The following is a 55442-nucleotide window of genomic DNA, read 5'->3' as shown; positions in this document are numbered from 1 at the left end:
TATTGGTGGCTTCTCCGGGTTGATGCTGGCCATAACCCCAGCGGATTTCCAGTACCACGATACCTACTTCGTGGTTGCCCATTTCCACTATGTGCTGGTATCGGGGGCGATCTTCTCCATCATGGCGGCCGCTTACTATTGGTTGCCGAAATGGACCGGGTATATGTTCAATGAGAAGTTGGCCAAGTGGCATTTCTGGTGTTCGATTATTTCGGTCAATATCCTGTTTTTCCCGATGCACTTCTTGGGCTTGGCAGGCATGCCGAGACGGATCCCTGATTACGCGCTGCAGTTTGCTGATATCAATGCCGTGGTCAGTGTTGGCGGTTTCTTGTTTGGCCTCTCCCAGTTCATCTTCCTGGCGGTGGTGATCAAATGTGCTCGCGGTGGCGAGAAAGCTGCGGCCAAACCATGGGATGGCGCTGAAGGGTTGGAATGGACGGTGGCTTCACCGGCTCCACACCATACTTTCTCGACCCCACCTAAAGTGGATTAAGCGGAGGACTTACCATGGATAAGCCCCAGCCTGAACAGCAACCTGATAAGCACCCCGAGACAAAAGCGGTTAGTGGTTCGGGCAATAAAAAGCAGCGCTCTATCTGGTCTTTGACCCTGATGGCCGTTGCGATGTTCGGCTTTGCATTTGCCTTGGTGCCTCTGTACGACGTGTTTTGCGATATCACGGGTATCAACGGTAAAACGGCGGATACCCAGGCGGCAGCCAGTGATCGGGTTGATACCAGCCGTGAGATAACGGTGGAGTTTGTTTCCTATATCAATCCAGGCGTGCAGTGGACATTTGAACCGGAGCTTAAACAGCTGGTGGTTCATCCCGGTCAAACCCATACCATTACCTACCGGGCTAAAAATCTGACCGGACAGGATACTGTCGGCCAAGCCGTCCCTTCGGTCAGCCCGGGAATGGGGGCCCGCTACTTGAATAAAATCGAATGTTTCTGTTTCAACCGCCAGCCATTGGCTGCCGGTGAAATGGCCAGCTTGCCTTTGGTGTTCTATGTCGATCCTGACCTACCAGAGGATATCAACACCTTGACCCTGGCCTATACCCTTTACAACGCCCAGCCGGATGCGCCGGCACAAACGCAATGAGGTTGAATGATGGCGAATCCCTATTCTGAGCATGATCAATCTGTGACTCCTCCCCACGAGAACTATTATGTGCCCGAAGCCAGTGGCTGGCCGATCATCGGCGCTGTCGCTTTGTTCCTGATTGCCATGGGGGCAGGGGCAACGGTCGGCGATCTCTTTGGCGGTCAGGGACCTTGGATTTTACTGGCCGGCGTCGGGTTGCTGCTGATCATGCTGGTGGGGTGGTTTCGTGATGTGATCGCTGAGTCGATGGGGGGCCTCTACAGCCGCCAGATGGACCGGTCATTTCGACAGGGCATGAGCTGGTTCATTTTCTCTGAAGTGATGTTCTTTGCTGCCTTCTTCGGGACACTGTTCTATGCCCGGATGATTGCGGTGCCATGGCTGGGTGGGGCTGGCAACAATGCCATGACCCATGAGGTACTGTGGCCTGAGTTCATTGCCCAGTGGCCTTTGGTCATGACACCGGGGGGGGCTGAGACAACGGCGATGGGCCCGATTGGTTTGCCGCTCTATAACACCCTGATATTACTCGTTTCGTCAGTGACGGTACATATCGCTCATACGGCGTTGGAGCAGGACAACCGGCCCAAGCTCAAGCTGTTTTTGTTGTTGACCGTCTTGCTTGGCTCACTGTTTGTCTACTTGCAGGGAGTGGAGTATGTCCATGCCTATGAAGATATGGGCTTGACGCTGGATGCCGGGATATACGGCAACACCTTCTTCATGCTGACGGGATTCCATGGATTGCATGTCACGCTCGGGACTCTGATTTTGTTTATTGTCTGGCTGCGGGTATTGCGGGGCCATTTTACCCCCGAGAAGCATTTTGCCTTCCAGGCCGGGGCTTGGTATTGGCACTTCGTCGATGTAGTTTGGCTCGGGCTGTTTGTGTTTGTTTACATCTTGTAAAGCTAGGCTAGATGACCGTTAGTATGGTCGCGGGTTAGGTGTTATGTAGCCGCTGGCCAGTGCGATAAGCAGTAGGGCAAACAGGAATACGGAGAACAGTATCCGGCGCCCGAGGTGGCGTGACATAGGTTGGCTTTGCTTACCTTTGAGCATTGCCGGTAGGGCACGAAACAGATTCAGCACGATAAATATCAACAGGCAAACAATCAGGGCTTTCAGCAACATAGGGGACTCCGGTTAGATGGAGACAGGTCTCCGGTCAGGACTGGGTGAATCATGCGTCGGATAGGTTTTATTCTTTTTACTGTGGCGGTACTGATGACATTGGTCAAGTTGGGATTTTGGCAAATGACCCGCGCTCAGGAGAAAGAAAGTTTGGGTCATGCATTGAAGTTTCGCAGTGAGCAAATGTATTACAGCTTGGCGAGCCTGCCGTCAGACCCGCGCTGGTACAGCCTGACCTTGCGAGGGGAGTTTGACCATAGCAAGGCGGTATTGCTGGATAACCAGCTGTATCGAGGGCGTCCGGGGTACCACGTGCTTTACCCCTTTGCCGTAGATGAAGGCTGGGTGCTGGTAAATTTAGGCTGGATTGCTGCGCCGACCTACCGGGATCAGATCCCGGTATTGCCTGAGCACCATGGCGAACTCAAGGTCAGCGGCATCATTGCTCCGCCGTCTTCCCTGCTGGAGCTAGCGCCTGAGGTGATGGGTCAGGGCTATCCGTTGAGAGTGCAGAACATCAGTATGGCGGATTTGAGCCAGCACATGGACATATCCCTTCCTGCTTGGGTGTTACAGATAGACCCAGACAGTCCGCTGGCACTCAATCAAACTTGGATCCCGGTGGTAATGGGACCGCAGAAACATTACGCCTACGCGCTGCAATGGTTTTTGATGGCGCTGGCAGTATCTGGACTCGCATTTTGGTGGTTGAGACGGAGTAAACCATGAAGAAACAAGGAACGTTGCTATTACTTTTCGGAGCCTTTGCCCTGCCGGTGATTTTGGCCAAGCTGATGCTGGATCTCAACTGGTACCAAGGTGGGGTCACCAACCGCGGTGAGCTGTTGGAATCGCCTATGGCCTCGGAATGGCTGGGTGAAAGCCAGCAGTGGCAATTGATCTATTTGCTCCCTGAGCAGTGCGATGAACTGTGCCAGGGGGCGTTGTTCAACCTGCGTCAGGTCCCGCAGGCTGTCGGGGCCGAACAAGATAGACTCAGTAGCATATTGTTGGTTGATGGCGATACGCTTGAAGAGCAGTCCTCTGAGTTCAAAAAGCAGCTTTCCGGTCTAGAGCAGCGTCAGGTGCCCGGTTATGTGGTTAATCAACTCAAGACTCTGGAGTACGGTGCCAAGGCTATCTATATTGCCGACCCGCTCGGTAATGTGATGATGGCTTACCCCTTGGTCAAAGGCCAGGTCGCGGTATTGGCACAAGGTAAGGATGTGCTGAGAGATCTCAAGCGGCTGCTGAAAATTTCCAAAATCGGCTAGGGAGAGCATGTGATGAAACAGGACCATTTTCGATTATGGGTCGTTCTGACTTTTGCATTATCGCTGTGCGTGATTGCCCTCGGTGCCTATACCCGCCTCACTGAAGCGGGCTTGGGCTGCCCGGATTGGCCGGGATGTTATGGCTTTGCCGGGGTGCCGCAGAATGAAGCACAGCAGGCGTTGGCAGCATCGCGCTTTCCTGATGCGCCGCTGGAAGCAGGCAAGGCCTGGAATGAAATGTTACACCGCTATGTGGCTGGCACTTTGGGGCTGATGATTCTGGCTCTTAATATCATGGCGTGGCGTAAGCCATCTCGGCCCAAGGGGTTGCCAGCATTGCTGTTGGCGACCGTCGTATTTCAAGCACTGCTTGGGATGTGGACTGTCACCATGGTGTTGATGCCGGTGGTGGTGATGGGGCATTTGCTGGGTGGCTTTACCACCGCCTCCCTATTGTTCCTGCTCTGGCTGCGTCTGGGGAGAACATCGTTGTATCCCTCTTCAAACCATACCAGCACCGCCCTTCAGGCCTTTGCCTTGTTTGGTTTGCTGGTGGTGATCGGACAGATCGCGTTAGGAGGCTGGACAGCAGCAAACTATGCCGCTGTCGTCTGTACCCAACTTCCGTTGTGTGAGGTTGATTGGCGGCAGGGTTATGACGCCTCGGCATTTGCCTTGATCCAGCCCGAGCACGAGACCTATCAGTACGGGGTGCTGGATTACCAGCAGCGGGTCACTATCCATGTGACCCACAGGATCGGGGCGGTAGTGACGGCTGGGGTACTGTTTGTGCTTGCCTGTTTGTTGTGGCGGCAGAGGGCACTTAGAGGTGTGACGGTGATGATGCTGTTGGTGTTAGCGGGGCAAATTGGCCTTGGCATTACCAATATTGTGGCCAGCTTGCCGTTATCCGTCGCTGTGGCCCATAACGTAACTGGCGTCTTGCTGTTGTTATCGCTGGTGGCGGTGAATATGCAGGTATACCGGATGCGTCAGGCAGGCCGTTATACCAATCGAATAGCATCCCGGATGGGGAGTTGATCAAGCGTGTGGAATAGCCAAAGGAGGGCCTGAGCATGGCAAAGAGTCAGGTTGTAGCAAAAGGGGGCTATAAGCCTCTGACATCGGCAAGGGTATGGCAGGATTACCTGACCATGACCAAGCCAAAAGTGGTTGCGATGTTGTTGCTGACAGCATTGGTTGGAATGTGTCTGGCGGTACCGGGGATCCCACCGCTCAAAGCCGTGGTGTTTGGTTTGGTTGGGATTGGCTTGCAGTCGGCGGCAGCGGCGGCCTTCAACCATGTGCTGGATCGCCGTTTTGATGCCAAGATGGCAAGGACGTATCATCGTCCACTGGCCAAAGGCCGGGTTGAAACCCATAAGGCAGTGATCTTTGCCTGTGTGCTGATGGTCGCTGGTTTTGTCGTGCTGTGGCAACTTAACGCCCTGACCGCTTGGTTGACGTTTGCCAGCTTGATTGGTTATGCCTTGGTGTATACCGTTTGGCTCAAGCATGCCACGCCGCAGAATATCGTGATCGGTGGTCTTGCCGGGGCCGCACCGCCTTTGTTGGGTTGGACGGCGGTCACCGGGGAGTTGCACTCCCATGCGCTGCTGTTGGTGATGTTGGTGTTTACCTGGACCCCTCCGCACTTCTGGGCGCTGGCGATCCATCGTCGTGATGATTACGCCAAGGCGGGGATCCCGATGCTGCCGGTGACCCACGGTATTAGTTACACTAAGACCATGGTGCTATTGTATACTTTGATGCTGGCTGTTGTGGGCTTGTTGCCTTGGTTGACCGGAATGAGTGGCTGGTTGTATCTAGCGGGTAGCAGCGCACTGAATCTTGGTTTCATCGGCTATGCGCTGAAGCTGAAATTTGCCGATGAACCCGGCCATGCATGGGCAACCTTCAAGTATTCGATTTGGCATTTGTTGGCGCTGTTTGTGGTCTTGTTGGCCGATCACTGGCTGGCAGCGCTGCTAGTTTAGCTGTGGGCTTAATGACTGCTTAGTTGCAGCATTGGGCCGCTTCCCCTGAATATTCCCATCCTGCAGACTGGGGATAGCCCCTGTGGATTTTGTCTACAGGGGCTTTTTATTTGGCCCTGAACACCAGATAATCGCGGTCCGGATATCGAGAGTTGAGGTTGTTGTGCTGCAAGCGTTGCGAGATAGAACATTGCACCGTCAGGTGTTTGCCCTGGCGTTGCCGATGGTGTTGTCGAATATTACTGTTCCCTTACTGGGGTTGGTTGATGCTGCGGTGATAGGGCACCTCGAACATGCTTGGTATCTGGGTGGGGTTGCCGTTGGCGGGACCATGATCAATGTCACCTTCTGGCTCTTGGGCTTCTTGCGGATGGCCACAACCGGGCTCAGTGCCCAGGCCTACGGCGCTTCTGATCGCGACGCGCAGGCAAGGGTTTTCATTCAAGGTATCGCCTTGGCGTGGTTGATGGCGCTGGTGCTGCTCGTGTTCCACCGTCCGGTAGCCGATCTTATCTTCCATTTCAGCTCGGCCAGCAGCGAGGTGAAAACCTTCGCCGAACAGTATTTCTCCATCCGTATCTGGGGGGCGCCCGCAGCGTTGGCAAACTTTGTCATCATGGGCTGGCTGCTCGGTAGCCAGAATGCCAAGTTGCCGATGTGGCTGCTGATTGTGACCAACGTGGTCAATATCAGCTTGGATGTACTGTTTGTCCTCGGCTTTGGCTGGAAAGTGCAGGGTGCGGCGGCTGCCTCGGTACTGGCCGAGTACAGCGGGTTGGCTCTGGGGCTATGGTTTGTCTCTCGCCAATGGTTGAGCCAAGCGCTGCCGGCGTGGCGAAGTAAGTTGGGCAGCATACTCCATGGTACGGGCCGCTTGCTCAAGCTTAACCGGGACATTTTCCTGCGCAGTTTGTGCCTGCAATTAACTTTCACGTTCATGACATTTCAGGGGGCCACACTAGGCGATAATGTGGTGGCTGCCAATGCGGTGTTGATGAGCTTCTTGATGCTTGTCTCTTATGCGATGGATGGATTTGCCTATGCCATGGAGGCGATGGTGGGCAAGGCGATTGGTGCCCGTAACCGTGAGGAGCTCGGCCGCAGTTTGGTAGGAACGACCTTCTGGAGTCTGATGATTTCTCTGGTACTGACCTTGGCATTTGCTGTATTTGGCCGAGACATCATAGCGCTGATTTCCGATATTCCTGCCGTGCAACAAGAAGCGGCTCAATACCTGCCATGGTTGGCTGCAGTGCCGTTGGTGGCCATGTGGTGCTTCTTGCTCGATGGCATCTTTATTGGGGCGACACGAGGGCGGGAGATGCGTAACAGCATGTTCGTTGCCACTTGTTGTTATTTTGCCATCTGGTGGTTGCTGGCTGGTTTTGGTAACCATGCTCTATGGGGAGCGATGTTGGGATTCATGGCAATGCGGGGGATCGGTTTGGCTGTGGTATTTGCCTACCAATGGCAAAAAAATATTTTCCTGCAACCAGCTAATGCAAACAAATAGTTAGGAAGAATTGACTTAATTTGTTCACTTTTGCGGCAAAAAAAGCTACCCAGGTGAGACATGATCTGTTTAAAATGCGAGCAATTCTGTCACCTGGGGGGTTAAATGAAAAAAGCAGTATTGGCACTTTTTTTAGCGGTAATGACGATAAGTTGGGTCGCGCCAGCGATGGCCGCTATCCAGGGAAAGTCCTACAAAGTGACGGCAACGGCGTATAATTCGGTCCGAGCCCAGACTAACTCCAACCCATCGATAGCGGCTTGGGGTGATCGGTTGAAACCGGGGATGAAAGCGATAGCAATTTCGCGGGATTTTCTGGGCAGGGGCTTCAAGCGCGGAACCATCGTGAAAATCTCCGGCCTACCGGGTGAATATGTGGTGCTGGACAAGATGAATAAGCGTTGGAGCAATAAGATTGATATCTACATGGGACAGGATATCAAAGCTGCAAGGAATTGGGGTCGCCGCAATGTGACCATTACCGTTGTGAAGTCGTAATACGGTATCAAAAACCTGAAAACATAACTGTTCTAACTTACTTGATAGAACCGCTATCTTTTCAGATTCGAGAGAGTACCAAGCGAATTAACAGTCTTTGTGAACAGTATTATTTAGTTTGGTATACAAAAAAGCGAGAGCCTTGGCTCTCGCTTTTTTTATGGACTTTACTCAGAGCGGGTAGCGATTAGTAGTAAGAGTGTTCACCACGTGCGTGCTCAGTGATATCGCGTACACCCGTTAGCTCGCCGGCAAATTGGGCCAGTAGCTCTTTTTCGATGCCTTCTTTCAAGGTTACATCGACCATGGAACAGCCGTTACAGCCACCACCAAACTGAAGGATAGCGATGCCATCTTCGGTAATTTCAGCGAGTGATACATTGCCACCGTGACCAGCCAATTGCGGGTTAACCTGAGTTTGGATCACGTAGTCGACACGTTCCATAAGTGATGCGTCGTCAGACACTTTGCGTACTTTGGCATTGGGTGCTTTCAGCGTTAGCTGTGAGCCCATTTTGTCAGTAACAAAATCAACTTCTGCATCTTCAAGGAACGGTAAGCTAAGCTCATCAACGAAAGCTGAAAACAGGTCGAATTTGATTTCGGTGTCACTAGCTTCCACAGCTTCCGGTGGACAGTAGGACACGCCGCACTCTGCATTTTGGGTCCCAGGGTTTACCACGAATACACGGATGTTTGTCCCTTCAGGCTGCTGGGCCAGAAGTTTGCCGAAGTGCTGTTGAGCATTCTCAGTAATAGTAATCATAGACACGACGTAATACCTGACTTAATTAGTAAGATTAATTCTATTCTACTCTTTGCTGCTCTTTCTATCACCCATTAATCGCTGCAACTATGATTTCGGCACAATTCTTGATGATTTTCTGCAGAATTTTACGCCGGGGTATAGCACAAGCAATAGATATCAACTCGCTCTACACCATGCTGGCGCAGCAGGGTAGCCGCTGCAGCAACGGTACTGCCAGTGGTGACGACATCATCGACAAGCCCAACATGGGAAGGCAGTGCCTTATCGTTAAGTATAAATGCCCGTTCAAGGTTATGCTGGCGCTGGGCCTTGCTGAGGCGATGCTGGGGAGGCGTATAGCGCTGGCGTTTTATTCGCTGTGTATCAAGGTGGCTACCGGTATGTCGGGCGATGGCTTGGGCGATAAGGCTGCTTTGGTTGAAACCTCGCTGCAGGCGGCGGATCGGGTGTAGGGGGATGGGGAGTAATAACGGGGCTGGATCCTTGACTTGCTGCGCTAAAAGCTCACCGAGCGGTTTGGCCAGCCAGAATTTTCGCTGGAATTTGAACTGGTGGATCACATGGCGCAGGGGGAATTGATATTCGCCGGCGCGGTAGAAGCGTTGCCATGGGCGAGGGGAGTTAAGGCAATGGCCGCACTGTTCGGCGTACTCCAAGAGGGTATGGCCGCAGTGGCGGCAATAAGGTGGAGATGGAAAGCGGGCAAAGCAATGTTGGCACCAGATGGGGTGCGGACCCGTGGCGGGGAGGTGGCATAGCTGGCAACGATGGTCGCGGCGGAGAAAGTTGGTGAATTGAGTAATAAGCGATACCATCCGTGTGATCCCTAGGCGTAAATAAAGGAAATATAGATGATCGCTGAGCTTCACTGGCAAACCCAAGGGCAAGGTTCCGATCTACTTCTCATTCATGGGTGGGGAATGAATGGTGCTGTATGGCAGCAAGTACTTCCTATGCTGGCTCAGCATTACCGGGTACATGTCGTTGACTTACCAGGTTATGGTCATAGCCAATCTCATTCGGTTACCAGTCTTGATGAAATAGCCCGTATGTTGTTGGAGCAAGCGCCAGAACAGGCGACTTGGCTTGGCTGGTCGTTGGGGGGCTTGGTCGCCACCAGCGCCGCGCTTCAGGCACCAGACCGGGTAGAGCAGTTAGTGACAGTCGCAAGTTCGCCGTGTTTTGCCGCGGAGAAAGCGTGGCGGGGGATCAAACCTGAAGTGTTGGCTGACTTTCGCCGGCAGCTGGATTTGGACTTTCGGGCTACAATAGAGCGCTTTATGGCCCTACAGGCGATGGGGAGTCCGTCGGCAAGACAGGATATCCGCCACCTCAAGGAAGCCGTATTGTCCCGGCCCGAGCCTGAGCCGGAAGCACTGGCGTTGGGGTTAGATATGTTGGCTCAGGTGGATTTACGGCAAGAGCTTGGTGCTATATCCCAACCATGGTTGAGGCTCTATGGCCGACTCGATGGCTTGGTGCCAGCCAAGGTAGCTCGCGATCTCGACAAGCTCGCCCCGCAGTCGCAGCAACATGTATTCAAGGCGGCTTCCCATGCGCCGTTTATCTCCCATCCTGATGAATTTATCGATACGCTAAAAGCATTTACAGGTTAGTATTATTTTATAGGCTAGCAAGAGTAGATGTTTATGACGTTCTTGACTTGTTCGGCCTAAACTTTTTGGCGTTTGTGCCGATAGCACTATTAGAGCACTATTTCGATGTTATTTCTGGCTTTAGCGCTATGGTGGAAAGGGAAAACCAACATGACAATCGGTACTATCAACACTTCGTCAACCTATACCCCAGCAAGTCTACAGGCTGCAGTACAGCCTGATATTAATGCGGCAAACGATAACGCAGCAACAAGCGTGGCCAAGCAAAGTCCAGATATGCCGGCTAGCCAGACCAAGGTGTCGATTTCAGACCAGGCTCGCCAGTTGCAGGCTGATGATGCCATGGCGCAGAAGGCAAAACTGCAAGAGACGGAAAAAGATATGGGAGATAAGGCCGAAGCTTTTGCTTATGGCGCATTGGGAATGGATCATCCTGATGAGGTCAAATCCAATAGTGACGGCTTTTATAACGCAGGACAGTGGTTGGCTGCAGCGGGAACGGTCGCGACCGTTCTGTTGGCTGTCGCCTGACAGCTTGAAAAATTACTCCCTACTTCAATACCGCCCGCAGCCTAATGCGCAGATGACAGGAGAGATGTACCAGCATGTTAGTCACTCCCGTACAGGTGGGCGCGCCATCCGTTGCCCCGACGATTAACCCGCCAACCGAGCAAACCGCGCGGGATAATCGTGTACGCGAGAAAATTGTTCCCACGACAGAGATGCAGTCATCAGCCCAAGAGCGGGCGCTGAGTAGCGAAGAGAAACAGCTCAAGAAACCGTCTTGGGATCCTGCCGAACACCCCAACTACCAGCAGCAAGCCGTTGAAGAAAAGCATTACGGTTATCAAGAATCGATGGCGATGTTGGTTAAAGCCCTGTCGGCTGACAGTTATTTAGCTGACGTTGATGATCTGGGCTACTCCATGCACATCAAGCTACCCCGTGAACTACTTGATGCGCTGGAGCAGATCAGCCAGTCAGAGCGCACGAAAGGTGTGGTTGCCCATAAGTATGCGCAGGCTACAGTACCTAACCCGCCGACGGAATATTTGGTGGTATTGTAACCGCGATCCTAGAGTCTAAAAAAAGAGCCAGCATGAGAATGCTGGCTCTTTTTTATATCCAGAGGTTAGCCTCTGATTATTTCTTCTTGGCGTTGGCAAAAGCGGCAGCGAAAGCACCGCCCATCGCGTTGTTGCCATTGTCTGCCGGTTTGTTCTGACGCTGACGTGGCTGGTGATTGCCCTGTGGACGGTTGCCTTGTGAACGCTCGCCCTGTGGCTTACGAGCAGGCTTGTTGTCTTGGCCTGGCTCGTCGCTTAGGCGCATCGACATGCCGATCCGCTTGCGCTGTAAGTCCACCTCCATCACCTTGACCTTAACGATATCGCCGGCCTTGACCACTTCGCGTGGGTCGGAGACAAACTTGTCCGACAGTGCTGAGATATGCACTAGGCCATCTTGGTGGACACCGACATCGACAAAGGCACCGAAGTTGGTGACATTGGTGATCACCCCTTCTAGCACCATGCCTGGGATCAAATCTTTGACCTCGTTGACCCCTTCGGCGAAGGTGGCCGTTTTGAATTCAGGACGCGGATCGCGGCCCGGTTTATCGAGCTCGCTGATAATATCGGTGACTGTCGGTAGGCCAAACTTTTCATCGGTGTAGTCAGCGGCCTTGACCGTACGCAGGAACTCACTGTTGCCGATGATCGCATCGAGCGCTTTGTCGTTGGCCGCAGCCATGTTTTTGACCACGGCGTAGGATTCTGGGTGAACCGCCGAGCTATCGAGTGGGTTCTTGCCACCCATGATGCGTAGGAAGCCGGCACACTGTTCGAACGCCTTTGGTCCGAGGCGCGACACTTTTTTCAGTGTGGTTCGACTTTCGAAACGACCGTTTTCATCACGGTAGCTGACAATATTTTGCGCAATGGTTCCGTTCAGGCCTGCGACACGGGTTAGCAGGGCGGGTGAAGCGGTGTTCACATCAACACCCACGGCATTTACACAGTCCTCGACTACTGCATCCAGTCGTTTAGCCAGCATGCTCTGGCTAACATCGTGCTGGTACTGGCCGACACCGATAGATTTCGGATCGATCTTCACCAGCTCGGCCAGCGGATCCTGCAGGCGGCGGCCGATAGAGACAGCGCCACGCAGTGACACGTCCAGATTCGGGAATTCGTTGGCGGCCAGCTCGGAGGCTGAATAGACCGATGCTCCGGCTTCGCTCACCATCACGCTCTGGATTTTGAGGTTATTATCCTTGAGCAGGTTGGCAACAAAGCTGTCTGTTTCACGTGAAGCAGTGCCGTTGCCGATCGCAATCAAATCGACATCATGCTTGCTAAACAGTGCCAGCAAGGTTGCTTCGGCTTCGGCAACACGGGATCGGGCGGTGTGTGGATAGATTGTCGCAGTATCAAGGACTTTGCCGGTGCTATCGACAACTGCGACCTTACAGCCGGTACGCAAGCCCGGATCCAGCGCCAGTGTCACGCGTGGGCCAGCAGGGGCTGCCATCAGCAAGTCTTTTAGGTTGTCGGCAAACACCTGCATCGCGCCGTCTTCGGCTTTTTCCTTTAGCGCAGCCATGAGCTCGGTTTCCAGGTGCATGGCAATTTTGATCCGCCATGCCCAGCTGATCACTTGCTTGCGCCAGGTATCGGCTGGTTGGGTTCCCAAGGTCACCTTGAGGTGGTTGGCAATCATTACTTCGCAGTAGGAGCCGCGAACGCCTTCGTCCTGGCCCGGATCGGCATTGAGGCTGATTTGCAAGAAGCCTTCGTTACGGCCACGGAAAAGAGCCAAAGCACGGTGGGATGGGATGTTCTTGAACACTTCGCTGTACTCGAAGTAATCTTTGAACTTGGCACCTTCTTGCTCCTTGCCCTCAACAACCCGAGAGGTCAGCTCGGCCTGAGATAGCAAGTGGCGGCGAATTTTCTCCAGTAACGCGGCATCTTCAGCAAAGCGCTCCATCAAGATGGCGCGGGCACCGTCGAGCACGGCTTTGCTATCGGCAAAGCCTTTGTCGGCATCGATATAGGTTGATGCGCTTTCTTCCGGCGTTTGGCTTGGATCGGCCCATAACGAGTCGGCCAGAGGCTCAATACCGGCTTCAATGGCAATTTGCCCTTTGGTACGGCGCTTGGGCTTGTAAGGCAGGTAGAGATCTTCCAGGCGGGTCTTGCTGTCGGCATCGTTGATAGCCGCTTCGAGCGCGGCTGTCAGTTTGCCCTGCTCGGTAATGGATTTGATGATCACCTGACGGCGATCTTCGAGCTCGCGTAGGTAGCCAAGGCGCGATTCGAGGTTGCGGAGCTGGGTATCGTCCAGTCCGCCGGTCACTTCCTTACGGTAACGGGCCACGAAAGGCACGGTGTTACCATCATCGAGCAAAGTGATTGCGGCTGTAACTTGTTCCTGGCGAACATTCAGCTCGTTGGCAATCAACTGGTTGATCGTATTGCTCATCCGTTCATTTCTCTTGTTGTCTTGTATAAGCCCATTCTACGGGCGATTGGAGGGCAGGCAAGGCATTGTGTGTTAGCGATCTGTCAGTATCTGACAGCGTTATCAAACTGCCATTACTGATAGCGGATGCTGTTGACAAACCACTCTTTTTTGCCTGCCGGTGTGTTGACCTCTACCTCGTCATCGACTTCTTTTTTCAACAGGGCGCGGGCCATGGGGGAATCAATCGAGATGTAGTCGTTGCGGCCGTAGATCTCATCCGGGCCGACAATACGGAAAGCTTTGGTCTCGCCTTCGTCGTTTTCAATTTCGACAAAAGCGCCAAAGAAGATTTTGCCGTCTTGCTGTGGCGAGTAGTCGACCACCTTTACTTGCTCCAGGCGCTTGCGCAGATAACGAACTCGGCGGTCAATTTCACGCAGGCGCTTCTTGTTATACTGGTAGTCAGCATTTTCCGAGCGGTCGCCTAGACTGGCTGCCCACGTGACCTTTTTAGTGACCTCGGGGCGATCTTCCTTCCACAGGAAGTCGAGTTCACGTTTAAGCTTGTCATATCCCTCGCGGGTAATGAGGTTGGTTTTCATTGCTGGATCCGGTTGTCTATCGGGTTGCTGAAACTGAATGTCTCTCTTGTTTCACATAGTCGTTCGGTGCGAGGCACAGATCAAGTCTCAGCCACTCAGATTGCGTATTGTTTTGGATAGTTCATTGAATTTAGGTTAGTTTAAAAGGTAGGTAAACAAAGACCGTTGTTACGGTAACAGAGCAAACCACCAGAAAACTGGCGCTTTTGACATAAACGGTAACAATTTAGTGGTTATTTTAGCGGCAATTTTCAGCTAACCGCTGGGTACGTCGAGTAAAATACGCCCAAAGCACGATAACTTTGGTCGATGCAAGTAAGGTGAGATATGCAGGAAAATTATAAGATTCTAGTTGTTGATGATGACATGCGTTTGCGCGCGCTACTGGAGCGTTACCTGTCAGAGCAGGGATTCCAAGTGCGTAGCGTGGCCAACGGTGAGCAAATGGACCGCTTATTGTCCCGTGAGACTTTCCACCTGATGGTTTTGGATTTGATGCTACCGGGTGAAGATGGCCTATCGATTTGCCGTCGTTTACGTAATGCCAACAACATGCTGCCAATCTTGATGCTGACCGCCAAAGGTGACGAAGTAGATCGTATTGTCGGTTTGGAAGTTGGTGCTGACGACTACCTGCCTAAACCATTCAACCCGCGTGAACTGCTGGCCCGTATCCGTGCAGTATTGCGCCGCCAGACAGTGGAAGCACCGGGCGCACCGAGTGTCGACAGCAAGGTTATCGAGTTCGGTGAATTCCGCCTGAACCTGGGTACCCGTGAAATGTTCCGTGGCGAAGAGTCAATGCCACTGACCTCGGGTGAGTTTGCGGTATTGAAAGCATTGGTTACCAATGCCCGTGAGCCGATGTCCCGTGACAAGCTGATGAATATGGCCCGTGGCCGTGAGTATTCGGCAATGGAGCGCTCGATTGACGTTCAGATCTCGCGTCTGCGCCGAATGATTGAAGAAGACCCAAGCCGTCCGCGCTACATCCAGACCGTTTGGGGACTGGGTTACGTATTTGTCCCGGATGGTAGCGAGGCGTAAGCCATGCGACTGTCGCCACGCAGTACCTTTACCCGGACACTGATCCTTCTGGCTGGCTTGCTGATAGCCAGCCAGATTTTTTCATACCTGGCTGTCCTCAACTACGCCTTACTGCCGAGCCTGCAGCAGTTCAACCGGATTCTTGCCTATGAAGTGCGCTTGATGCTCAAGGAGGATGTGGAGCTGGCTGACGGCAACACCTTCCATCTGGATACGCCGCTGCGCCGACAGCTGCTCGAGCAACTGGGCGTGACCTTGCATGCTGAAGGCGGGACTGATCCGATCCATGATGAGGAACTGCAGGAGTTTTCCAAGGCGACAGTGATTGAGTATCTCAGTGAGGAGATGACCGAGGAGCTGGAATCGCCGACGGAAGTCCGATTGGTACTGGGGGCAGACAGTTATGTACTGTGGCTGAAAAGTGAGTCGATACCCGGCTACCTGATGCGGATCCCGCTCTCTGAGTTGCAGGAAGATGATTTCTCGCCGCTGTTCCACTATAGCCTGATCATTGCCTTCATGGTGATAGCGGGCGGCTGGTTGTTTATCCGGATCCAGAACCGACCTTTGGTGGCACTGGAACAAGCTGCCTTGCAGGTGGCTAGGGGCGAAACGCCTCCGGTGTTACCTGAACGTGGGGCATCGGAAATTCGCGCTGTGACCAAGGCTTTCAATAGGATGTCGGCGGGTATCAAGCAGCTTGAGGATGATCGTGCCCTGCTGATGGCAGGGGTGAGTCACGACTTGCGTACTCCATTGACTCGGATCCGCTTGGCGACCGAAATGATGTCACCGGAAGACGGTTACTTGGCCGAGAGCATGATTAAGGACACCGAGGAGTGCAATGAGATCATCAGCCAGTTTATGGACTACCTCAAGTCAACCAAGAAGCAGGCAGAGGAAGAGCTGGAACTTAACTATTTGCTGGAAGAAGTCGCGGAAGCCGAAGGGGGCTATGAGCGGCAAGTTGAGCTTGAGCTGACCGAGATCCCCGGTGTCGTTACCGGTAATGGGGTTTCGATTAAACGCTCGATTGCCAACTTGGTGGTCAATGCCCAGCGTTATGGTAATGGTTGGGTCAAGATATCCAGCGGTACGGCTGCGGATCGCAAGAGTGCGTGGTTCTGTGTCGAGGACGATGGTCCCGGTATTGATCCCGATCAGGTTGCTAGGATGTTCCAACCGCTGACCCGTGGTGACACGGCACGTGGTACGGATACTGAAGGAACCGGGTTGGGACTGGCGATAGTCAAACGTATCATCGACCAATACGAAGGGGTCATTCAGGTATCAAACCGCCGCGAAGGTGGCCTGCGGGTACAGATCAGCTTGCCCTTGCTCGTCAAGAAGTTACCGGTCAAAAAGTAATAGTTGCTCGCCTGAAACAAGGTTGCGAACGTAAAAAAAGCGAAGGTGATATCACCTTCGCTTTTTTATTGCCTATTGTATGGTCTTACTGGGTATTAGGCCTGCGCTAGGCATTCGACATTATGCATTAGAATAGTTTTCCCGTTGGCCGAGCCAGCGATCGATAATCGCCTTGGCGTTGTCCGGGTAGTTGTCGTGCAGGTAGCGGGCCAGTTTCTGGACTTGCGGGATCAGGTGCTGGTCACGGACTAGATCGGCAACTTTGAAGTCGGCAACACCGGTCTGCTTGGTACCGAGTAGTTCGCCGGGACCTCGAATTTCCAAATCGCGCTGGGCAATTACAAAGCCATCGCTGCTTTCACGCAGCACACCAAGTCTTTTCTGTGCCGTTTTCGATAGCGGGGCATGGTATAGCAGCACACAGTGACTGGCGACATTGCCACGGCCAACCCGTCCACGTAGCTGGTGAAGCTGGGCCAACCCGAGTCGCTCGGGATTTTCAATGACCATCAGGCTGGAATTGGGGACGTCTACGCCCACTTCGATAACGGTTGTGGCAACCAGCAGATGTAACTCACCATCCTTGAAGCGCTTCATTACTTGCTGTTTTTCTGCTGGTTTCATCCGGCCATGGACCAAACCGATGTTGAGTTCCGGCAACTGTGCCGTCAGCTCGTCGGCGGTATCGGATGCCGCTTGGGCTTCCAGTACCTCGGACTCATCAATCAGGGTACAGACCCAGTAGGCCTGGCGACCTTCATTGAGGCAGGCTGAGCGAATGCGCTCGATGATTTCTTGGCGGCGTGAATCGGGCAGAGCCACAGTTTGGATCGGGGTACGCCCCGGTGGTAGTTCATCAATGACTGAAGTTTCCAAATCCGCATAGGCGGTCATCGCCAAGGTACGTGGGATCGGGGTGGCAGTCATGATCAGTTGGTGCGGGTAGCAGCCACCGTTGACTCCTTTTTCCCGTAGTTCAAGGCGCTGGTGAACCCCGAAGCGGTGCTGTTCGTCGATAATCACCAAAGTGAGGTTATTGAATGCCACTTGCTCCTGGAATAGGGCGTGGGTGCCTACCACCATTTTGGCTTCGCCGCTTTCGATCCGGGTTAGCTCTTTGTCGCGGGCCTTGCCTTTGAGTTTGCCGGCTAACCAGCCGACTTCAATACCCATTGGGTTGAGCCAGGCGGCAAAGTTGATAGCATGCTGTTCGGCCAGCAATTCAGTCGGTGCCATCAGGGCCACTTGATAGCCATGCTCGATGGCACGTAGTGCGGCTAGGGCGGCGACCAGGGTTTTACCCGAGCCGACATCCCCTTGAACCAGTCGCATCATCGGGTGCGGTACGGCAAGATCGCGTTCGATATCGGCCACCACCCGTTGCTGGGCTCCGGTTGGGCTGAACGGCAGGCTTTCCAGCAGCTTGTTTTTGAGCGTATTGCTCTCGGCAAGTGGCCAGGCGGCATGACGCTGGCTTTTATGACGAACGGCCAGCATTGATAGGTTCTGTGCCAATAGCTCTTCGAGGATCAGGCGCTGCTGGGCCGGGTGCTTGCCTTCCTCTAACTGATCGAGAGACACATCTGGGGTTGGCCGGTGCATCACGTGCAGCGCTTGAGACAGGGTCATCTGGCGGTCGTACAGGCCTTCCGGTAGCAACTCGCGCACCGCGGATTTGTCGAGTAAGCGCATGGCTTGGTCGGTCAGGTTGCGCAGGGTCAGCTGGCGTAGGCCGTCAGTGGTCGGGTAGACCGGCGTTAGGGTTTCTTCGGTGCTTAACTCGGTGGGCTCGGAGAAAACCTTGTAGTCGGGATGAATGATTTCCAGCCCGTACTTGCCTCGCTTGATTTCGCCGTAGGCCTTGACCTGCTTGCCTTCGCTCAGGCTGTTTTTCATCGCTGCATTGAAGTTGAAAAAGCGCAGGGTGGCGCTACCGCTCTGATCGCTTATTTTTACTGTCAGCATTCGGCGTTTGCCAAAGGCGATGTTGCTGCTGAGGACCTCGCCCTGAATCGTCAGGTGCTGGCCGGCCATGGCACTGGCAATTGGCCAGATCCGGGTGCGGTCTTCGTAGCGGAGCGGTAGGTGGAAGAGGAGATCCTGTACCGTATGCAGGCCGATTTTTTCCAGTTTTTCTGCCATTTTGGCACCGACCCCCGACAGCTCGGTCAGGGCAATGGTATCGAGAAGTTGTCCGCTCATTGCTTCATCCGTTATGGCTACATCCGTTTATGGTAAGGTCTTTTTCTTTTTAGGCTCAGTGGCCTGCATGATGCCCCACCACTGCTCATCGGCAGCAATTTGGCCGTTCTCGTCCAGAGGTGGATAAGGCAGCCCTTTGCGGCGGGCAACCTTGGCCAGCACTGGATGGCCGCGTTCAAACAAAATGCGGTGAACCACTTCATCGGGCAACGGGGTTTTTTCCCTGTTATACATACCGGCGTTCTGGCGTTGGCGCTGTGCTTCATACAAGATCAGGGCGCTGGCAACCGAGACGTTCAATGACTGTACCATACCTACCATAGGGATGATGATATCCTGATCGGCCATCGACAGCGCTTCAGCGGTGATCCCATTTTTCTCGCCACCTAAGATAATGGCTGTTGGTTTGGTGTAGTCCACTTCACGGAAATCAATCGCGGTGTCGGATAGGTTGGTTGCCAATACCTGCATACCCTGAGCTTTCAGCGTACTGACGGCATTGATCATCGAGTCGTGGGTCTCGAGTTCGACCCAGTTACGCGAGCCTGCTGAGGTATGAGCTAGCATCCGCATGCCATCTTTAGGCCACACGGCATGGACCTTGTGGATCCCCACCGCATCGGCGGTACGGACAATTGCCGAGACATTATTCGGCTTGTGGACTTCTTCCATGCACACCGTCAAGTCAGGTTGGCGGGTGGCAAGGACCTCGTGAATACGTTGGAAGCGTTCTGGGCTCATTGTTCTTTGTTACCTAAAGAAAACGCCCGAGAACGGGCGTTTTTTATTATTGACGGGCCAAGCGAGATGCTGGCGCGATTAATTTTTCTGGCGTGAAACACGCACTACATTGGGCATGACTCGGATCCGGCGCATGATATCGGCCAGATGGATTCGTCCCTTGGTGGTCAGGCGCACGGTAATGGTATACAGGCGACCGTCTTTTTCTTCCGTTGCCAGCCCCTGGATATTTGATCCGGTTGCCGCAATAGTATTGGTCAAGTCGGCCAGTGCGCCTTGGTGGTTTTGCATGTCGACCTTGAGCGAGGTGACAAACTCCTGCTCGAAGTCTTCGCTCCACTCAACCGCCATGTATTTGTCCGGCTCTTTCTGGTAACCACGGATGTTGGCGCATTCCTCACGGTGGATCACCAAGCCTTTACCCGGGCTGACATGTGCCATGATTGGATCACCGTGGATAGGGTGACAACAGTTGGCAAAGGTCAACAAGATACCGTCAGCGCCGCGAATTGGCAGGCGTTGATCAGACTCTTTGGTTGTCAGCTCATCGGCGCTGCCGAGTAGGCGGCGGGCAATGACCACACTCATCAACTCACCCAGACCTATTTCGGCCAGTAAGTCTTCGAGGCTTGCGAGGCGCAGGTCAGTCAGTACCTGATGCAAATTATCTTCATCAATCTGGTCGATGTTGATAGCACCTAGGGCATGGTTGAGCAGACGGCGGCCAAGGGTGATGGATTCTTCGCGGCGCATGGTCTTGAGCACCTGACGGATCTTGGTGCGAGCGCGGGAAGTTACCACATAGTTGAGCCAAGCGGCATTCGGGCGTGCACCCGGTGCACTGATGATCTCAATGGTCTGGCCGTTTTTCAGCGGTTTGCTCAGCGGATAAGGCTGGCGCTCGACACGGGCACCAACACAGGCATTACCGACATCGGTATGGACTGCGTAGGCAAAGTCGACGGCGGTAGCCCCGACAGGCAATTCAACAATCCGGCCTTTCGGCGTAAAGACGTAAATCTCATCCGGGAACAGATCTGATTTTACGTTCTCAATGAACTCGAACGAGCTACCGGCGCTTTGTTGAAGCTCAAGCAGGCTCTGCATCCAGCGTTGGGCTTTAACCTGCGCTGTGGTGCCAGAGCTCTCACCGTCTTTGTAGGCCCAGTGGGCAGCGACACCTTTGTCGGCCATCTGATCCATATCTTCGGTACGGATCTGAACTTCCACCGGTACCCCGTGCGGGCCTACCAGTGAGGTATGTAACGACTGGTAGCCATTGGCTTTTGGGATCGCGATATAGTCTTTCATCCGGCTCGGGCGGGGCTTGTACAGGTTATGGACCTGTCCCAGTACGCGATAGCAGGTATCCAGATCTTTGACTAATACGCGGAAAGCGTAGATGTCCATGATCGAATGGAAGCGCTGCTCCTTGTTCTTCATCTTGTTGTAGATGGAGTACAGATTTTTCTCGCGGCCTTGCACCGTGCCTTCAATCCCCGCGTCTTTGAGGCGACCCTCAATTTCGGCGTGGATTTTATTAATCATTTCTTTGCGGTTACCCCGTGCGGCAGCCACCACTTCCTTCAAAACACGGTAGCGGTTCGGATACAGGGCTTCGAAACCCAGCTCCTCCAGTTCGGTTTTGATATTGTGGATACCCAAGCGATGCGCTAGCGGAGAGAAGATCTCCAGCGTCTCGCGGGCAATTCGGCGACGTTTATCCGGACGCAGGGCACCCAGGGTGCGCATGTTGTGCGTACGGTCGGCCAGCTTAATGAGGATAACGCGGATGTCATGGGCCATGGCCATGATCATCTTGCGGAAGTTCTCGGCTTGCGCTTCTTTGCGATCGCGGAACTTCAGCTTGTCCAGTTTGGAGACCCCGTCAACCAACTCGGCCACGGTGGAGCCAAAGCGACTGTCGAGATCGTCTTTGGTGACCTCGGTATCTTCAATGACATCGTGGAGGAGGGCCGCCATTAAGGTTTCGTAGTCGAGGCGCATTTCGGCCAAGATACGGGCAACAGCAATGGGATGGATGATGTAAGGTTCGCCACTGGAGCGAGTCTGCCCCTCATGGGCATCACGCGCAACTAAATATGCCTGCCTGAGCGCCTCTATCTGAGACTCAGGCAGGTATTCGATCGCGACTTCTTTCAGGCTATCAAAAAGATACAATTCGCCCGGTTCCCTGAATTAACGGTTGTCGCCGGCAATAGCGCTAACAGCTGCTAGCTCTGCTGCTTCTTGCTCTTGAAGTTCCTGACGCTCGCGAGCATCAAGGATGTCTTTAGTGATTAGGCCTTCTTCGATTTCACGAAGTGCGATCACTGTGTACTTGTCGTTTTCTTCAGGTACCAGTGGATCCTTACCGCCAGTTTGCATTTGACGAGCGCGGCGTGAAGCAATTTGGATCAGATCGAAACGGTTGCCAATTTTATCAACAGCGTCTTGAACGGTTACGCGTGCCATGGAGGACTCCAGTGGTTATCTATAAGTAAAGAGGGAAAATTGTACAAAAATACTTACTGTTCTGCCAGTAGCGCATTCAACATGCTGTTATATTTAGCAGCTTGTTTGTCTTGCTTCAATCGTTCAGCGCGGATGATGGCTTTAAAATCCAATAAAGCAGCATCGAAATCATCATTAACGATCACGTAATCGTATTCGTTGTAATGAGAGATCTCAGCGCGGGCTTCTTGCATGCGACGGGCAATAACAGTTTCGCTATCTTGACCGCGGGCATTCAGGCGACGTTCCAGCTCTTCTTTTGACGGAGGCAGAATAAACAGACTTTTCGCTTGTGGCATCTGCTTGCGGATTTGACGCGCACCTTGCCAGTCGATGTCGAGGAATACGTCGATTCCTTTGTTTAGCTGCTCTTCAATCCAAAGGCGAGAGGTGCCATAGAAGTTACCAAAGACTTCAGCGTGCTCTAAAAATGCACTTTTTTCTGTGAGTTCAGTAAATTCTTCTACGCTGACAAAATTGTAATGAACACCGTGCTGCTCACCCGGACGCATACCACGCGTGGTGTGAGAGACGGATACTTTCATGTCATAGGTCGGGTTTGTTTCAAGAAGGGCGTTAATCAAACTTGATTTACCAGCACCGCTTGGGGCCGACACGATGTATAGAGTACCTTTGCTCATTGCCTATTTTCACTCAGTGATAGAAGGGCGCGCAGATTATCATGATCCGCGTGCAAAAGAAATTAGCTGGCTGCTTGAAAATTCAACTTTTTGTCTACGATCAGAAAGCCAATAAACTAAGCCTAGTTGAATTTAGTGTTGCCGAGATAACCTTATTTCAGGTTATCTCGATCTTAATGGTGAAATATCGTGTGACCCATGCCATTACTTTACTTGTTTTTTTTTGGTCGGGTAAAGCCGCCATAGAGATCGAGCCGACGATGGCGCAAGTTTGTGACCGACCCCTCGGTATTGAGGTACTTGAGCTTATCGAGTTCGACATCGGCAAAGATGATCATCTCTGTATTGGCGCTGGCCTCGGTAATGGTGGCATCGTGGGGGAAATAGATGTCCGAGGGTGAAAAGACCGCGGACTGGGCATATTGAATATCGACATTATTGACCCGTGGTAGGTTACCGACGCTGCCACCGAGTGCGACGTAGCATTCATTTTCGATAGCCCTCGCCTGGGCACACAAACGAACTCGCAAATAACCATTTTTAGTGTCTGTCCAAAAGGGCACGAACATGATTTGGACGCCTTGCTCTGCTAGCATCCGGCCCAGTTCGGGAAACTCGGCATCGTAGCAGATGAGGATGCCGACCCGTCCGGCATCGGTATCGAAAACTTTTACCTTGTCACCGCCATCAATGACCCAATCTTTTTGCTCGTGTGGGGTGATATGGATTTTGTATTGCTCATCGATACAACCGTCACGGTGCAGTAGGTAAGAGACATTATAGAGACGGTCATTCTCCAGCACCGGCATACTGCCTGAAATGATATTGATGTTGTAAGTGACCGCCATTTGGGAAAACCGCAGTTTGATGTCCTCGCTAAACTCGCTCAGAAAACGGATCGCCTCAACCGGGCTCAGATCGGCCCTGAGCCCCATCAGCGGGGCATTGAAAAACTCAGGGAATAGCGCAAAGTCCGCCTGGTAGTTTGACAGTGATGAGACAAAGAATTCAGCCTGGTCGATCAGGTCATCGAGCGAAACCATCTTTCGCATTTGCCATTGGACGATGCCAATACGGACCATTTTCTTTTCGGATTCAATAGCAGACGGCATTTCCTCGTCATAAAACACATTGTCCCATTCCAGCAAAGTGGCGTAGCCGCATGACTTGGCATCTTCTGGCAGGTAATTCTTCATTAGTCGTTTTACATCAAAATCATTGGCAAGCTGGAACGACAGGATAGGGTCGTGGGTTTCCTTGCGTTTGACCTTTTCGATGTATTCGATGACGGTGAATTGGGCGGCGATTTTGTGGTAGCCGGGAATACGGCCGCCGGCCAAGATGGCCTTGAGGTTGGCACTGCGGCAGAGCTCTTTGCGTGCATCGTAGAGTCGCCTTCCTAGGCGAAGTCCGCGGTAATCCGGGTGGACAAACACATCCAACCCGTAGAGCGCATCCCCCGTTGCTTGATGCTGGATCACATTTTTATCGCTGATGATGTCGGTGTAAGCGTGGTTGAGAGAAAATCGGTTGTAGTTGACCTTGATGGTAAGAGCGGCCCCGACAATTTTTCCGCTGTCTTCAATACAGATTTGACCATCAGGAAATTGATGGATCAAATCCATAATAGTCATTCGCGGCCATGCTCCGCCGACATCGGCAAAGACCAAATCCATTAACGCAGCCAGCTCGTCATAATCACTAGGCTCAATTGCACGAAGGTTTAGCAAAGGGGTATTGGTATCCATTCTCACCATCTCTGTCTGTGTTTGAGGGCTGAATCTCGTTATTGGTTGTTGCCTGGGTGTTTATATTATGTATCACAGATGTGGGGGCGAGAATATTTAATTGCTCTCAATATCGTACGATGAAGAGAAAAGGAATGGCGAACTTGCTCTGTGCGAAACCAAAAAAAAGCCCTGTTTAACAGGGCATTTGTTGTTCGTTTAGTGTAGAGGGGAGCTTTATTCTATGTTCTGGATCTGCTCGCGCATCTGCTCGATAAGCACTTTCAGCTCAACGGCGGCAGCGGTGATCTCGGTGTTGATTGATTTTGAGGCCAGGGTGTTCGACTCGCGGTTGAATTCCTGCATCATGAAGTCGAGACGACGGCCACAGGCACCACCTTTCTTCATGATCTTCTGGGTTTCTTTGACGTGCGAGTCAAGGCGATCTAGCTCTTCGGCTACGTCGCTCTTCTGCGCCAACATGATCAGCTCTTGCTCGATGCGGTTAGCATCAAGCTCGACCTTGGCTTCTTCCAGGCGGGTCATGATGCGTTCACGTTGCCATTTAATGACTTCTGGCATCATGCTGCGAACCTTGGTCGCTTCGACCGAAATGGCTTCAAGACGCTGGTCGATAAGCGCCTTCATGTTCTCGCCTTCGCTAGCACGGGCGGCGATGAAGTCATCAACTGTGCTGTCAAATGCATTGAGCAAATCTTTGTTGATAGCATCGAGATCTTGTTCCGGCGCTTCCATCACACCCGGCCAGTTCAATACCTGGAACGGGCCAACATTACCTTCACCGGCTGTCTCTTTTACCCACTTGGCTGCATTGATCACCTGCTTGGCCAGGCCTTCATTGATTTTCAGCTCGGTATTGGCGGCTGGGTTAACTTCGAAACGTAGGTTGCATTCAACCTTGCCGCGGGCCAGACGCTTGCGAAAACGCTCACGCAGAACAGGCTCTAGGCTGCGAAACTGCTCTGGCATACGCAGGTAAGTTTCCAGGTAGCGTTGGTTTACCGAGCGGATTTCCCATACGGCAGTACCCCAATCGGCTTTAACTTCGCGACGGGCGTAGGCGGTCATGCTATGAATCATTGGCTAGTGGCCTCTAATAGTGATGGTTGATAACTGCTTTGGGTGGGTTGCCTGTGGCAAGCCACCGTCATAACGTGGAGGTGGTGCGCAGTTATCCGGATGCCAAGAGTATACTTAGCCTTAAGCATATACCCAAGTAACTTGGGTATATGACGACTCTGCCCGCACTCGATACGGGAAAAATCATGCTGGTTGGGTTTCGCGTGCACAACCGGTTGGTTGTGGCTATAATCGCCGGTTAATGTCATCCAGCCAGAGGGAAGCCACCGATGCGTCCAAGCGGAAGAAGCAACAACCAAGTTCGTCCTATTACTATTACCCGTAATTTTACTGCCCATGCCGAAGGTTCGGTGTTGGTTGAGTTTGGTGATACCAAGGTGATTTGTACCGCAAGTGTGGAAGAAAATGTGCCACGCTGGCTAAAAGGTAAAGGTCAAGGTTGGGTGACGGCTGAATATGGCATGCTGCCGCGTGCAACCCACTCACGTAACCGCCGTGAAGCGGCTGGTGGTAAGCAGGGCGGCCGTACGATGGAAATCCAACGCCTGATCGCTCGTAGCCTGCGTGCTGCGGTTGACTTGGAAGCGCTGGGTGAGCAGATGATCACGGTAGACTGTGATGTTATCCAGGCCGATGGCGGTACGCGTACTGCATCTATCACCGGTGCGATGGTGGCCCTAGTTGATGCTATCAACTATATGCTGGAAAAGGGGACGCTGAAAGCCAGTCCGCTGAAAGGCATGGTTGCTGCTGTTTCTGTCGGTATTTACAACGGCGAGGCGATTTGCGATCTGGAGTATGTCGAAGACTCGGCGGCAGAAACAGACATGAACGTGGTCATGACCGAAGAAGGTAAGATGATCGAAATCCAGGGTACTGCTGAGGGCGAAGCCTTTAGTCACGAAGAATTGCTGGCCATGCTGGCTCTGGCCAAAGACGGCATTGCCGATATCGTCAGCATTCAGAAGCAGGCGCTGGAAAGTTAATTTTTTGAAGCGGTTCCTATTGGAGCCGCTTTTTTTTGGCTTGGATATCACTTTGCCTGAAAGTGATATCCTGGCCATTGATTTAAATAGTAATAACTAGTTGCATCTATTAAGGAGAGACCATGAAAGCATATCAGCGTCAGTTCATCGAATTTGCCTTGGAGAAAGGGGTATTGAAGTTTGGTGAGTTCACTCTGAAATCCGGCCGTAAGAGCCCGTACTTCTTCAATGCGGGTTTGTTCAATACGGGACGTGATCTTGCACGCCTAGGCCGTTTCTATGCTGAGGCATTGGTGGATGCAGGTATCGAGTACGATGTGTTGTTCGGTCCTGCGTACAAGGGGATCCCAATTGCGACCACCACGGCTGTTGCATTGGCCGATCATCATGATGTTGATACCCCTTACTGTTTCAACCGTAAAGAAGCCAAGGCTCACGGTGAAGGTGGCAACCTGGTTGGTAGTGCGCTGGAAGGTCGTATCATGTTGGTGGATGACGTGATCACTGCTGGTACTGCGATCCGTGAATCAATGGAAATCATCAAGGCCAACGGTGCTGATTTGGCCGGTGTGCTGGTTGCCATTGACCGTCAGGAAAAAGGCAAGGGCGAGCTGTCGGCAATCCAGGAAGTCGAGCGAGACTTCGGTTGTGCGGTGATCTCTATCGTGTCGCTGGGCGACGTGGTGAGTTACCTTGCAGAGAAGGACGGCATGGAGCAACACCTTGAAGCGGTGAAATCTTACCGTGCGGAATACGGGATTTAAGGTGTAAGAACCTAGAATTTAGTTTATGGAAAAGCGAGAGGTGAAAACCTCTCGCTTTTTTATTTGATTTTTTATTAGGGAACTAGGATTTCGCGCCGCTCTTGACCCAGTTCAGCACTGAGAAGGTGCCAGTAATCGTCGAAGTTCGCCGTCGGCTTATACTTGAAGTTCGAGCGGACAAACCGGTTGAGGCTGCCTTCGACCTGACCGAGAAGTTGGGCGGCCAAGATGGATTCGTCAACCGGGAAGCCTTTGCCTTCACGCAGCTTGCGCTCACGCAAGATCTGTCGCAGTTGGGTTTCGATACGCTCAAACAGCTGGTTGATACGAGCCTGAAGGCGATCTTGTTCAAACATCAGGGCGTGGCCGGTCATAATACGGGTTAGGCCCGGATTGCGCTCGGCAAAGCCGAGGATCAGTTGCAGTACCATGCGAAGGCGTTGCAGGGTGTCTTTTTCATCATCGAGGATGCGGTTAATCCGGGTGGTGATAGCGTCTTCGATAAACTCGATCAACCCTTCAAACATTCTCGCTTTGCTTGGGAAGTGGCGGTAGAGGGCGGCTTCCGAGACACCAACCTGGGCTGCCAGCTTAGCGGTAGTAATACGTTGGCTGCCTTGGGCAGATTCCAGCATTTGTGCCAGCGCTTGCAAAATTTCTTCGCGGCGGTTGTTTTTCTTGTTGCCAGCCATGAATAACCGTTCCTTTTCAAAATAAGACTGTCATTGGACAGGGTGAAACCCGCATATCTTAGCGGCGTAATCCTGTTGTGAAAAGCATTGCCCGCCGATACTGATCTCTTTATCGACAAAAAAAGCCCAACCTGAAGGGCTGGGCTTTATATTTGATCTTATTCGGTTAATTCCTCAGCACTGGTGATGGGAATTAATTTTGTTGCCCTGCCTTGAACAGTTCGACGATTTCATCGATTAACTGCGTACCAAGCTCTGCCTTGCTGGTTAGCGGCAAGGCTTTATCACCTTTTGGCCAATATAGGTGCAGGGCGTTTTGATCACTGTTGAAACCTTGTTGTTCGTTCGATACGTCATTGGCACAGATCAGGTCAAGATGCTTGCGAGTCAGTTTACCGCGAGCGTATTGCTCGACATCTTGGGTCTCGGCCGCAAAACCGACGGTAAATGGACGATCGGTTTCCAGCGCGGCAATGCTGGCGATGATGTCTGGGTTTTTCACCAAGCGGATCACCATGTCATCCTCGCCGTCATTCTTCTTCATCTTCTGCCCAGCAACCTCTGCCGGGCGGAAATCGGCAACTGCCGCACAGCCGATGAAGATATCGCTGGCAGGTGCATGCTCCAGTGCAGCTTGGTGCATCTGCTCGGCGCTGCTGATATTGATACGGCTAACGCCGTTTGGCGTCGCCAGATTGGTCGGGCCGCTGATTAGGGTGACTGTTGCACCACGCTTGGCGGCGGCTTCAGCAATGGCGTAGCCCATTTTACCGGAGCTATGGTTGGTCAGGTAGCGAACGGGGTCAATGGCTTCACGGGTTGGACCTGCGGTAATAGTAAGAGACATGCCGTCTAGGTCGGCTGGCTTAAAGAAGTCTTCCGCTAAGTGGACCAGTTGCATCGGTTCGAGCATTCGGCCCGGGCCGATATCGCCACAAGCTTGTTCGCCGCTCGCGGGTCCCCAGATATGGCAACCACGTCGGGCGAGGGTGGCTATGTTTTCCTGGGTGGCAACATGACGGTACATCTGTTGGTTCATTGCCGGGGCGACAGCTATCGGCGAGTCTGTTGCCAAGCACAAAGTCGTGAGCAGATCGTTGCCCATGCCTGCGGCCATACGTGCGATCAAATCGGCAGTTGCCGGGGCAAGCAGCACCAAATCGGCCCATTTGGCCAGCTCGATGTGGCCCATAGAGGCCTCTGCGGCCGGATTCAGCAAACTGTCGGATACCGGTCTGCCCGATACTGCCTGCATGGTGAGCGGGGTTATGAACTCCTTGGCGGCCTTGGTCATAACGACTTGTACCTGTGCGCCGCGCTCAATGAGTCGGCGTGTTAGCTCTGCACATTTATAGGCAGCGATGCCGCCGCTGATCCCAAGGAGAATTTTTTTTCCTGCCAAAGTTTGCATCTTATTGCCTGCTCTCGATATCCGGAATGTCAATGCGCCACACCTTACCACCAAAAATTGTTAGTCACCAAAAAAAGCCAGCTTCCTTGCTCGGGATCAAATTTGGTCTGTAGGTTGTTGGTATGAGAGGTATTGAAGACTCTGGGTTGCGAGCCAGTTGGCAGTGTTGAGTCGGGAGTTGCAAGTTAGTCATGTTTTTTTTGTGCAGGTGGCAGGAGATACAGTGACGTAACTTGCTTAATGCAGAGGAGGGCGTTTAGCTAAGGCTTCAGGAGGTAGATATGACGCTCAAGTTATTACCGGTGCAGTCTCGGCCAAGGGAGAAATTATTGGATCGCGGCCCCGGGGCCTTGTCGGATGCCGAACTGCTAGCGATTTTCTTGCGTACCGGTATTACCGGGATGAATGCGATAGAACTGGCGACAGAGCTACTGGACAAGTTTGGTTCGCTGCGGGCACTGCTGGCAGCCGATAAAGCCACGTTTTGCCAATATAAAGGGTTAGGACCTGCCAAGTATGCCCAGCTGCAGGCGGTTCTGGAAATGAGCCAGCGTCATTTGGAAGAGACGCTAAAGAAGGAAGATGCGCTGACAAGCCCTGCTCATACCAGACGTTATCTCAGCCATGTACTGCGTGATCGTCACCGTGAAGCGTTTTATATTTTATTTCTTGATAACCAGCATCGGGTACTCAATGGAGAGGTACTTTTCGAAGGAACAATCGATTCTGCGAGCGTTTATCCGAGGGAAGTTGTAAAAAGATCGCTAGAACTTAATGCAGCCGCGCTCATTTTAGCGCATAATCACCCGTCAGGCGTGGCAGAGCCAAGTCAGTCAGATCGCCGAATTACCCGTCGCATCAGTGATGCACTGGCGTTGGTGGATATTCGAGTTCTGGATCACTTTGTTGTCGGTGACGGAGAAATCACTTCTTTTGCAGAGCGAGGATGGCTATAAAAACGTCATTTTTTGCTTAAAAAGTTGAGAAAGGACTGCTCGGGACTTGAGCAACTGGTTTTGACTTAGTATAATGCGCGACCTTTGATAGCTGTGGTTATGTGTGAGAATTACTTTTTACATTGAAATAGCCACGGTAGATATCGAGCTGAAACGATTTGGAGAAGACAGTAATGTCCCGAGTATGCCAAGTAACTGGTAAGCGTCCTGTAACGGGTAACAACCGTTCACACGCACGTAATGCCACCAAGCGTCGTTTTCTGCCGAACCTGCAAACTCATCGTTTCTGGGTAGAAAGCGAAAAACGCTTCGTTAAACTACGCCTTTCTGCGAAAGGTATGCGTATCATTGATAAGAAAGGCATCGATGCCGTTCTTACTGATATGCGTACTCGCGGCGAGAACGTTTAAGAGGATTTGAACAATGGCTAAAGGCATTCGTGAGAAGATCCGTCTAGTATCATCTGCTGGTACAGGCCACTTCTACACTACCGACAAAAACAAACGTAACATGCCAGGCAAATTCGAGATCAAGAAATTTGATCCTGTAGTTCGCAAGCACGTTATGTACAAAGAAGCGAAAATCAAGTAATTGATTGACCGCTTTTTTGATAAAAACCCAGTTTTCTAACTGGGTTTTTTTATACCTGAATTTTCTCCCTTCTCTGCTTATCCTGTAAATCCCTCTGTGCCAGCACCATAAAACCTGCATTATTAAGACCTTAACGGTATAGTTTTAGGTATACCTTCCTATTTAGCTTTCAAGGAGTACCGTAATGAGGCTATCTCGCCGTGGCTGGAACAATGTGATGATTATCGCTGTGATCTGCTTTATCGCCGTGGTACAGCTACCGGAGATTGTTAAGCAGCGATTTGGTCAAGAGAGTTCGTCGCTAGAGAGCTCAGAGATGGCGATGCTGCTGCCCTTCGAATCGACTATTGAACAGCTGCATTTACCCCATACCAGTCTCAAGCGAGAGGAAGCGGGCTGGTTTGCCCGTCCGCGGGTTGCTCTGCCAGCCGATCAATTGATCAGCCATTGGCAGGCATTGGTGGGGACCGCTATTAGTAATGAGATGGTCGGTAAGCTCAAGCCAAACCTGCCGCCACCAAGCAGTGTCGAGATTTGGCTTGCGGGGCAGGAAGAGCCAGTCAGGGTCACGGTCTACCAGCAGCCGCAATTCTGGTTATTACAAAACTGGCAGGGCGAATGGCTGGCGGTATCAGTGGAAGAAGCCTATTTGTTTCCGCCGGTGTTATAGTTGACGTCATAATAATATCGCCAAGATAGAGAACGTCATGCCTGAATTACCTGAAGTGGAAGTGAGCCGGATGGGGATTTCGCCCCATGTTACGAATCAGACCGTCACCAAAATTATTGTGCGCAACCCTAAGTTGCGCTGGCCGGTGCCGCAAGAAATCAGCCAGATTGAAGGGCAAGTGATCCGCCGGGTAACCCGTCGCGCCAAGTACTTGATGCTCAAGACCGACGCCGGTTATGCCATTATCCACTTGGGGATGTCGGGCAGTTTGCGGATTCTGCCGTCTGGGATACCACCGGAAAAACATGACCATGTCGACCTTTGCCTGTCGAGTGGTGAGATCTTACGTTATAACGACCCTCGCCGCTTTGGGGCCTGGCTGTGGCAGTCCGGAGAGGATGTGCATTCGGTCTTGGCTAAATTGGGCCCAGAGCCGTTGAGCGAGGCTTTTACGGTGGATTACCTGCAAGAAAAAGCCAAGGGCAAACGTACTGCCGTTAAGCAATTTATTATGGATAACCACGTTGTTGTTGGTGTCGGTAATATTTATGCCAATGAGTCGCTGTTTGCTGCGGGGATCCACCCCAAGCGTGAGGTCGGTAAAATTTCTGCCCAGCGGCTTGGCTTGCTGGTCGATGAAATCAAATCGGTGCTGGCCTTTGCCATCAAACAGGGCGGTACCACCTTGAAAGATTTCAAGAATGCCGATGGAAAACCGGGCTACTTTGCCCAGGAGCTTCAGGTTTATGGTAAGGGAGGAGAGCCCTGCCCACGCTGTGATAAACCACTCAGTGAAGTGAAAATTGGCCAGCGGGCCACGGTGTATTGCAGTGATTGCCAGAAATAGTGAGACGTTTAGCTTGTTCCCCCCCTTCCGAGGTTGTTTCAATAGGGCTGAATATCAGTGTCAATAATATTGATCCGGCTTTAGCCTGGTGACTCTAGCCCTGTTAACTCGCGGGTGCTATGATCCCGCCACACACGGTTATACTAAGTATGTATAACGAGTACAGTTTTGTAAGGTCTATGCAGATGAAGAAGTATTTGGTTACCGGTGCCGCCGGCTTTATCGGAAGTGCCGTGGTAGAACGGCTTTGTGCCATGGGACATGAGGTGATCGGGATTGATAACCTTAATGACTATTATGAGGTATCACTCAAAGAAGCCCGGTTAGCCAGGGTTGCCCACCCGCACTTCACTTTCATTGCTTTGGATCTGGCTGACCGTGATGGTATGGCCAATCTGTTTGCCGATCAGAAATTTGACCGGGTGATCCACCTGGCCGCTCAGGCAGGTGTGCGTTACTCAATCGATAACCCAATGGCGTATGCTGACAGTAACCTAGTTGGGCATTTGGCTATCCTCGAAGGTTGCCGCCATCATAATATTGAGCACTTGGTGTATGCCTCTTCGAGCTCGGTCTACGGCCTTAACCAGAAAATGCCGTTCGATACCGCGGATAGTGTCGATCACCCGATCTCCTTGTATGCCGCCACCAAGAAATCGAATGAACTGATGGCACACACCTACTCGCATTTATACGGCGTGCCGACGACGGGCTTGCGCTTTTTCACCGTGTATGGTCCTTGGGGGCGTCCGGATATGGCATTGTTCAAGTTTACCAATGCGATTATCGAGGGACGTGAGATCGATGTGTACAACAACGGTGATATGCGCCGTGATTTCACCTATATCGATGATATTGTTGAAGGGATTATCCGTATTCAAGATGAGATCCCTGAAAAAACACCAGATTGGACCGTAGAAGCTGGTACACCGGCAACCAGCTCGGCCCCATATCGCGTGTTCAACATTGGCCATGGTAGCCCTGTGAAGCTGATGGACTATATCGAGGCACTGGAAGACGCGCTGGGTATCGAAGCGAAAAAGAATTTCATGCCGATGCAGCCGGGTGATGTCTATGCTACCTATGCCGACACGAAAGATTTGTTCGACGTCACAGGCTACAAGCCGGAAGTGAAGGTCAAGGAAGGTGTGAAGGCCTTTGTTGATTGGTACCGTGATTACTACCAGCGCTGATAGCTAACGACGCCTCGGTAGTTAATGAGGCGATCAACAGCTGTCGACGTGATAGGCAACGTTAAAAAGAAGGAGGCGATTGCCTCCTTCTTTTTTTTGCCGTAGAGATTATTTTGTGCTGAGCTTTTTTTGCAGAGCGTCGCAGATCACCGGGTCGACGAACTGGCTAACATCACCTTTGTGCAGGGCAACTTCCTTGACGATGGTCGATGAGATGAAAGAGTTCTCTTCGGCCGGGGTTAGGAAAACAGTTTCCAGCTCAGGCATTAGGCGACGGTTCATGTTGGCTAGTTGGAATTCGAACTCGAAATCCGAAACAGCCCGCAAACCACGCACTAAAATATTGGCTTGGTACTCTTTGGCAAAATCTACCAACAGACCTGAGAAGCCGACAATATCTACGTTAGGTAGATGCTGGGTGACCTGCTGAGCCAGTTCTACTCGCTCCTTGAGATCAAACAGCGGCTTCTTGCTTGGGCTGAAGGCAATGCCGACCACAACATGGTCGAACATGGCGGCAGCGCGCTCGATCAGGTCGAGGTGACCGTTGGTGATAGGATCAAACGTGCCTGGGTAGATAACGCGGGTTGTCATAATGAATACCAGTCAGAAAATCGAATTAGGAAATAAGTTGGTCTAGGATGGCGGTGACATCATCTAGCTGGATGTCTTGCATCAGGGTTTCGCCCTTGGCCCGGGCACCCCATGGCAGCTCAGTCACCGGCTTGCCGTGCTGTTGCTCGGCATGTTGTTCGTAGGCGCTAGCGACATATTGTAGGCTGTTGTAAGGACCGGTTCGCTTTGGGTTACTGTGGGCATACAGGCCAATAACTGGTGTCCCTTGGGTCGTTGCCAAATGAGCCGGACCGGTATCCGGGGCGACTACAACATTGGCGGCGCCCAGTAGGGCCGTCAATTGTTTGAGGCTGGTTTTGCCGATCAGGTTTACCGGCGTATGCTGGCAGTGCTGGCTTATCGCCTCACCTAAAGCAACTTCACGTGGGGCCGGCGAGCCACACAGCAGGACCTGCATCCCTTTTTCTGCGGCGTAGTCAGCAAGCTGAGCGTAGCGCTCGGTCAGCCAGTTACGCTCATCCTTGCTCGCAGCTGGCGAGATGATAAGAGTAGGCCTGCCGTTGATTTGCTGTTCGGCAAAGGCTTTGTCATCGTCACTCTGCGGAATGTTCCAATGTGGAGTCTCAAAAGGGACGCCAAGGTAGCGGGCAAAGTCGGCAAAGTTATCCAGTACATGGAAGCTGTCCGTGTGCGGTAAATGGCGGTTGGTGAACAGCCATTGGCCTTCTTTGGTGCGGTTTCTGCCAAAGCCGATGCGGTATTTCGCTTTGATCCCAAGCGACAGGGCGCTGGCACGGAGGGCGGCTTGCATATGCAGCAGGGCATCAAATTTTTGGCCTTTAAGCGCTTGCCATACGGCTTTCATACCGGTCCATCCAGCTTTCTTGTCAAATACCACAACCTTAATGCCGGGCAGATCGCCGATCAGCTGGGCTTCGATTTTCCCGCTAACCCAAGTGATCTCGGTTGACGGCCAATGGGCCTGAATCGCCTGCACGACTGAAATGGCGTGGCAGACATCGCCGATGGCAGATAGCCTAAGAATACAAATTGAGCGTGGCGGGGTGGTAAATAACGCCATGACAAAGTCCTGTTAATCAATCAGAGATGAAATTATGCAGTTCAGGTAAGTGATTGTAAAATACTCTGTCCCTCAAGCTTGGAGATAAAGCGTGCAAGAAATAGCAAGCAGTAACCAGAGGATCTGGTTTGCCCCTGAATTATTGGCTGAAGATCCGCAGCAATGCTTCGAACCGACTTTCTGGCAGCAGCAAGATTTAGTTATTGGCTCGGCCCAGGGCCGTGGGACGACATGGTTTGTCAAAGGCCAATACATAGAGATGGCACTGCGCCATTACCGCCGTGGCGGGTTGTTCGGCAAGCTGGTGGAAGATGCCTATTGGTTTACAGGGTGGGAGAAAACCCGCTCTGCAGAGGAGTTCCAACTGCTTGATAAGCTGGCTCGAGGCGGAGTGAGGGTGCCGCGCCCAGTTGCCGCCCGTGCGATCAAGCAGGGCTTGACCTACCGTGCCGATTTATTGGTCGAGAAGGTAGCTGACGCGAAGGATTTAGTCGCGCAGCTGGAGCATGCTGCCTTGCCGGAAGTAAACTGGCGGGCGATAGGAGAGATGGTCAGAAAGATGCACGATCTGCAGGTTTGCCATACCGATCTCAACAGCCACAATATCTTGTTGGATAGCCAACAGCAGATCTGGCTGATTGATTTTGACAAGTGTTATGAAAAAGAGGGCGAGGGTTGGAAAGATGATAATTTGTCCCGCCTGCACCGCTCTTTTGTCAAAGAGCAGGGCAAGCGGGGGATCAAGTTTGAACCGCAATGCTGGCAATGGTTATTGAGCGGCTATCAGGCTGACTGATTCTTCAGGTGCCTTGCCATCTTAGTTGTTAGCTTGCCGCCCTAGCTTTTGCCTGATAGTTGCTGGTCGATCACCGCGAGTGTTTTGGCTACGGCCCCCTGATTCTGTCTCACGACCTCAATGGCTGCCTCGCCCATACGTTGGCATTGTGCTGGGTCGGACAGCAGTGCGGTTAGACGCTCTCCTATCTGTTTGGCGTTATCGCAAACCGCCAATGCACCAGCGGCTTCGAGCTGCTGGGTTATGTCGGTAAAGTTGTAGTAGCTCGGTCCGGTCAGTATGGGCTTTGCTAGTGCCGCGGGCTCAAGCATATTGTGGCCGCCGACTTTATCGCCGATCAAACTACCGCACATGACGGTAACATCGGCGGCTCCCATCAACAGCAACATCTCTCCCATGGTATCGGCTAGATACACATCGGTCGTGTCATCGACGTTTTGTGCTGAGGTGCGGCGAACACAGTTTAGTTGTTGCGACAGGCACAATTCGGTAACGCTGTCGAAGCGCTCCGGGTGGCGTGGTACCAATATCAGCAGGCACTCCGGGTGTTGGTTTTTGACTGCCTTGAACGCTTCGAGGATTTGCTCATCTTCCCCTTTGTGGGTGCTGGCAGCAATCCATACCGGTCGCATACCCCCCAGTTGCTGGCGAAGCTGCTGGGACTGTTCAAGTAGAGTGGACTCGATCTGGATATCAAATTTGACCGAGCCGGTTACGCTAAGGCGGTTTGCCGGGATCCCCAAGTCAGCAAAACGCTCGGCATCATCTTTGTGCAGGCACAGCAAGTGATTCAGGTTGGGGGCTATCATATTGAACACCGGCTGGAATTTGGCATATCGCTTGGCTGAGCGCGCTGACAGACGGGCATTCATCACAATTACTGGGATCCCTGCGTTGTGTACGGTGGCCAGGGTATTGGGCCATAATTCTGTTTCCATGATCAGCATGGCCGATGGATGGGTTGATCGTAAGAACCCTCTAACACACCAGGCAAAATCAATCGGCATGTAACGGTGTTCAACCAGATTACCCAGTTTGCTAATCTGCTCGGCCCCGGTGCTGGTAGTTGTGGTGACGACGATAGTTTGTTTGGGATTCTGGGCTTTGATGGCCTTGATAACAGGAATAACGGCAATTGACTCACCGACAGAGACCGCATGGATCCAAATGGGTTGGGTGCTATTTGTTGCCGACAGTGGTGGCGTAAAGCCGAAATGTTCTTTCCAGCGTGGACCGAAGGTGGGCTTGTTGGGCCGGCGACGGTAAAGGCCAAACAATAGCAATGGAGAAGCAGTTGCCAGTAGCAAGGTGTACAGGGCTCGGATAAACATACGGTAGCTTGTGGTCTTGGGTTATCAGCCTATTATAACGGGATATATGCTTGAGAACAGGTAGGGATATTTCCCAATCTTTCTGATGATTGCGATAGAATACACATTATTTTTTGTCATTTGACGCCGAGGGTGAAGCTGTGAGCCATCAGAGCAAGCGCTATTTAATGTACATTGCCCAGAATTACTCCTACGCCATGTTGCGCCCGCTGCAAGAAGCCATCCTTAAACTGGGGGGGGAAGTTTGCTGGTTCATCGAGGGGGGCGAGGCAGATCCTAGTTACATTAAAGATGATGAAATACTACTGTCGTCGGTAGAGGCTGTAAAAGCTTGGCGGCCGGATATCGTCTTTGTTCCAGGAAATGTGGTTCCAAGTTTTATTCCTGGTATTAAAGTAGGCGTGTTTCATGGCTTTAACTCTGGAAAAAGAGCTCGTAATGGCCACTTTCAGATTAGAGGGTGCTTTGATTTGTATTGTACTCAGGGGCCAAACACGACCGAGCGCTTCGAACAGTTGGCAGCAGAGCATGGCTACTTCCGGATTACCCAAACAGGGTGGCCGGCGTTGGATCCGTTGTTTTCACCCATCATCGATAATCCTTATAAAGCTGCTGACGACGAACGGCCGACAATACTCATGTGCTCGACCTTTTCCCGTAATTTGACTTGTGCGCCTGTTCTTTACGATAAAATTAAGGCATTGGCGGCGACGGGGAAATGGCGCTGGTTAATTCAATTCCACCCGAAAATGGATCCAGCCACTGTTGAGCAATATAAGCAACTGCAAAACGAGAATTTGCAGTTTGTCGAGACAGATAATGTGCTCCCTTTGCTGCAAGCGGCGGATGTGATGCTGTGCGATACGTCTTCGATTTTGCTAATGTTTTTATTGCAGCGCAAACCGGTAGTAACATTTCGTAATCAGATCCCGAGTGGACATTTATTGAATGTCACCGATGTTGAGCAGGTTGAGTCCGCCTTGGAACAAGCCTTGCAACATCCTGCGGCACTGATGACTGAAATTGAACAATACTGCCAGGAGCTTCACCCTTATATGGATGGCAACTCTAGTTTGAGAGTGCTGGACGCGGCAAATCAAATATTGACAGACGGCAGGGCGGGGCTTAAATCCAAGCCGTTGAACTTGCTGCGTCAATTCAAGATGCGTAAAAAGTTGGGTTACTGGAAATTATAAGAGCGTTATTTTATTCAGTCGTTTGAGTGTGGTTTATGTGCCAGTGCATTCAGTATTGTATAGATATGGTAATTTGAGATGAGTCAGAAAATTAGAGTTCTAGCGGTGACACACCATGGAAGAAAAAACATCAACCCTATTCGACCAGAAGCGTCTCAGATAATAGGAATGCATAAATCTGGACAGGTTGACGTCACTGTGATGTGCAATCCAGGCTCGACCTTGATCCCTTTCCTCGAAGCCGAAGGGGTCAAGGTGGTGACTGATCCTTTAGACAAGAAAGTGAACATTGATACCATTAAGGAAATTCGCAAGTATATCACTGAAAACGACATTCAAATTCTGCACCTTTATAACAATATTGCTTGCTCGAATGGGTGTTTTGCTGCGATTGGCACAAAAGCAAAGGTCATTGCTTACCGTGGGCAGACCGGCAATATTAGTCGATTTGATCCGACGAGCTATTTAACCATGCTAAATCCTCGTTTAGATAAAATCATTTGTGTTGCCAAGGCGATTGAGGTCGACCTGCAAAACTATATCTGGGGGGATAAGAGTAAGGCTGTCACTGTTTATAAAGGTCATGATCAATCTTGGTACCAAAACTCGCCAGCTAACTTGGAACATCTCAACCTGCCTGAAGATAGCTTTAAGTTATCTTTAGTGGCGAACTTAAGACCAAGAAAAGGTCTGCATGTATTGATGGATGCGATGAAGTTATTGCCGGATGATATCAATATTGATGTTCTGCTCGTTGGTGCCGATCCTAAGTCGGAGAAAATTCAGCAAATGATAGCCCGCAGTGGGAAGTCTGCTAGGGTTCATGCCTTGGGCTATCGTGAAGATGCTCCAGAAGTGGCTGCGTCATCAGATCTCACTATTCTTCCAACGACTAAACGAGAAGGGCTATGTCGTGCGGTGCTGGAAGCAAACTCTTACGGCGTTCCTTCTATTGTGTCTGATACTGGTGGTAATGCAGAGTTGGTTGCCGATGGCGTAACCGGGATTGTGGTTCCGCCTAGTGATGCTAAAGCTTTGGTCGATGCGATACTTAAGTTATATAACGATCGTCAGCTATGCAAGCAATACGGTATCGCTGCCAAGCAGCGGGTTATTGATAAGTTCAATGTAGAGCAGGGTGTTGAGGCAACACTGAATTGTTATAAGTCGCTATTGAGTTAATCGCAAGAAGACTCGCAGCTGCAAAATGGGGAGCGAGAGAGACTCCCTATTTATATTGAGCTTAGTGTATATAGAGTATATTCGATCACATGTTGTATTTTGTTGTTTGTTTTTTGATGCTCTTTAGTAGTCTGTTGCGCACTTTGATGTAGACCTGGTCAACATTATTTATCATGAAAATAAACTTGTGCTTTTTGACGATGAGCTTACGTTTTAAAGTATTCTTCCCTGTTGGGTTTCTATCCATGTAGCTGTAATAGCGAACAAGTTGACGTTTTTTTCGTTGGTGATAATAAAACTCTTTTCGATATGATTCATTGTTGTAAAAGGCGAAAAAAAAGCTCTTTAAATACTCAATCTTAGCAATAGATTCAATAACTTGATGTCCTACACCATAAAAATGAAGATATTGAGTATGTGTAGGATAACGCAAAGCAATTGTTTTATCCTCGGCATTAAATGGGTCGTAAACAACAGTAAAATGCGTATTGTTAATATTGCTAAAATGTTGGCTAGGATCAGACTCCGGAGGGAGCAACGGTGAAAAAAGTAAAGCTCGGTCAAGGTTTAGCAATGATGCAAAGCAAGATACCCCATATGCCCCCATGCTTACGCCGTAGCCTAATCTTTCTGGAAATTTTTGCAGCAGGGAAGCTATACCCTTAAGATACTCCTTTAGCTCAGAACATGAAAACCAGTGATTGTCATTGACGGTATTAATGGCGACAACATTAATTTGTTGCTTGACCAAAAAGTGATAACACCAAGCATGCTTACCTGCATTAATCTGCCTCTTGGTGAGCAGCATTCCAGCAGGGTTAAAGCACACTACGACAGGTTTGTTATAATCAAAGAAGGCGTACTCTATCAATGACTGATTAAGGACCACTCGTTCTGAATCTAGCATCTCTATATTCCCTGTCATTCAAACATTACTCTTAATTATCTATTTTCTTGTACCTTGGTTTTAAGCTTATGGCTTGACGTAGTAACCGCTGAGCCCATTTTTTGTTACTGCTACCAAAATTATGCGGTCCCTGTGGGCCTAGATAATGATAGAGTACTTTATCTATATAATGTGCCTTTTCCCCAGCCATTTCTAATAAAGGTGAAGTTAGGTACTTATCACTGCATCGCCTTACATATCGCTTATCTTCAGTGACTAAATCTTCATGCTTGATTTTTTTGCACTCTAACCAAGCTTTGATCCTGCCGGTGTACAGATAGAAATTAAGCGTTCGTTTTACTTCTTTTTTCGTTAGGGTTAGCGATGCTGGGTTTACCTGCTTCCATAACGAGTATTTGAATGTTTTTAAATGATTAGCTCGCCATTTAACATACCGGAATAGATTCAGTTTTGGGATAATATCCGGATAGGAGGAGCAGTTAGCCCCTTGCTTTCCGTTAACAGTATAAGAACCAAACGTCATCAAGCACTGTTCTTGTTCATAGGTGTTTTTTAAGTATTCGAGTACCGTCGCATCGGCAAGCGCGTCGTCGCCATCAATCAGGACAATTACATCATTGTCATCAGGTTGAGCGAGTTTGATGGTTTCAGCAATGTTGCCCATTGAATACAGTTTTTGTTGATGACGTATCAAGTGAAATCGTTCATCATCAAGAATGTTTTCTTCAATAGTGTCACAGCTAGTATCTGTAGACAGGTCATCCCCAAAATACACTTCGAAGTTTTCGTAAGTCTGCGATTTTAATATGTCTATATTCTGCTTAAGGTGTTCTGACATATTATAGACGGCACTAATTACTATAAACTTCATTATTATTTACACTCTTATCTTTAATTGTTACAGCTTCTATAATTTCATTTCTTCTTAGTAGCAAAAATGTGCTGAAGATATAAAAAATTAAGGGGTGAGACCTTTCAAGTGGTACATCAGTTAAGCATACAGTTAAGTATATGGTAATCAAAACCAATATCAGTGTTTTGTTCTCTTTATTGGGAGCGAAAAGAGGGTATAAGATGAGTGACATTGTGCCGATAAGACCAAAAATGCCATATTTTGCTAAATCATCAATCCACTGGTTATGGAAGTGTGCAAAATTTGCTGCTTTAGGTGTGATGAATTTATCTTTGACCATTTGGCTCTTTATTTCTAGTTGACCGTTATTACCAACACCCAACAGCCAGTTAGAGTGAATGATTTCTAAACCAGCCTTCCACATTTGTAACCTTAATCCTATTGATGTATCCATCTTGTCAGAATTGATTTGTTTTACTTCCCATACAGTTGTTTTTACTCGATGTTGAATTGGCTCTTTTAAAGTTATAGTAATGGAGACTAAAATTAGAATTGAGGTGAATACGTGTTTTAACGCGATAGATTTTATATTGATAACGCGAAATGACAAAACCATTAAGCCTGCGGTAAAGGCTAGCAGAGGTCCTCGAGAGAATGATAAAAGTAATGGGAAAAAGGCAATAACAGCAAATCCAAGTGAAATTAATTTTAACTTTTTGTTACTTTCACTTAGTGCTAAATATAGGTTGGCATTAACTAAAAAAGCACTGACAGTACCAATACGTATTGGGTTAATAGACCAACCAGTTCTAAAGAGCAAAACATCTGAATAGTATTGGATTAATAAAAATAAAATAAGACTGCCAGATACAGTCCAAGTCAGATTACGAAATGAAATACTTTTTAGGTAACTAGGTGGAAGAATTGACAGATATATAAAGCCTAGGCTCAACATCCTTAAACGATTAGAAGAAATACCATAAGTAAAGTAAGCAACAATTGAGAACAATAAATTTAGCAACAGCAGCCACAGGAACTTGTTTTTTTTGATGTTGGTTAATATGTCTTTGTGCCCGAAAAAATAAAGGCGGGCAATGACAGCTAACGGCACGAGCACATTAAAAATTTTATCACCATTGGCAAAGGCAAAAACACCGCTAAAGCACCAAATAAGAGGCAACAGTATGATTGAGTGGATTAACACGTCTTTATCTAGTTTCATCTTCTTTTGCATATATAACATCAATCTCGGTATGGATTTTTCCTGCCTTCCGGCCGGGTTTTTAATAAACGTAAAATCCACATGTACTGCTCAGGGCGTTCGGTGACGTACTGCTCGATACACTGGTTCATCAATCGGGCATCTTGCTCCTCGGTGTCCAGCGGAAACGGAGAAAGCGGTGGGTAGATATCAATCTCGTATTTACCTGTCTCGCTATTGTAAATCGAGTACAAGGGTACGATTTTGGCCCGGCTCAATTTAGCCAGACGGCCCAGCCCGGCAATTGTCGCTTTAGTGGTGGCGAAAAAATCGACAAACACACTGTGTTCAGCGCCCAAGTCCTCATCAGGCAAATAATAACCTAAATAACCTTCGCGGATAGACTTGATAAAGGGTTTGATCCCGCCACTGCGCTCGTAAACACGGCCGCCGTATTGTACACGCTGTTTATGCATTAACCAGTCAGAGACGATATTTTTCTGCTTTTTTGCCATCGCTGAAACAGGCAATCCGCGCGATGCAAGCAAAACCGCTGGAATATCAATGGCCCAGGTATGAGGCACGAGTAAGATGGCACTGTCGCCATTTTCTTTCAACGCTGTTAGGTGTTCTTCGCCTCGAACAACCGTGTTGTATTCCAGCCACTGGCGGTTGCGTACACTCAAGGCGGCAAAGCCCATCAGGAAACTGCCTGCGGTAATGTAGCTGTCGAGCAGCATTGCCTCTCGCTCTTCCTCGCTTTTGTCGGGGAAGCACATTTGTAGGTTTACCCGGGCGCGGCGGTTGGCTTTGCTTTTGAACTTCACGGCACGTTTGGCAAACAGACTCGCCATGGCGCGTCGGATTCGGTGTGGCAGCAGGCACAAGAGAGCTGCGAAAGCGACGGCCAGCCAAGTTCCCCAATATTTGGGGTGCAGGAAGGCCCAGCTGAATTCTGGGTTGTAGGCTTTTTTATCGTAGTGGTTTGTCATTTAGTGTTTTGGTGCTTGGTTGATGGTTGCCATGTAGTCAGCCACGCCCTCGGCGACAGACTTGAAGGTGTCGGTGTAACCGGCAGCGCGCAATTTGGTCAGGTCGGCTTCGGTAAAAGCTTGGTAGTGGCCTTTTAGGTGATCAGGGAAAGGTATTTCTTCAACTTTCCCTTTGCCGTGGTGCTTGATCACAGCCTTGGCGACTTCACTGAAAGGTTCGGCCTTACCGGTACCACAGTTGTAGATCCCCGAGACACTATTTTGCCAGAACCACAGGTTGACCTTGCAAACATCACCGACAAAGACAAAATCTCGCTTGAGGCTATCGGAGCCCTCGAATAGTTTCGGGTTGCTGCCTTGGTTGATCTGGTTGTTGAGGTGGAAAGCGACCGAGGCCATGCTGCCTTTGTGTTGCTCGCGGGGACCGTAGACATTGAAGTAACGGAAGCCGGTTATTTGCGACAGGGTCTCGCCATGCTCTTTGGCATCTTGCCATAGGCGGCGGACATAGTTGTCGAACAGTTGCTTGGAGTAGCCGTAAACATTAAGCGCCCCTTCGTATTCACGTTCTTCGATAAAATCGTGGTCGCGGCCACCGTAGGTTGCGGCAGAGGAGGCGTACAGGAACGGGATATTACGCTCGAGGCAGTAATGCAGAAGCTCTTTGGAATATTCGTAATTATTGAGCATCATGTACTTGCCGTCCCACTCGGTGGTGGATGAGCAGGCGCCCTGGTGGAATACGGCATCAATTGGGCCGAAGTCGTCACCCGCCATGATCTGGGTAATGAAGTCGTCTTTGTCCATGTAGTCGGCAATATCCAAGTCTACTAAGTTGGCAAATTTGGTGCCGTCTTTGAGGTTGTCGACTACTAGGATGTCATTGTGACCTTGCTCATTAAGGGCTTTTATGAGGTTGCTGCCGATCATACCGGCACCACCAGTTACTATAATCATGGCTCTTCCAGTCTGTAAGGTGGATAACAAGGGTTAGACCCGCTGTTATAGATTATGTTTATGATAGTATGAGCAGATTGCCAAATGATCTGGGCAGAGAAGTGAGAAGCAAATGAAAACCCGTGACAAAATTATCTTAGCTGCACTGGAGCTTTTCAACGAAAGCGGTGAGCCGAATATTACCACTAACCATATTGCTGCCCATTTAGGGATTAGCCCCGGTAATCTGTATTATCATTTCCGTAATAAGGAAGAGATTATACACAGTATTTTCGATCAATACGCGCATGATCTCAGCGTTCACTTTCAACCTCTTGAAAATAAGCATATAACTGCTGATGACTTGTTAGTATATCTCGACTCGGTATTTATGCTGATGTGGCGCTACCGTTTTTTCTACGCCAATTTACCTGATATCTTGCAGCGTGATCCTGAACTCCAGCATAAGTATCTTGCGGCACAGGGAGGCTTGCACAAGGACATTATGGCGATGATGGCCAGCTTTCGTGCGGGTGGCCTGTTGGATATCGAACAAGATGAACTGGAGAATCTGGCAACGACCCTCAAACTTGTTGCGTCGAGCTGGGTTTTCTATCAGACCACCCAGGCACCAGGTGCCAAGATCACCAAAGCGGTGCTTTACCAAGGTGTGCTGCACATTCTTGGCATCGTTAGGCCGTTGACCACCGCCGAGGGTAAGTCTCAGGTACTACAACTAAAAGCGCACTACCGCGAGCAGATTGAAAAAGATATTTAATAAGACGGATCGAGATCGGATAACCTGACCAGTTGGATCCCTTGTCCTGCAAGTAGAGGTAGGGCTCGACTCAAGACATCAAGCGTTACTGGATAAGGGTGGCCGATAGCTATCGCGTAGCCATTTTTCTTGGCCTGATGGACGGCGCGGGAAAGTTGCTGATTGATGAACTTCTCGGTACTGAGGTGGTCGAGGAAGACATGGCGGCGCAGGGCGGGCACATTCTGTTGTTTGGCTTGTTTGAGCGCGACCGATCTTGCGGTAGTGCGGCTATCTAAGAAAAATAACCCCTGCTCTGACAGTACTTCCATTACCCAGCCCATTGCCTGTGGGCTCTGGGTCAGAGCGCTGCCCATGTGGTTGTTGACAGCGATGGCCTCAGGCACTCTTTCTAATCCCCAGCGCAGGGCATGTTGCAGGGTTTGCCGATCCATCTGCCGGGTCAGGGTCGCCATCTCGAGCGGGGCCCGATGTAGGGGCTCCATTGGCATATGAAGCAGGACATCGCGTTGCTGCTGTTGGGCTAATTTGCTGGTTGCTCTGTCATAGGGCGTATCTGGCAGGATGGAGACACTGATCTGTGGCGGCAGCGCTGATAAGGCGGCAGGCATAGGTTGATAGCCAAGATCATCGATGACGATGGCCAGTTTGGCCGCGAGGGCCATACTGGGCGATCCAATACTGGCTAAAACAAGGGCAAGGCCAACAGCCAACTTCCCGAATATACGACTCTTCACCACAAGCTATCCTTTGCTTATTCGGTACGAATGGAAAACGCTACTTTTATCTTGTCAGCCAACTGCGTGGGTTAGTCGGTGTGCCCTTACGGCGTATCTCAAAATACAGCGAAGACTGATCCTGCCCGCCACTGTCACCAATCAACGCAATATTCTCATTGGCCTGTACGGTATCGCCCACTTTTTTCAGCAAGGTTTGATTGTAGCCATAGAAGCTCATGTCCCCTTTGCCATGGTCGACGGCCAGTACCAAACCGTATCCGCGCAACCAGTCGGCAAATACGACCTTTCCGGGATAGATAGCTTTCACCGGACTACCGGCTGACTGGGCGATCACCATGCCCTTCCAGTGCAACTCACCTTGTTGGCTGGTGCCATAGTTATGTAGGATCTTACCTTTGATAGGCCAGGGTAGTTTGCCTTTCTGTTTCGCTAAGCCATCCATTGGCGCCCGGCGCGCGGCTTCGGCAGCCGCTTTGGCTTTTGCAATTTCTTCGACCAAGCGCTGTTCGTTTTGCTTAAGCTCTGTCAGGTACTGATTGTCGGTCGTCAATTGGCTACGCAGGCTTCGTACGGTTTTTTGCCGTTGGCTACGTTCGCTTTCCAGCTTGCTCTTGTGTTCATTGAGCTTAGCCAGTAAGGCCTGTTGCTCGTTTTGTTGCTCACCCAATCGGTGTTGTTTGAGCTGTAATTCGGTGGTGGTCGCTGCCAGCTCATCGAGGGCATGGCTACGTGCTTGGCTGAGGCGCTCAGCATATACGGTAAAGCGATCGAGCTGGCTGCTATTTTCGCCGCTTAGCATCAGTGCCAACTGGCTTTGTTTGCCTTGTTTGTAATGGGCGTTGAGTAGCTCTTTGAGCAGTTCTTGTTGACCCAACTGTTGCTGACGCAGTTGCTCGAGCTGTTGCCTTAGCTCACGGATAGAGGTGTTGAGTTCGGCGGAACGTACTTCTGCCTGATGGATCGATTTGGCGGTGTCGGCGATGCCGACTTCTTGTTGGCGCAAGCTTTTTTGCAGTTGGTCGACTTTTTTGCGATTCGCTGCGACTTGGCCTTGCTGGCGGGAGATCTCCTGTTTTACCCCTTTGAGCTGGCCGTCATTGGCCAAGTTCTGTGGGCTATACAGCAGGCATAAGAAAACGCCAGTGCAAAATGCACTGGCGCGAAGACGTTGGTGTAGGTGTCTGATAACTTCCCGCATAGGGGAGATTATTTCAGATCAAACAGCACCTGACCAGTCATCTCTTCAGGGATTTCCATATCTGTTAGGGCTAGCATTGTTGGTGCTAGGTCAGACAGTTTACCGTTATCCTTAAGAGTCAGCTCTTTGTTACCCAAGTACACTAGCGGTACAGGTAGGCTAGTGTGAGCAGTATGAATGCCGCCTGTTTCTGGGTTGACCATCATCTCTGCGTTACCGTGGTCGGCAGTGATCAGCAGCTGACCGTCCATTTCACGGATAGCTTCAACGACACGGCCGATACAGCCGTCAACCGCTTCGGTTGCTTGTACTGCAGCGTCATAAACGCCAGTGTGGCCAACCATATCAAGGTTAGGGTAGTTACAGATGATGGTATCGAACTCACCGCTCTTAATAGCCGTAACCAGCTTGTCAGTTAGCTCAGGTGCGCTCATTTCAGGTTGAAGATCGTAAGTCGCTACCTTTGGTGAAGCCACTAATCGGCGCTCTTCACCGTCGAACTCGTCTTCCACACCACCGTTGAAAAAGAAGGTCACGTGCGCGTATTTCTCTGTTTCAGAGATACGAAGTTGCTTCTTGCCTTTTTTCGATAGCCACTCACCTAGGGTGTTAACCAAATCCGCTGGTGGGTATGCGATAGGTAGATTGATGTCCGCCGCGTACTGAGTCAGCATCACAACATCAGCAAGTGCTGGGAATTGAGCACGCTCGAAACCTGCGAAATCCACTTCGAAAGCACGGGTGATCTGGCGAGCACGGTCAGCACGGTAGTTCATGAAGATAACAGCATCGCCATCTTCCATTGCTGCAACATCCTGGCCTTCAGCGCGGATTTCTGTAGCTTTAACAAATTCGTCGTTTTCATCACGGGCGTAAGCGGCTTCCAGACCTTCAACAGCAGAGTCTACGGTGAATTTTGCTTTCGCTGCAGTTAGCAGGTTGTAAGCAACTTCAACACGATCCCAGTTGTTGTCACGGTCCATTGCGTAGTAACGACCTACTAGCGAAGCAACTCGGCCTTTGCCTAGCTCAGCAAACAGGGCGTCGAAACGCTCTAGTGATGCCTGTGCGCTACGAGGTGGAGTGTCACGACCGTCTAGGAAGCAGTGTAGGTAGATTTTTTCAGCGCCGCGCTTTGCTGCCATTTCAACAGCTGCTGCGATGTGGTCTTCGTGGCTGTGAACACCACCTGGAGACATCAGGCCCATGATGTGTACAGCTTTGCCTGCGTTAACAGCTTTATCGATAGCGCCAGTTAGTGCTGGGTTTTCGAAGAAGTCACCATCAGCAATTGACTTGGTGATGCGAGTAAGATCTTGGTAAACGATGCGGCCGGCACCGATGTTGGTGTGACCTACTTCAGAGTTACCCATCTGGCCATCAGGTAGACCAACATCCATACCTGATGCTGAGATCAGAGTGTTTGCCTCGTTTGCCATCAGGCCATCGATAACTGGTGTGTTGGCGTTAGCAATAGCGTTGTTGGCGTTGTCTTGGCGGTAACCCCAGCCATCTAGGATAACTAAAGCCAATGGCTTCTTAGCAGACATATGCTGTCCCTCGTATGTGAAAACCTGAAATGAAATATCGATCAATTACCTTAGCCCTCAATATGCTAGGGCTAAGGTGATTGATCGTAGCGGACGTAATTTTACTACAGTTTATGGTGAAAACTGTAGGTCAAGATCAAACAATGCTGTAAATAGATTGTTATCTTCCTACGGAAATATATTCATTTCTGAGGATAAGTGTAAGTCCTGAAGCACAGTTTTTTTACTTTTTCTTATGCTGCAATAATGCTCAAGGCAGTTAAGGCTTATACTGAGAGCGCCAAGGACCAGTGAGCCGCCGCGCGGATTTATTGCATCTTGCTGTACAACTAGGCTGTCGAGGGTATACTCGGGGTCTTTAAATTTTGTCGACTTGGGCCTGGGTTACAGCAGGCTGATATTAGGAATATAGAGCGAAGATCATGCAACAATACATTGATTTTGTAACAAGTAACCCTATCTTGGCATTGGTATGGGTTGGCTTAGTTGTGGCTATCATTTCGTCTTACGTCAAGCAAAAGACGGCAGGCTATAAGATTGTCACTCCCAATGAAGCGACTGTAATGGTCAACCGTGAAGACGGTGTGTTTGTCGATATCCGCAGTCGTGATGAATACCGCGGCGGCCATATTGCTGGCTCACTTCACATTTTGCCAAGTCAAATTAAAGAACAGAACTTGGCAGATCTTGAAAAATTCAAGCAAGCCCCAATCATCGTAGTATGTAAGACAGGGCAAACGGCGCAAGAGAGTGCCAACCTGCTGAGCAAAGCGGGTTTCGAGAATGTAAACTTGCTTAAAGATGGTCTGATTTCATGGAATGAGGCAAACCTGCCATTGATCCGTAGCAAATCAGGCAAGGCGAAAAAGTAATTTTGCCGTCCCACTGCACGCTAGGTCGGGTTGTGGGATAACACTGAATTTTGTGCAGTTGTGATAGTCATCATGGTTGCGGTATTGATTGGCTCACGTTCGTGAGCATGAGAGAAAAAAGGACTCTAACATGGCTGAAGCAGCAAACACTGAAGCACAGCAGAACTTTCAAATCCAGCGTATCTTCCTGAAAGATGTTTCTTTCGAAGCGCCAAACTCGCCACAGATGTTCCAGAAAGAGTGGAACCCTGATGTGAAACTGGATCTAGACACGCAGAGCCGTGAGCTGGGTGACGGTGTATTCGAAGTTATTCTTCGTTTGACAGTGACTGTTAAGAATGAAGAAGAGACTGCGTTCCTGTGTGAAGTTCAGCAGGGCGGTATTTTCTCTGTTGCTGGTATGGAAGCGCCTCAGCTTGCGCATTGCCTAGGTGCATTCTGCCCGAACATTCTATTCCCATACGCACGTGAAACAATTTCGAGCCTAGTGGTTAAGGGTACCTTCCCTCAACTGAACCTAGCGCCGGTTAACTTCGATGCATTGTTCATGAACTACCTTCAGAACCAATCTCAAGCTAACCCAGAAAACACTGAAGCCTAAGCTTTAGGGTGGACATAATGAATCCAGGCTCTGAACAAACAATTTCCATGGCGGTACTGGGTGCCGGTTCGTACGGTACATCCTTGGCGATTTCACTGGCCCGTAATGGCGCCAATGTGATCCTATGGGGCCACGAGCCGGAACATATGGCGCAGCTGGAAATAGACCGTGCCAACGAGGCTTTTTTGCCGGGTGTAGCCTTTCCTGATTCCTTGATTGTCACTGCCGATTTGGAGCAGGCGGTCAAGGCCAGCCGTGACCTATTGGTGGTGGTACCTAGCCATGTCTTTGGTTTGGTATTAGGTAATGTCAAACCGCACTTGCGTGATGATTCTCGCATCTGCTGGGCAACCAAGGGACTGGAGCCGGAAACAGGGCGTCTTCTTAAAGATGTGGCTGTTGAAGCGCTGGGTGAGTTGGTTCCTCTGGCTGTATTGTCAGGCCCGACGTTTGCCAAAGAGCTTGCTGCAGGTATGCCAACAGCCATTTCTGTGGCGTCGCCGGACGACGAGTTTGTTCGCGATTTGCAGGGAAAAATTCACTGTAGCAAAACCTTCCGTGTTTATAGCAACAGTGATTTTATCGGTATGCAGCTTGGCGGTGCGGTCAAGAACGTGATTGCCATTGGTGCGGGGATGTCTGATGGTATTGGCTTTGGCGCCAATGCCCGTACAGCATTGATCACCCGTGGTTTGGCCGAAATGTCACGTTTGGGTGCGGCGTTAGGGGCGCAGCCTGAAACCTTTATGGGGATGGCAGGCCTTGGAGACTTGGTACTGACTTGTACCGACAACCAATCCCGTAACCGACGTTTTGGTTTGGCGCTGGGTCAAGGTAAAGACGTTGACCAAGCCCAAGATGATATCGGTCAAGTCGTCGAGGGATACCGTAATACCAAGGAAGTCTGGGTTCTTTCTCAGCGGTTGGGGGTCGAAATGCCGATCACCGAGCAGATCTATCAGGTGCTTTATCAGGGCAAAGACGCCCGTGAAGCGGCTAAAGATTTGCTGGCTCGCGAGAAAAAAGACGAATAACAGATTGGGAGCGATGCACCTCCATTCTGTTTACTAAAATTACAACGCGGGCTTCTTAGGCCTGCGTTGTTTTTTTTTCAGGGCGCGTTAAAGTTAAAGCAAGCCGATACCAACCGTAATGAAACCGAGGGTAATGTGAGGGAATGTCAACAATATGCCGTTTGGCAGGCAATAAAGCAGGAAGCGAGAGAGCAGTCAGAGCAGGAGCCAATGCTTGCAAGCTTTTACCATGCCACCATTATCAAGCACGATAATCTGGCGGCAGCGCTAAGTTATATTCTGGCCAATAAATTGGCCACGCCATCGATGCCAGCGATGGCAGTACGAGAAGTGATAGAAGAGGCTTTTGCCGCCGATTGTTTGATCACCGAAGCTGCAGCTTGTGATATCCGGGCTGTGGTTGAGCGTGATCCGGCGGTAGAGATGTTTTCTATCCCTTTGCTCTATTTGAAAGGCTTTCATGCTTTGCAAGGCTACCGAGTGGCCAACTGGTTGTGGAAGCAAAAACGTGTGGCATTGGCGGTTTACTTACAAAACCAAATTTCGGTCGCCTGTCAGGTGGATGTCCACCCTGCCGCGCGCATTGGCCAAGGGATCATGTTTGACCATGCCACCGGGATCGTGATTGGTGAGACAGCGGTGATCGATAATGATGTCTCTATTCTGCAGGATGTCACCTTGGGTGGTACCGGTAAGGAAGGGGGCGATCGCCATCCGAAAATCCGTGAGGGTGTCATGATTGGAGCCGGTGCTAAGATCTTGGGCAACATCGAAGTGGGCGAGGGTGCCAAGATTGGCTCTTGCTCGGTGGTGCTTAATCCGGTACCGCCACACACCACCGTCGCAGGCGTACCGGCCAAGATTGTCGGCCGCCCGAGCAGCGCCAAGCCATCGATGGATATGGATCAGCAATTCAACGGTACCAGCCAGACGTTTACCGCTGGTGATGGGATATAGCTCAGGCCAGAGGCGGTGGGCTAGAGGCGCAAGGAAGAGCAAGAATTTATTGTTTGATGATGTTCTTAAGCCAATAAGCCCACCTTCCAGAAACAGAAAAAGCGAGAGGAAGCCTCTCGCTTTTTTTTTGGATAATAATTCTAAATAGCCTCTAGCCTCTTTATTACATTGCGCCCTTGAAGCCCAATTGACGCCACGCTTCGTAGCCGATGATTGCAGCGGCGTTGGACAGGTTGAGACTACGGCTGTCCGGGTGCATAGGAATGCGCAAGCGCTGCTCCAGTGGTAGGCTTTCGATAAGCTCTGCTGGCAGGCCGCGAGTCTCTGGGCCAAACAGTAGCACATCGCCTTGCTGAAACTCGGCATTGGTATGGAAGTTGGTGGTCTTGGTGGTACAAGCGAAGATACGACGCTCGCCAATGTAGGCAAGGAATGCGTCGAAATTGGCATGGCGATGCACGTGCGCCAAGTCATGGTAATCCAAGCCGGCACGACGCAGCTTCTTCTCTTCCAAATCAAAGCCCAATGGCTCAATCAAGTGTAGGTTGGCCCCACAGTTAGCACAGAGGCGGATGATGTTGCCGGTATTCGGGGCGATCTCCGGTTCGTAAAGAGCGATATCAAACATAGTAGATAATCCGTGGTGACAATAGCGCTATTGTAGCGGAAAAGGCAGCCAAAAAGCACGACAGCGAGAATGATGGCAGATACGGCGGCCCAGTGAGGGCCGCGCGTAGAATTGGGGTTAGCGGGAAAGCGGGAGGGTGATGGTGACCTTGAGGCCGCCCAGAGTGCTGCGCGATGCTTTGATAGTACCGCTGTGCTGGCGGATGGCACTTTCAGTGATCGCCAGTCCCAGCCCGGTGCCGCCACTGCTGCGGTCTCGTGCGGTCGAGACACGGTAGAACGGGCGGAAGATATCCCCCAGTTCACTATCGGGTACACCCTCACCGTTATCCTCTACCGTGATGCACAATCTCATCGCCTGAGTCACAAAACGGATCTGGATCGTATCATCACCATACTTGATGGCATTACGGACCACGTTTTCCAATGCACTGATCAGTAGGTTGGGATTACCGTGCAGCGGCCACTCTTCCAATGGTGTATAGCTCAACTGCTTGCCAGATTGCTCGGCTTCGAAACGGGCATCTTCCATCATGTCATACCATAGCGAGGCAGCATCGGTTTGTTCCCGTTGCTCGTGGCTATTGACCTGCATCCGAGACAATTCCAGCAACTCGCTAATCATGGTCTCCAGCCGCTCGGATTCTGTATCGATGCGGGTGAGCTCGTTACTCTCGCCTTGCTTACGCTTAGCCAGTGCGGTAGCCATTCGTAACCGGGTCAGCGGAGATCGAAGCTCATGGCTGATGTCGGACAGTAGGCGTTGCTGGCCGCTGATCATGTGATTGATAGCATGGACCATCTGGTTGAAGCTGGCGCCTGCCTGCTTGAATTCTTTCGAGCCGGACTCCAGTTTGGGATCGGCTTCGAACTCCCCCTTGGCTACGCGTTCTGCGGCATTTTGTAAGCGGCGTGCCGGCAGGGAAATTGCCCATGCTAGCCAGAGTAGCAACGGGGTACTGACTAGCATGGTCAGCAGCAATAATTGAAAAGGCTTATCTAGGATCTGGATGAAAAACGGCGGCGGCTCCCTCACTATCCGGCCGATGTACATCAGCAAGGTGTCGCCTTTGTGTTTGACCTCGAACGGTCCGGCCATCATCCAGCGGCCATAGAGTTTCTGCTTGGGCACTTTGGGACTGTCGGCCATGGTAATAAAATTACGCAGCGCCTTGCTGTTGCGTCGTGGAGAGATGATATCGCCATCAGAGGTGGTGAAGTAGAGCTGGAACCCCTTGTGGCGGTCATGGTCGGTAAAGCGGCTGAGTTTCTTCTCCAGCGAACCGCCATCACGGGAAATCTGGCTGGAAATACTGGCGGCTGATTCTTGGAATCGTTCCTGCTGTAGTTGGGGGATCGTGTGCTGGGTACGGGGATCCAAATTGGGTAGCAACAGCAGTGTCAATACCACGATCAGTAGGGTGAGCCAAAACACCGCAAAGATGCGGCCATACAGGCTGGAAAAGCGCGGCAACTTCATTATACGTCCTCGACTAGCAGGTAACCCTTGCCACGCAAGGTTTTGATCCAGGGTTTACCGTCATCCCGAGCAGGGAGTTTCTTGCGTAGATTCGATACATGCATATCGATAGCACGGTCAAATGGTGCAAGCCTTTTGCCAAGCACTTCGAGGCTGAGTTCGTTTTTGGCGATGATTTTCCCCGGGTGCTGGACGAAGTAGCTTAGTAATGCCAGCTCGGTGCCGGTCATTTCAATTGAATGCCCATGACACAGAACCTCCTGACGGCCCGGATAGATTTCGATGTCTTGATAGGTCAGGCATTCTGGCCCCGCCTTGGTTGTTGGGCTCTTGCTTTGGGTGCGGCGCAAGATAGCACGGATACGGGCGAGCAGTTCACGGTCACTGAACGGCTTGGGCATATAGTCATCGGCACCCAGTTCCAGCCCGAGAACGCGATCGATCTCTTCGCCCTTGGCTGTCAGCATCAGTACCGGTGTTTCGTGCTTTTCGCGCAGTCGGCGCAACATCTCTGTCCCGTTCATCACTGGCATCATCACATCCAGCAAGATCAGGTCGATGCTGTCGTCCACCTTGGTTAACCCTTGCTCGCCATTATTGGCTTCGACAACCTCGAATCCTTCCATATCGAGAATATCGGAAAGCAGAGAGGTGAGTTCAGTATCATCATCAACAAGCAAAATTTTGGCCATGGTGTCTACCTTTAATAGCAACAGCGATAGAGTAAGTATCCCTAATCAATGTAGGGCAGCCAAGTAAAATTGGTTTAGCTTTACGCAGTTTTACGTTTGTCAGACAGCCCTTTACCTTGCAGGGGGTAAGCTATAACCGTACCTCAGAAAACGGCGCTGAAACAGCAGCCACTATTGGAGAAGAACATAATGATGACTTTCAAAAAAACAATGGCTCTAGCAATTGCCCTTCCTCTAGCCCTAGGCTCTGCTTCTGCACTGGCGTACGGTGGTGGCAAACATCATAACGGCCACGGCGGCAAAGGCGGTTGCGGTATGGATGATAGCCGTATGTTCCGCCAGTTAGATTTGACCGATGCACAGAAAACAGAGCTCAAGGAGCTGCGTCAGACCAACAAAGACAATATGCGCGGCAAAATGGGTGAGC

Annotated in this window: 59 protein-coding genes (2 of these 59 cut by a window edge); 31 read left to right on the top strand and 28 right to left on the bottom strand. The window is 50.9% G+C overall.

Annotated elements, in window-relative coordinates; translation table 11 throughout:
• The 3 genes in view from ctaD to ACVA58_RS16970 are tightly spaced (at most 14 nt apart) and all read left to right on the top strand, a layout consistent with a single transcriptional unit that may run on beyond the window.
• Positions 1 to 496 carry the final stretch of a cytochrome c oxidase subunit I gene (gene ctaD / locus ACVA58_RS16980; protein WP_446511553.1) on the top strand. The gene continues 1115 nt to the left of window position 1, outside the view, so the window shows 496 of its 1611 coding nt (coding positions 1116–1611); its start codon lies off the left edge, out of view; its stop codon occupies positions 494 to 496.
• Between the two features lie 14 nt (positions 497 to 510).
• Complete coding sequence (locus tag ACVA58_RS16975; protein WP_446511552.1) at positions 511 to 1110, top strand: cytochrome c oxidase assembly protein; 600 nt, start codon at positions 511 to 513, stop codon at positions 1108 to 1110.
• Positions 1111 to 1119: 9 nt separating this feature from the next.
• On the top strand, positions 1120 to 2022 hold the full coding sequence (locus ACVA58_RS16970) for a cytochrome c oxidase subunit 3 (RefSeq protein WP_428654505.1): 903 nt from the start codon (positions 1120 to 1122) through the stop codon (positions 2020 to 2022).
• An 18-nt stretch (positions 2023 to 2040) separates the two neighbouring features.
• Here ACVA58_RS16970 and ACVA58_RS16965 read toward each other — a convergent pair whose 3' ends face one another.
• A complete protein-coding gene (locus ACVA58_RS16965; protein ID WP_446511551.1) occupies positions 2041 to 2247 on the bottom strand; it encodes a DUF2909 domain-containing protein in 207 nt (68 codons plus the stop codon).
• Between the two features lie 51 nt (positions 2248 to 2298).
• Here ACVA58_RS16965 and ACVA58_RS16960 point away from each other — a divergent pair, with 51 nt between their 5' ends.
• The 6 genes from ACVA58_RS16960 (at position 2299) to ACVA58_RS16935 (ending at position 7529) form a co-directional block, all read left to right on the top strand.
• Entirely contained in the window at positions 2299 to 2976 is a 678-nt protein-coding gene (locus ACVA58_RS16960) for an SURF1 family protein (RefSeq protein WP_446511550.1), read from the top strand.
• Positions 2973 to 3521 carry a cytochrome oxidase gene (locus ACVA58_RS16955; RefSeq protein ID WP_446511549.1) on the top strand — a complete coding sequence of 183 codons (549 nt, stop codon included), beginning with the start codon at positions 2973 to 2975 and terminating at the stop codon, positions 3519 to 3521. Before ACVA58_RS16960 ends, ACVA58_RS16955 begins: the two co-directional genes overlap by 4 nt.
• A 12-nt stretch (positions 3522 to 3533) precedes the next feature.
• Positions 3534 to 4562 carry a COX15/CtaA family protein gene (locus tag ACVA58_RS16950; RefSeq protein WP_446511548.1) on the top strand — a complete coding sequence of 343 codons (1029 nt, stop codon included), beginning with the start codon at positions 3534 to 3536 and terminating at the stop codon, positions 4560 to 4562.
• Between the two features lie 35 nt (positions 4563 to 4597).
• Positions 4598 to 5518 carry a heme o synthase gene (gene cyoE / locus ACVA58_RS16945; protein WP_446511547.1) on the top strand — a complete coding sequence of 307 codons (921 nt, stop codon included), beginning with the start codon at positions 4598 to 4600 and terminating at the stop codon, positions 5516 to 5518.
• 163 nt (positions 5519 to 5681) lie between these two features.
• The gene (gene dinF, locus ACVA58_RS16940) at positions 5682 to 7031 is read left to right on the top strand and encodes an MATE family efflux transporter DinF (RefSeq protein ID WP_446511560.1); all 1350 of its coding nucleotides are present in this window, start codon (positions 5682 to 5684) and stop codon (positions 7029 to 7031) included.
• A gap of 105 nt (positions 7032 to 7136) precedes the next feature.
• Positions 7137 to 7529, top strand: coding sequence for a 3D domain-containing protein (locus tag ACVA58_RS16935; RefSeq protein WP_428654346.1), 393 nt, complete (start codon positions 7137 to 7139; stop codon positions 7527 to 7529).
• A 187-nt stretch (positions 7530 to 7716) separates the two neighbouring features.
• Here the strand turns inward: ACVA58_RS16935 and nfuA are convergent, their stop codons facing one another.
• Together nfuA and ACVA58_RS16925 are read right to left on the bottom strand one after the other, a co-directional pair.
• A complete protein-coding gene (gene nfuA, locus ACVA58_RS16930) occupies positions 7717 to 8295 on the bottom strand; it encodes a Fe-S biogenesis protein NfuA (protein WP_446511559.1) in 579 nt (192 codons plus the stop codon).
• Between the two features lie 128 nt (positions 8296 to 8423).
• The gene (locus ACVA58_RS16925; RefSeq protein WP_446511546.1) at positions 8424 to 9113 is read right to left on the bottom strand and encodes a phosphoribosyltransferase family protein; all 690 of its coding nucleotides are present in this window, start codon (positions 9111 to 9113) and stop codon (positions 8424 to 8426) included.
• Between the two features lie 36 nt (positions 9114 to 9149).
• Between ACVA58_RS16925 and bioH the strand changes: the two genes are divergently transcribed.
• From bioH to ACVA58_RS16910, 3 genes are all read left to right on the top strand, one after another.
• On the top strand, positions 9150 to 9914 hold the full coding sequence (gene bioH / locus ACVA58_RS16920; RefSeq protein ID WP_446511545.1) for a pimeloyl-ACP methyl ester esterase BioH: 765 nt from the start codon (positions 9150 to 9152) through the stop codon (positions 9912 to 9914).
• A gap of 150 nt (positions 9915 to 10064) precedes the next feature.
• Positions 10065 to 10445 carry a hypothetical protein gene (locus ACVA58_RS16915; protein ID WP_446511544.1) on the top strand — a complete coding sequence of 127 codons (381 nt, stop codon included), beginning with the start codon at positions 10065 to 10067 and terminating at the stop codon, positions 10443 to 10445.
• 74 nt (positions 10446 to 10519) lie between these two features.
• Positions 10520 to 10981 carry an ATP-dependent Lon protease gene (locus ACVA58_RS16910; RefSeq protein WP_446511543.1) on the top strand — a complete coding sequence of 154 codons (462 nt, stop codon included), beginning with the start codon at positions 10520 to 10522 and terminating at the stop codon, positions 10979 to 10981.
• Between the two features lie 76 nt (positions 10982 to 11057).
• On the opposite strand, the gene ACVA58_RS16905 is transcribed toward ACVA58_RS16910, so the two are convergent.
• Entirely contained in the window at positions 11058 to 13400 is a 2343-nt protein-coding gene (locus ACVA58_RS16905; RefSeq protein WP_446511542.1) for a Tex family protein, read from the bottom strand.
• A gap of 113 nt (positions 13401 to 13513) precedes the next feature.
• Positions 13514 to 13984: a transcription elongation factor GreB gene (greB, locus tag ACVA58_RS16900; RefSeq protein ID WP_446511541.1), complete on the bottom strand. Its 471-nt coding sequence runs from the start codon at positions 13982 to 13984 to the stop codon at positions 13514 to 13516.
• Positions 13985 to 14311: 327 nt separating this feature from the next.
• Between greB and ompR the strand changes: the two genes are divergently transcribed.
• Together ompR and envZ are read left to right on the top strand one after the other, a co-directional pair.
• A complete protein-coding gene (ompR, locus tag ACVA58_RS16895; protein ID WP_107349746.1) occupies positions 14312 to 15031 on the top strand; it encodes an osmolarity response regulator transcription factor OmpR in 720 nt (239 codons plus the stop codon).
• A 3-nt stretch (positions 15032 to 15034) separates the two neighbouring features.
• The gene (gene envZ, locus ACVA58_RS16890) at positions 15035 to 16399 is read left to right on the top strand and encodes a two-component system sensor histidine kinase EnvZ (RefSeq protein ID WP_446511540.1); all 1365 of its coding nucleotides are present in this window, start codon (positions 15035 to 15037) and stop codon (positions 16397 to 16399) included.
• Positions 16400 to 16519: 120 nt separating this feature from the next.
• On the opposite strand, the gene recG is transcribed toward envZ, so the two are convergent.
• From recG to ACVA58_RS16855, 7 genes are all read right to left on the bottom strand, one after another.
• Complete coding sequence (gene recG, locus ACVA58_RS16885) at positions 16520 to 18601, bottom strand: ATP-dependent DNA helicase RecG (RefSeq protein WP_446511539.1); 2082 nt, start codon at positions 18599 to 18601, stop codon at positions 16520 to 16522.
• Positions 18602 to 18628: 27 nt separating this feature from the next.
• Positions 18629 to 19342 carry a tRNA (guanosine(18)-2'-O)-methyltransferase TrmH gene (trmH, locus tag ACVA58_RS16880; RefSeq protein ID WP_446511538.1) on the bottom strand — a complete coding sequence of 238 codons (714 nt, stop codon included), beginning with the start codon at positions 19340 to 19342 and terminating at the stop codon, positions 18629 to 18631.
• A 78-nt stretch (positions 19343 to 19420) separates the two neighbouring features.
• On the bottom strand, positions 19421 to 21523 hold the full coding sequence (spoT, locus tag ACVA58_RS16875) for a bifunctional GTP diphosphokinase/guanosine-3',5'-bis pyrophosphate 3'-pyrophosphohydrolase (protein WP_446511537.1): 2103 nt from the start codon (positions 21521 to 21523) through the stop codon (positions 19421 to 19423).
• 18 nt (positions 21524 to 21541) lie between these two features.
• The gene (gene rpoZ / locus ACVA58_RS16870) at positions 21542 to 21817 is read right to left on the bottom strand and encodes a DNA-directed RNA polymerase subunit omega (protein WP_107349751.1); all 276 of its coding nucleotides are present in this window, start codon (positions 21815 to 21817) and stop codon (positions 21542 to 21544) included.
• A 53-nt stretch (positions 21818 to 21870) separates the two neighbouring features.
• Positions 21871 to 22497 (bottom strand): guanylate kinase, encoded by a 627-nt coding sequence (gene gmk, locus ACVA58_RS16865; protein WP_446511536.1) that lies wholly within the window; start codon positions 22495 to 22497, stop codon positions 21871 to 21873.
• 209 nt (positions 22498 to 22706) lie between these two features.
• Complete coding sequence (locus ACVA58_RS16860) at positions 22707 to 24245, bottom strand: GNAT family N-acetyltransferase (protein WP_446511535.1); 1539 nt, start codon at positions 24243 to 24245, stop codon at positions 22707 to 22709.
• Positions 24246 to 24461: 216 nt separating this feature from the next.
• Entirely contained in the window at positions 24462 to 25325 is an 864-nt protein-coding gene (locus ACVA58_RS16855; protein ID WP_446511534.1) for a YicC/YloC family endoribonuclease, read from the bottom strand.
• A gap of 269 nt (positions 25326 to 25594) precedes the next feature.
• Between ACVA58_RS16855 and rph the strand changes: the two genes are divergently transcribed.
• Positions 25595 to 26311 carry a ribonuclease PH gene (rph, locus tag ACVA58_RS16850; RefSeq protein ID WP_255040317.1) on the top strand — a complete coding sequence of 239 codons (717 nt, stop codon included), beginning with the start codon at positions 25595 to 25597 and terminating at the stop codon, positions 26309 to 26311.
• A gap of 122 nt (positions 26312 to 26433) precedes the next feature.
• The gene (gene pyrE, locus ACVA58_RS16845) at positions 26434 to 27075 is read left to right on the top strand and encodes an orotate phosphoribosyltransferase (protein ID WP_446511533.1); all 642 of its coding nucleotides are present in this window, start codon (positions 26434 to 26436) and stop codon (positions 27073 to 27075) included.
• Positions 27076 to 27149: 74 nt separating this feature from the next.
• Here pyrE and slmA read toward each other — a convergent pair whose 3' ends face one another.
• A complete protein-coding gene (gene slmA, locus ACVA58_RS16840) occupies positions 27150 to 27767 on the bottom strand; it encodes a nucleoid occlusion factor SlmA (RefSeq protein ID WP_446504495.1) in 618 nt (205 codons plus the stop codon).
• A 193-nt stretch (positions 27768 to 27960) separates the two neighbouring features.
• Positions 27961 to 29178, bottom strand: a complete 1218-nt coding sequence (coaBC, locus tag ACVA58_RS16835; protein ID WP_446511532.1) for a bifunctional phosphopantothenoylcysteine decarboxylase/phosphopantothenate--cysteine ligase CoaBC — start codon at positions 29176 to 29178, stop codon at positions 27961 to 27963.
• Positions 29179 to 29459: 281 nt separating this feature from the next.
• Between coaBC and radC the strand changes: the two genes are divergently transcribed.
• The 6 genes from radC to ACVA58_RS16805 all read left to right on the top strand — a co-directional run bounded on the left by radC (position 29460) and on the right by ACVA58_RS16805 (position 33435).
• The gene (gene radC / locus ACVA58_RS16830; RefSeq protein WP_446511531.1) at positions 29460 to 30134 is read left to right on the top strand and encodes a RadC family protein; all 675 of its coding nucleotides are present in this window, start codon (positions 29460 to 29462) and stop codon (positions 30132 to 30134) included.
• 173 nt (positions 30135 to 30307) lie between these two features.
• Positions 30308 to 30544 carry a 50S ribosomal protein L28 gene (rpmB, locus tag ACVA58_RS16825; RefSeq protein WP_107349761.1) on the top strand — a complete coding sequence of 79 codons (237 nt, stop codon included), beginning with the start codon at positions 30308 to 30310 and terminating at the stop codon, positions 30542 to 30544.
• Between the two features lie 13 nt (positions 30545 to 30557).
• Positions 30558 to 30725: a 50S ribosomal protein L33 gene (gene rpmG, locus ACVA58_RS16820; RefSeq protein ID WP_004405486.1), complete on the top strand. Its 168-nt coding sequence runs from the start codon at positions 30558 to 30560 to the stop codon at positions 30723 to 30725.
• Positions 30726 to 30909: 184 nt separating this feature from the next.
• On the top strand, positions 30910 to 31395 hold the full coding sequence (locus tag ACVA58_RS16815) for a hypothetical protein (protein WP_446511530.1): 486 nt from the start codon (positions 30910 to 30912) through the stop codon (positions 31393 to 31395).
• Between the two features lie 37 nt (positions 31396 to 31432).
• Complete coding sequence (mutM, locus tag ACVA58_RS16810; RefSeq protein WP_446511529.1) at positions 31433 to 32242, top strand: bifunctional DNA-formamidopyrimidine glycosylase/DNA-(apurinic or apyrimidinic site) lyase; 810 nt, start codon at positions 31433 to 31435, stop codon at positions 32240 to 32242.
• 185 nt (positions 32243 to 32427) lie between these two features.
• On the top strand, positions 32428 to 33435 hold the full coding sequence (locus ACVA58_RS16805; RefSeq protein WP_446511528.1) for an NAD-dependent epimerase: 1008 nt from the start codon (positions 32428 to 32430) through the stop codon (positions 33433 to 33435).
• Positions 33436 to 33543: 108 nt separating this feature from the next.
• On the opposite strand, the gene coaD is transcribed toward ACVA58_RS16805, so the two are convergent.
• Together coaD and ACVA58_RS16795 are read right to left on the bottom strand one after the other, a co-directional pair.
• On the bottom strand, positions 33544 to 34029 hold the full coding sequence (gene coaD / locus ACVA58_RS16800; protein WP_446511527.1) for a pantetheine-phosphate adenylyltransferase: 486 nt from the start codon (positions 34027 to 34029) through the stop codon (positions 33544 to 33546).
• 25 nt (positions 34030 to 34054) lie between these two features.
• Entirely contained in the window at positions 34055 to 35092 is a 1038-nt protein-coding gene (locus ACVA58_RS16795) for a glycosyltransferase family 9 protein (RefSeq protein WP_446511526.1), read from the bottom strand.
• 91 nt (positions 35093 to 35183) lie between these two features.
• Between ACVA58_RS16795 and ACVA58_RS16790 the strand changes: the two genes are divergently transcribed.
• On the top strand, positions 35184 to 35888 hold the full coding sequence (locus tag ACVA58_RS16790) for a 3-deoxy-D-manno-octulosonic acid kinase (RefSeq protein WP_446511525.1): 705 nt from the start codon (positions 35184 to 35186) through the stop codon (positions 35886 to 35888).
• A 41-nt stretch (positions 35889 to 35929) separates the two neighbouring features.
• Here ACVA58_RS16790 and waaA read toward each other — a convergent pair whose 3' ends face one another.
• Entirely contained in the window at positions 35930 to 37219 is a 1290-nt protein-coding gene (waaA, locus tag ACVA58_RS16785; protein WP_446511524.1) for a lipid IV(A) 3-deoxy-D-manno-octulosonic acid transferase, read from the bottom strand.
• Between the two features lie 140 nt (positions 37220 to 37359).
• Between waaA and ACVA58_RS16780 the strand changes: the two genes are divergently transcribed.
• Both ACVA58_RS16780 and ACVA58_RS16775 read left to right on the top strand, forming a co-directional pair.
• Positions 37360 to 38415, top strand: coding sequence for a CDP-glycerol--glycerophosphate glycerophosphotransferase (locus ACVA58_RS16780; RefSeq protein ID WP_446511523.1), 1056 nt, complete (start codon positions 37360 to 37362; stop codon positions 38413 to 38415).
• A gap of 78 nt (positions 38416 to 38493) precedes the next feature.
• Complete coding sequence (locus ACVA58_RS16775) at positions 38494 to 39597, top strand: glycosyltransferase (RefSeq protein ID WP_446511522.1); 1104 nt, start codon at positions 38494 to 38496, stop codon at positions 39595 to 39597.
• An 85-nt stretch (positions 39598 to 39682) separates the two neighbouring features.
• On the opposite strand, the gene ACVA58_RS16770 is transcribed toward ACVA58_RS16775, so the two are convergent.
• Genes ACVA58_RS16770 through rfaD form a run of 5 tightly spaced genes read right to left on the bottom strand, consistent with a single transcriptional unit; the run spans position 39683 to position 44507 of the window.
• Complete coding sequence (locus tag ACVA58_RS16770) at positions 39683 to 40504, bottom strand: hypothetical protein (protein WP_446511521.1); 822 nt, start codon at positions 40502 to 40504, stop codon at positions 39683 to 39685.
• Between the two features lie 31 nt (positions 40505 to 40535).
• A complete protein-coding gene (locus ACVA58_RS16765; protein ID WP_446511520.1) occupies positions 40536 to 41375 on the bottom strand; it encodes a glycosyltransferase family 2 protein in 840 nt (279 codons plus the stop codon).
• Positions 41356 to 42579, bottom strand: a complete 1224-nt coding sequence (locus ACVA58_RS16760; protein WP_446511519.1) for an O-antigen ligase family protein — start codon at positions 42577 to 42579, stop codon at positions 41356 to 41358. The genes ACVA58_RS16765 and ACVA58_RS16760 overlap by 20 nt, the downstream gene beginning before the upstream one ends.
• A 20-nt stretch (positions 42580 to 42599) precedes the next feature.
• A complete protein-coding gene (lpxM, locus tag ACVA58_RS16755; RefSeq protein WP_446511518.1) occupies positions 42600 to 43550 on the bottom strand; it encodes a lauroyl-Kdo(2)-lipid IV(A) myristoyltransferase in 951 nt (316 codons plus the stop codon).
• Entirely contained in the window at positions 43551 to 44507 is a 957-nt protein-coding gene (gene rfaD, locus ACVA58_RS16750) for an ADP-glyceromanno-heptose 6-epimerase (RefSeq protein WP_446511517.1), read from the bottom strand.
• 112 nt (positions 44508 to 44619) lie between these two features.
• Between rfaD and ACVA58_RS16745 the strand changes: the two genes are divergently transcribed.
• Complete coding sequence (locus ACVA58_RS16745; protein ID WP_446511516.1) at positions 44620 to 45264, top strand: TetR/AcrR family transcriptional regulator; 645 nt, start codon at positions 44620 to 44622, stop codon at positions 45262 to 45264.
• On the opposite strand, the gene ACVA58_RS16740 is transcribed toward ACVA58_RS16745, so the two are convergent.
• From ACVA58_RS16740 to gpmM, 3 genes are read right to left on the bottom strand one after another with little or no spacing between them, the layout of a single operon-like run.
• Positions 45261 to 46001, bottom strand: a complete 741-nt coding sequence (locus ACVA58_RS16740; protein WP_446511515.1) for a divergent polysaccharide deacetylase family protein — start codon at positions 45999 to 46001, stop codon at positions 45261 to 45263. The genes ACVA58_RS16745 and ACVA58_RS16740 overlap by 4 nt on opposite strands.
• Positions 46002 to 46047: 46 nt before the next feature.
• Positions 46048 to 47202, bottom strand: a complete 1155-nt coding sequence (locus ACVA58_RS16735) for a peptidoglycan DD-metalloendopeptidase family protein (RefSeq protein WP_446511514.1) — start codon at positions 47200 to 47202, stop codon at positions 46048 to 46050.
• A gap of 8 nt (positions 47203 to 47210) precedes the next feature.
• Positions 47211 to 48752: a 2,3-bisphosphoglycerate-independent phosphoglycerate mutase gene (gpmM, locus tag ACVA58_RS16730; protein ID WP_446511513.1), complete on the bottom strand. Its 1542-nt coding sequence runs from the start codon at positions 48750 to 48752 to the stop codon at positions 47211 to 47213.
• A 422-nt stretch (positions 48753 to 49174) separates the two neighbouring features.
• Between gpmM and ACVA58_RS16725 the strand changes: the two genes are divergently transcribed.
• The 4 genes from ACVA58_RS16725 (at position 49175) to cysE (ending at position 52216) form a co-directional block, all read left to right on the top strand.
• The gene (locus ACVA58_RS16725) at positions 49175 to 49624 is read left to right on the top strand and encodes a rhodanese-like domain-containing protein (RefSeq protein WP_446511512.1); all 450 of its coding nucleotides are present in this window, start codon (positions 49175 to 49177) and stop codon (positions 49622 to 49624) included.
• Between the two features lie 130 nt (positions 49625 to 49754).
• Positions 49755 to 50225: a protein-export chaperone SecB gene (gene secB, locus ACVA58_RS16720; RefSeq protein WP_446511511.1), complete on the top strand. Its 471-nt coding sequence runs from the start codon at positions 49755 to 49757 to the stop codon at positions 50223 to 50225.
• 17 nt (positions 50226 to 50242) lie between these two features.
• The gene (gene gpsA / locus ACVA58_RS16715) at positions 50243 to 51259 is read left to right on the top strand and encodes an NAD(P)H-dependent glycerol-3-phosphate dehydrogenase (RefSeq protein ID WP_446511510.1); all 1017 of its coding nucleotides are present in this window, start codon (positions 50243 to 50245) and stop codon (positions 51257 to 51259) included.
• Between the two features lie 135 nt (positions 51260 to 51394).
• The gene (gene cysE, locus ACVA58_RS16710; protein WP_446511558.1) at positions 51395 to 52216 is read left to right on the top strand and encodes a serine O-acetyltransferase; all 822 of its coding nucleotides are present in this window, start codon (positions 51395 to 51397) and stop codon (positions 52214 to 52216) included.
• Positions 52217 to 52379: 163 nt separating this feature from the next.
• On the opposite strand, the gene trmL is transcribed toward cysE, so the two are convergent.
• The 3 genes from trmL to ACVA58_RS16695 all read right to left on the bottom strand — a co-directional run bounded on the left by trmL (position 52380) and on the right by ACVA58_RS16695 (position 55015).
• Positions 52380 to 52844 carry a tRNA (uridine(34)/cytosine(34)/5-carboxymethylaminomethyluridine(34)-2'-O)-methyltransferase TrmL gene (gene trmL / locus ACVA58_RS16705; protein WP_446511509.1) on the bottom strand — a complete coding sequence of 155 codons (465 nt, stop codon included), beginning with the start codon at positions 52842 to 52844 and terminating at the stop codon, positions 52380 to 52382.
• A 117-nt stretch (positions 52845 to 52961) separates the two neighbouring features.
• Positions 52962 to 54323, bottom strand: coding sequence for an envelope stress sensor histidine kinase CpxA (gene cpxA, locus ACVA58_RS16700; protein WP_446511508.1), 1362 nt, complete (start codon positions 54321 to 54323; stop codon positions 52962 to 52964).
• Positions 54323 to 55015 carry a response regulator gene (locus ACVA58_RS16695; protein WP_446511507.1) on the bottom strand — a complete coding sequence of 231 codons (693 nt, stop codon included), beginning with the start codon at positions 55013 to 55015 and terminating at the stop codon, positions 54323 to 54325. Before ACVA58_RS16695 ends, cpxA begins: the two co-directional genes overlap by 1 nt.
• A 189-nt stretch (positions 55016 to 55204) precedes the next feature.
• Here ACVA58_RS16695 and ACVA58_RS16690 point away from each other — a divergent pair, with 189 nt between their 5' ends.
• Positions 55205 to 55442, top strand: partial view of a CpxP family protein gene (locus ACVA58_RS16690; RefSeq protein ID WP_446511506.1) — the 5' portion only. The gene runs 266 nt beyond the window's last position; the window shows 238 of its 504 coding nt (coding positions 1–238); the start codon lies at positions 55205 to 55207; the stop codon falls past the right edge of the window.

This window comes from Photobacterium sp. DNB22_13_2 (genome assembly GCF_052873915.1).
Note: the sequence above shows the minus strand (reverse complement) of the source record. Positions and strands in the feature narration are given on the sequence as shown.

What these genes read in the sequence shown, in the direction of transcription:
- ACVA58_RS16925 (WP_446511546.1), bottom strand. Translation starts at nt 9,113, where the DNA reads ATGGTATCGCTTATTACTCAATTCACCAACTTTCTCCGCCGCGACCAT.
- ACVA58_RS16795 (WP_446511526.1), bottom strand. Translation starts at nt 35,092, where the DNA reads ATGGCGTTATTTACCACCCCGCCACGCTCAATTTGTATTCTTAGGCTA.
- gmk (WP_446511536.1), bottom strand. Translation starts at nt 22,497, where the DNA reads ATGAGCAAAGGTACTCTATACATCGTGTCGGCCCCAAGCGGTGCTGGT.
- rph (WP_255040317.1), top strand. Translation starts at nt 25,595, where the DNA reads ATGCGTCCAAGCGGAAGAAGCAACAACCAAGTTCGTCCTATTACTATT.
- trmH (WP_446511538.1), bottom strand. Translation starts at nt 19,342, where the DNA reads ATGAGCCCAGAACGCTTCCAACGTATTCACGAGGTCCTTGCCACCCGC.
- ACVA58_RS16965 (WP_446511551.1), bottom strand. Translation starts at nt 2,247, where the DNA reads ATGTTGCTGAAAGCCCTGATTGTTTGCCTGTTGATATTTATCGTGCTG.
- ACVA58_RS16905 (WP_446511542.1), bottom strand. Translation starts at nt 13,400, where the DNA reads ATGAGCAATACGATCAACCAGTTGATTGCCAACGAGCTGAATGTTCGC.
- cyoE (WP_446511547.1), top strand. Translation starts at nt 4,598, where the DNA reads ATGGCAAAGAGTCAGGTTGTAGCAAAAGGGGGCTATAAGCCTCTGACA.
- gpsA (WP_446511510.1), top strand. Translation starts at nt 50,243, where the DNA reads ATGAATCCAGGCTCTGAACAAACAATTTCCATGGCGGTACTGGGTGCC.
- ACVA58_RS16745 (WP_446511516.1), top strand. Translation starts at nt 44,620, where the DNA reads ATGAAAACCCGTGACAAAATTATCTTAGCTGCACTGGAGCTTTTCAAC.
- ompR (WP_107349746.1), top strand. Translation starts at nt 14,312, where the DNA reads ATGCAGGAAAATTATAAGATTCTAGTTGTTGATGATGACATGCGTTTG.
- gpmM (WP_446511513.1), bottom strand. Translation starts at nt 48,752, where the DNA reads ATGTCTGCTAAGAAGCCATTGGCTTTAGTTATCCTAGATGGCTGGGGT.
- ACVA58_RS16860 (WP_446511535.1), bottom strand. Translation starts at nt 24,245, where the DNA reads ATGGATACCAATACCCCTTTGCTAAACCTTCGTGCAATTGAGCCTAGT.
- ACVA58_RS16770 (WP_446511521.1), bottom strand. Translation starts at nt 40,504, where the DNA reads ATGCTAGATTCAGAACGAGTGGTCCTTAATCAGTCATTGATAGAGTAC.
- mutM (WP_446511529.1), top strand. Translation starts at nt 31,433, where the DNA reads ATGCCTGAATTACCTGAAGTGGAAGTGAGCCGGATGGGGATTTCGCCC.
- waaA (WP_446511524.1), bottom strand. Translation starts at nt 37,219, where the DNA reads ATGTTTATCCGAGCCCTGTACACCTTGCTACTGGCAACTGCTTCTCCA.
- coaBC (WP_446511532.1), bottom strand. Translation starts at nt 29,178, where the DNA reads ATGCAAACTTTGGCAGGAAAAAAAATTCTCCTTGGGATCAGCGGCGGC.
- coaD (WP_446511527.1), bottom strand. Translation starts at nt 34,029, where the DNA reads ATGACAACCCGCGTTATCTACCCAGGCACGTTTGATCCTATCACCAAC.
- ACVA58_RS16970 (WP_428654505.1), top strand. Translation starts at nt 1,120, where the DNA reads ATGGCGAATCCCTATTCTGAGCATGATCAATCTGTGACTCCTCCCCAC.
- radC (WP_446511531.1), top strand. Translation starts at nt 29,460, where the DNA reads ATGACGCTCAAGTTATTACCGGTGCAGTCTCGGCCAAGGGAGAAATTA.
- rpmG (WP_004405486.1), top strand. Translation starts at nt 30,558, where the DNA reads ATGGCTAAAGGCATTCGTGAGAAGATCCGTCTAGTATCATCTGCTGGT.
- rpmB (WP_107349761.1), top strand. Translation starts at nt 30,308, where the DNA reads ATGTCCCGAGTATGCCAAGTAACTGGTAAGCGTCCTGTAACGGGTAAC.
- rpoZ (WP_107349751.1), bottom strand. Translation starts at nt 21,817, where the DNA reads ATGGCACGCGTAACCGTTCAAGACGCTGTTGATAAAATTGGCAACCGT.
- lpxM (WP_446511518.1), bottom strand. Translation starts at nt 43,550, where the DNA reads ATGACAAACCACTACGATAAAAAAGCCTACAACCCAGAATTCAGCTGG.
- recG (WP_446511539.1), bottom strand. Translation starts at nt 18,601, where the DNA reads ATGAGCGGACAACTTCTCGATACCATTGCCCTGACCGAGCTGTCGGGG.
- bioH (WP_446511545.1), top strand. Translation starts at nt 9,150, where the DNA reads ATGATCGCTGAGCTTCACTGGCAAACCCAAGGGCAAGGTTCCGATCTA.
- ACVA58_RS16950 (WP_446511548.1), top strand. Translation starts at nt 3,534, where the DNA reads ATGAAACAGGACCATTTTCGATTATGGGTCGTTCTGACTTTTGCATTA.
- ACVA58_RS16760 (WP_446511519.1), bottom strand. Translation starts at nt 42,579, where the DNA reads ATGAAACTAGATAAAGACGTGTTAATCCACTCAATCATACTGTTGCCT.
- ACVA58_RS16815 (WP_446511530.1), top strand. Translation starts at nt 30,910, where the DNA reads ATGAGGCTATCTCGCCGTGGCTGGAACAATGTGATGATTATCGCTGTG.
- ACVA58_RS16960 (WP_446511550.1), top strand. Translation starts at nt 2,299, where the DNA reads ATGCGTCGGATAGGTTTTATTCTTTTTACTGTGGCGGTACTGATGACA.
- slmA (WP_446504495.1), bottom strand. Translation starts at nt 27,767, where the DNA reads ATGGCTGGCAACAAGAAAAACAACCGCCGCGAAGAAATTTTGCAAGCG.
- nfuA (WP_446511559.1), bottom strand. Translation starts at nt 8,295, where the DNA reads ATGATTACTATTACTGAGAATGCTCAACAGCACTTCGGCAAACTTCTG.
- rfaD (WP_446511517.1), bottom strand. Translation starts at nt 44,507, where the DNA reads ATGATTATAGTAACTGGTGGTGCCGGTATGATCGGCAGCAACCTCATA.
- ACVA58_RS16735 (WP_446511514.1), bottom strand. Translation starts at nt 47,202, where the DNA reads ATGCGGGAAGTTATCAGACACCTACACCAACGTCTTCGCGCCAGTGCA.
- ACVA58_RS16935 (WP_428654346.1), top strand. Translation starts at nt 7,137, where the DNA reads ATGAAAAAAGCAGTATTGGCACTTTTTTTAGCGGTAATGACGATAAGT.
- ACVA58_RS16695 (WP_446511507.1), bottom strand. Translation starts at nt 55,015, where the DNA reads ATGGCCAAAATTTTGCTTGTTGATGATGATACTGAACTCACCTCTCTG.
- ACVA58_RS16910 (WP_446511543.1), top strand. Translation starts at nt 10,520, where the DNA reads ATGTTAGTCACTCCCGTACAGGTGGGCGCGCCATCCGTTGCCCCGACG.
- ACVA58_RS16975 (WP_446511552.1), top strand. Translation starts at nt 511, where the DNA reads ATGGATAAGCCCCAGCCTGAACAGCAACCTGATAAGCACCCCGAGACA.
- ACVA58_RS16955 (WP_446511549.1), top strand. Translation starts at nt 2,973, where the DNA reads ATGAAGAAACAAGGAACGTTGCTATTACTTTTCGGAGCCTTTGCCCTG.
- pyrE (WP_446511533.1), top strand. Translation starts at nt 26,434, where the DNA reads ATGAAAGCATATCAGCGTCAGTTCATCGAATTTGCCTTGGAGAAAGGG.
- ACVA58_RS16915 (WP_446511544.1), top strand. Translation starts at nt 10,065, where the DNA reads ATGACAATCGGTACTATCAACACTTCGTCAACCTATACCCCAGCAAGT.
- envZ (WP_446511540.1), top strand. Translation starts at nt 15,035, where the DNA reads ATGCGACTGTCGCCACGCAGTACCTTTACCCGGACACTGATCCTTCTG.
- ACVA58_RS16765 (WP_446511520.1), bottom strand. Translation starts at nt 41,375, where the DNA reads ATGAAGTTTATAGTAATTAGTGCCGTCTATAATATGTCAGAACACCTT.
- cpxA (WP_446511508.1), bottom strand. Translation starts at nt 54,323, where the DNA reads ATGAAGTTGCCGCGCTTTTCCAGCCTGTATGGCCGCATCTTTGCGGTG.
- secB (WP_446511511.1), top strand. Translation starts at nt 49,755, where the DNA reads ATGGCTGAAGCAGCAAACACTGAAGCACAGCAGAACTTTCAAATCCAG.
- ACVA58_RS16805 (WP_446511528.1), top strand. Translation starts at nt 32,428, where the DNA reads ATGAAGAAGTATTTGGTTACCGGTGCCGCCGGCTTTATCGGAAGTGCC.
- trmL (WP_446511509.1), bottom strand. Translation starts at nt 52,844, where the DNA reads ATGTTTGATATCGCTCTTTACGAACCGGAGATCGCCCCGAATACCGGC.
- ACVA58_RS16725 (WP_446511512.1), top strand. Translation starts at nt 49,175, where the DNA reads ATGCAACAATACATTGATTTTGTAACAAGTAACCCTATCTTGGCATTG.
- ACVA58_RS16855 (WP_446511534.1), bottom strand. Translation starts at nt 25,325, where the DNA reads ATGATTCATAGCATGACCGCCTACGCCCGTCGCGAAGTTAAAGCCGAT.
- greB (WP_446511541.1), bottom strand. Translation starts at nt 13,984, where the DNA reads ATGAAAACCAACCTCATTACCCGCGAGGGATATGACAAGCTTAAACGT.
- ACVA58_RS16775 (WP_446511522.1), top strand. Translation starts at nt 38,494, where the DNA reads ATGAGTCAGAAAATTAGAGTTCTAGCGGTGACACACCATGGAAGAAAA.